Below are 57,671 nucleotides of genomic sequence, written 5' to 3' on the forward strand. Positions count from 1 at the left end.
CGGCGGTACCCGAAGCGAGCACGATCATGAAGAACGGCACCAGGATCGCGGCAAACGACCACAATGCAATGTTCCGTATCGCGGTGAAGCGCGACTTCTCCGGGAGCATCCGCACGAACACCAGCAGAATCAAGTAGAGCACGAGGACGATCATGGTCGTCTTGCTGGTCGTCAGACGGATGATGTAGACCGCAAGGGAGCCGTACAGAAGGCACCAAATCGTGCTCTTACGGATCGACGTAATTGCGAAGGACACGAGTATGAAGAAGGCCGCCATGGTACTTTCGGCAGCAAAGCCCGTGAGACGCTGATCGTCACCGCCATAGGCCCACCATAAGCGACCCGCCTCACGAACGGCGCCGAAGGACTCATATTTGTATCCGACCCAGGGCATGAAGTAGAATTTCGTCAGCAGCACGCCGATCAGCGAGAGGTAGAACGTCGCGGCGATGACCGACAGCAACTTCTTGTAGGAGCCCAGACTGGCGTCGCAGAAACAAAATCCGACGAACACCGGGAGCATCATCTTAAACGACGACATCGCCGCGTTGACCGTCCCCAGCATGAAGTAGCCGAGCACCAGCGACAGCATGATCTGCACGAGGACAACTGCAGCCATGATACTGCGATTGCGCAAGATGCAATGCACGATGAACTGGACCAGGCACAGAAGCGCAATGCCATCCGGCACGAACCAAAGCGCGTCCAAATGCATGATGCTGGTGTAGTACCGCATCATACCGCCGAAGGCATCCCGGACCAGATAGGCTGCGAGCGCGATCGCCTCGATATTGAGGCTGATCAGCATCATCCTGCGGGGTTGCAGCGCGAAGGTGCTCATGCGCGGCTCAGTTGCTCAGCCGCGCCGATCGGGCGGGGGATGGCGCAAAATCCGGGGGGCTTCCGAATGCATTTCGCAGGAGCCTGCCGCCGGGAATTTCGACATAGAGATAGGTGAGGTGCGAAACCGCGAGCACGGCGGCCAGTGAAACGACGAGATTCAGCGTCGCCGGCAGGCCTGCCCAGATCGAATCCAGGGGGGCGATTCGCCCCGCCCCCACGCCCCGCACGAAGTATTCAGCCAGCAGCACCACGAGCGCGTGCACCATATAGATCGAATACGAACGACGCCCCAACCAGATCAGCGGCTTGGCCACCAGGATCCGCGGCACCAGCAGCGCATCCGGAAAGGCCACCAGGCTGCCGAGGAAGATCGCGAACATCACTGGCGCGAGGAAGGTCGCGGCAGGATTGGCCTCCGCCAGGGACACCAGGACGATGCTCGCGATCATGGCGACGAATTGCAATGCGCCCTGCACGGCAGGCCCCGGCTTGGCCGGCAGGCGATCGACGATCCTCACCATCAAGACGCCCAGGAAAAAGCCGACGAAGCAGCGTAGCAAGCCGAAATCCGTCTGAAGCTCGATGCTCTTCTTTTCGAGCACGAAGATGATGAAGACGAGACTTCCGACCGCGAGCAGCCCGGAGAGGACATAAAACCACGCCAGCGAGCGCATGCGCAGGGCAATGAGAACGATCAGACCAAACACCAGGTAGGTGTAGAACTCAACGCTGATGCTCCAGCTCGGCGCATTCCAGCTGAGATAGTCGATGAACCCCATCGAGTGGAGAAGCAGGACGTTGAGGCCGAAGGAATAGGCATTGTTCACTTCGAACGCCGCAGGCGCGGCGACGACCACCCCCGCCATGACCAGGCCGATGCGCAGCAGGCGAAAGACGAGGTTTGCCAGCAGCATGACGATATGCAGCGGGTAGACTCGCGCCAGGCGCCGTACCATAAATTCGCGCAGCGAGAAGCGCGTGAAGTCGTTCTCGACATAGCTGAGCGCCATGACCATTCCGCTGAGAACGAAGAACAGATCGACCAGCAGCCATGCACTCCTGAAGAAGGAGCAGTTGATCCAGGCGTTGTGCGGGAATGCCGCGAGAAAGGTTGGCATCAGCAGCAGATGGTGGATCACCACGGAAGTCGCGGCGATCCCCCGGATGCTGTCGAGCGGCAGGACGTGCGCCTTCTCACGATGAACCAACTCCGTCACATCAACATTCCGTAGCTGTTGCACCGCAGCAGTGTGTATCAGGTCTCAACGCGTGATCAATCTCTGCAATCGCGGAGCCGCATTCGATGCATGACGACCGACAATAATTTCAAAGCTTGCAGATCATTCGGACATGCGAGCGCCAAGTTCATGCCACTTTTCATCCGACGTGCGCCTGCTTCGGCGCGCAAGCCAATCGACATGGGATGATTGCGAGTATTTGCGCGCAAAGTGTGCGCGAAATTCGGCACTGTTGCGATCGAGGCCCTTGCAGCACATTGATTGCTGCGTGCCAATGTCGCGCGAAAAAATCTTTCGCCAATGGGGAACAATAAACGCGCGTCGTGACTTGTGTGTCGGTTTTGCGACGAGCGGCTGCGCGAGTGCCCGATATGTTTTCAGGTTGCAACATTCATGGGCGTGATTTGCCGATCTCGCAGGCATTGTAGAACTTGTTTTTGCAACCGGCGAACAAGCGGGCTCGCGTTTGTTTTGTCGCCAGCTTTGCACCAGCTTTTGCGTCGCACAAAAAGATGACACAGTTACCTGTCAAGTTTCGCCTGTTCTCTTATTGCAACAGAAGCAAGGAACACGGATGGGCCGCGGACTAACACGTCGTCATGCGCAGCCGCGATGGCTAGCGATTGTCTTGATTGGTTCTGCGCTGATCGTGTCGAGCGCCGGTGCTTGCCGCGCGCAGTGCGTCGAATTCTCGGACCGCGCCTCGCAACTCGAACTCGACACCTTCGTTAAGTCGCCGTCCTCGCTCCTCGAGCGGTTGCGCAATGACAAGGAGAAGTTGCGGTATTGGCTCGCGCGCTATGTCGCGACGAATCCGTCGGTCCTGCCGTCCGTCCAGACGCTCATCTCGGCGTCGGCTTCAGCCGATCGCTCGTCCATCGGCGCTGCGCTGCGCCTTGCCGAAGCACGTTGCACGTCCACCAAGCCGGACGCCGCGCGCAAGATCAGGGATTTCGTGCAGCGGATCGGCGATCTCAACGTGCAGGCCGGTTATTCCGGGGCCGGAGAGGACAGCTCCGGCGTCCAGGCCCAATCGCAAATCAAGACCTCGCCGCAGCCGGGCCGTGGCGGAGCACTGCTCGAAGGCGAGTGGAGAACCAAGCTGGCCAATCCATTCAAGCCCGTCCCCCTTCCGAATTGATCCATGATCGTCAAAGGCAGCGAATTAGCACATGTACCAGCCTAGGGAACATTTCCAGTCGGGGCACCGATTCGGCATCGAATTCGGCGGGGCGGTCCTCAGCTTCGAGCGCGTGGCCGACGTCCTTCGCCGCCAATGGCCGATCATCGCGGTCTGTACGGGAGCTTCGCTGGCCCTGGTGATCGTCTACCTGGCCATGGCGCAGCCCATGTATACGGCAAATGCCCGCATCATGATGGATACGCGGCAGACGCAAGTTCTGGACAAGGACAGCAACGCCAGCAGCGCCCTGATCGACACGGGTTACGTCGACAGCCAGGTGGAGATCATCAACTCGGACGACCTCATTCTGTCCGTCGTCCGCCGCCTGAAGCTGACAGAAGACCCGGAGTTCAACGGCTCCAAACCCGGCCTGCTCTCTATCATCATCGGCAAGCTGACATCGCTATTCGGCTCCGGCGAACCAGCAAGCCAGGAGCGAATCGAACATGCAGTCGTCCAGCAGGTTCAGAAGAATCTGCGTACGGAGCGCGTGCTGACGACATATGTGCTGTCGCTGAGCTATAAAGCGCGGAGCCCCGACAAAGCCGCCAAGATCGCCAACGCGATCGCCAATGCCTATCTCGTCGGCGCCCTGGAGGCCAAATATCAGTCCACCAAGCGGGCCACCGAATGGCTGCAGCAGCGCAGCCTCGAGCTGAGCGAGCAGGCATCGGCCAGCGATCGCGCCGTCCAGACCTTCAAGGCCGAGAACAACATCGTCGGAACCAGCCGCGGCCTAATGTCCGAGCAGCAATTGTCGGACCTCAACACGCAGCTAGTTCAGGCGCGGGCTGCGACCGCCGAAGCCAAGGCCCGGCTTGACCGGATCGACACGATCTCCGATCAGGATGTTGCGCAATCAACCGTGACGGATGCCCTCAACAACTCGGTGATCACCCGTCTGCGCGCTCAATATCTCGACCTACAGGCCCAATATTCCGACTGGTCCAGGCGCTACGGCAAGACCCACCTTGCGGCAGTCAATCTGGCCAACAAGATGGACGAGCTGCGCAAGAACATCGCCGACGAGGTGCGTCGGATCGCCGACGCCTATCGCAGCGACTACGAGATCGCGAAGAGCCGGGAGGCCTCGCTCGAGAAGAACGTAAAGGACCTCGTCGCCCAGGCCGGCAACAAGGGCCAGGCCGAGGTCAAGCTGCGCGATCTCGAAAGTGCCGCCGACACCTACCGCAATCTCTACAACAACTTCCTGGAAAAGCTGCAGAGCGCGACGCAGAACCAGAGCTTTCCCCTCAGCGAGGCCCGCCTCATCAGCACCGCCACCAAGCCGGACCGCAAGAGCTCGCCGCGAACGGTCCTCGCCCTCGTGGGCGGCCTGGTCGGCGGCCTCTGCCTCGGCTTCGGCGCGGCATTTGCGCGTGAACTGCTGAGCGACGTGCTGCGGACCCCCGGCGAGGTCGAGGATGAGCTCGGCGTGAAATGCCTCGGCGTGCTGCCGGACATACGTCCGCCGACGACGGCCGGCACGTTGCTCCCGACGTCAGCGAAGACCGGCCCTCCCGATCTGTCCCGCTACGTCGTCGATCATCCGTTCTCACGCTTTGCCGAGACCTTGCGCAACATCAAAGTTTCGATCGACGTCGCGCGTCTGACCCGCGAGATCAAGGTGATCGGCATCGTCTCCTCGCTACCAAAGGAGGGCAAGACGACGGTGGCCGCCAATTTCGCGCAGCTGATCGCCCTCACCGGGCATCGCACGGTTCTGATCGACGGCGATCTGCACACGCGCTCGCTGACGCGGGAGCTCGCGCCCAACGCCAAGACCGGCCTCGTGGAGGCTCTCAACGATCCCGCGAACCTCGGCTACCACGTGCAGCGAAGCAAGGAGACGGGACTGGATTTCCTGCCCTCCGTGGTGGCCTCGCGCATGGTCAATTCGGCCGACGTCATCGGATCCAAGGCAATGGCCGAGCTGCTCAAGGTGCTGAGGGAGCACTACGAGTACATCGTGATCGATCTCGCCCCGGTGATGCCGGTGGCCGATTCCAAGGCCGTTAGCTTCCTGATCGACGCCATGGTCTACGTGATCGAATGGGGCCAGACCACGCGAACCGCTCTGCAGGAGTCGGTTTCGGGTTCGGAAGTCCTCCAGAAGAAGCTGATCGGCGCCGTGCTCAACCGCGCGAACCCGAAGATGCTCAAGCGCATCGAGGCCTACAAGGGCAAGCACCACAACAGCTATTACGTCGAGCACGCCTAGGCGGAGGCGAGGCGCCGCTCCCACTGAACAACTGGAATGAGCTCGGGCCCGTTGCCGATTGGCAGCGGGCCTTATTCGTGCTTGGCGGTCGCTTGAAGGGCATCCCGTGCGCCCTCGCGCACGGACCGAGATGCGGCGAGCGCTCCGGACCTGCTCGCGGGCTCCGTATTCGTCCGGAATCCACAACTTGCAGTTATTGCTCTAGCCAAAAGCAAGGATTGACGGATACGGTGGTCGCCAAGAGAGTGCGCTTTTGGGCCATCGTCCATCGATAAGACGAGACAATCCGAGCCTTGAGGCCTGAAAATGCCGAAACTTTAGGCATCTTTCTTTCTCCGTTCCCCGGGGCTAATCTCGGCTCATTACTCGCAGTTATTTTTCCGGTAGGCTCGGATGCTGATCGTCCTGACGATTTTGACTATTTGGGTCCTGCTCAACATCCTGTTCGTGTTGATCGTGGTCCCTCCACGCAAGCCGCTCCGCCACCCCATGGCGACGACGCTCTCACCCGCGCCCATCGACCCGAGCCGGCGCCAGATCGAGCAGGACGAGCCTTTCTCGATCCGCCATGTCATCGTCTCCGTCGCAATGGGAGCCTTCTTCGTGCTCGTGCCGCCGCTGCTCGCGCTGCGCGATGCGATCATGCGGCTCTTCCGCAGGCCGCCGCGAAATGGAACCTGAGCCCCGGGACGGAGGTTTCCGGCGATTGAGAGATCGAGCGGCTAATAGGCCTCCTGGAACATCACGGCGGACGCGGTGCGGGCCATGATCTTCAGGTCGAGCCAGATGCTCCAATTGCTGACGTACCAGACGTCGTACTCGACCCGCTTTTCCATCAGATCGATCGTTGGCGTTTCGCCCCTGAATCCGTTCACCTGAGCCCAGCCCGTCAGGCCCGGCTTCATGTGATGGCGGTAGACATACTTGCTGATCAGCTCGTCGTAGTAATTGTCATGGGCAAGCGCGTGCGGACGCGGTCCCACCAGCGACATGTCCCCCCGTAGCACGTTCCAGAGCTGCGGCAGCTCGTCGATGCTGGTCATGCGCAGGAAGCGCCCGATCTTGGTGACCCGGGCATCCCCCTTGGTCGCCTGGGTCACCGTGTCGCCGTTCTCGGCAACCGTCATGGTGCGGAACTTCCAGATCTCGAACGGCTTGCCGTTGAAGCCGCGGCGCGACTGCCGGAATATGACGCTTCCCGGCGAATCCAGCTTGATCAGCACGGCTACCGTCAGCAGCAGCGGCGTCAGCAGCACGAGCGCGAACAGAGCGACGCCGACGTCGAGACAGCGCTTCTGCAGCCGCTCGAGAATGGTGAGCGGCGGCCGCTGGATCTCGACCGCGACGGTTCCGCTGACCGGCAGGAACGGACGGGTCACGAGGTCGGCAACGGAATCGTCCGGCAGCAGGCGAATGGGCTGCGGAACGGCGCGCAAATATGGCCCGAGCTTGCGCAGCATCGGCAATTCGTTCCAGTCGATCGCGAGCAGATATTCGTCGACATCGGCCGCGCGCGACTGACGGATGACGTCGCGAATCTGCCGCTCCCATTGGCCGTCATCTCGGTCCTCTCCGAGCACGAAATGGCGCATGACGTCGAAGCCGTTCCTGCGCAAATCCTTGAAGCGGCTCGAGGTGAAGTCGAGCGGCTTCAGGCTGAGCAGGATCACCTTGCGGTCGACCAGGCGGCTTCTCGCAAAGCTCGTGCCGAACACGGCCTGCCAGACGAAGCGCAGGCTGATCAGACCGAGCCCGCCGATCACGGCAAAGACGATGACGGTGCCGCGCGACAGATTGTCCGTCGATTTCAGCAGGAAGGCCGCAACGGCGAGGATCGTGAGCGACGTCAGCCAGATAAAGGCCGCCATTCGAAGCTGCCAAACCAGATTGAGCAGGCGATGCGTGGAATAGACGTCCCGGAAATAGGCGATCCCGACGAACACCACACCGACAAACAATCCGGCTCCCACCGATGCACCGTCGGGTGGCGATGCGACCACCACGCCATACAGCGAAGCTCCCGCCGCGTAGCTCAGCAGGATCAACAGAAAGTCAGCAGCGATGACGACGACCTGAAAGGGCCTCTGAAGCGCACTGCCGCGCGCAGATGACAGCGCATGAGCGCTTTCAGAACCGTAAGTTGCAACAGCCATTCGAACCTCTGCGTATCGAGAGAGTGCCTGACGCTCATCGTGATGCTGAAGACTCGTCAATTCCCCGCACGGAAAGTGTTGGTCGATCGCAGCGACATTGTGGCGCTGCACGCGAAACTTTTGCGGCGCACGGACGATGTGTCGCGTTGAGATGCGCGGCGAAATTCGGTGCGCTGAAAATGTCGTCACAGTGCTGACATACGAGCGAGCGAACTGCCCTATTTTGAATCAAGTTCCGCATCCAATGCGACGCCATCGTTGCACGGGCCGCTGTTCGCTGAAGTTTGAGGCGCTGCTTGCTGCCGACGAACGCAAACATCGGATCACTTGCGAGAGTTTCCAGGGATTTCTATCTGCGGATGTATGCGAGAATCTGCAACGAGTCATGCAGACTTGCTGCATGCTTCGAGCCAGCGATGCAATTCCTGCGGACCCCTCTCGTTCCTGAAGTCCATGAAACAAGTCGGCAAAAAATGCCGTGCCCTTCTTTTGGCGTGATCGGCACCGACAACGAGCTGCGGCCCCACGGAACTCGCGTTGTTCGCGTTGGATGGACGCTCTCCGGTGCCGGTGACTTGGGGATATTTTTCCGACCACCCGATCGATGAGCGCCATGAAATCTTTCTCGCGATCCCAGCCGTCGCTTCCCAAACCGCAATTGCCGGACGGCGTCCGCATCTATGCGATCTCGGATATTCACGGCTGCGCGCATCTGCTCGAGCCCATGCTGCGGGTGATCGACGCCGACGTTGCGCGGAGCCGGCCGCGCTATGCCATCGAAGTCTTTATGGGCGATTACATCGATCGCGGCCCGGATACGCGGTCAACCCTCGACATCCTGGTCGAGCGGAGCCGGCGGGGGAATGCGGTCTTCCTCAAGGGCAACCACGAGGCCTTTTTGGTGAGGGTGTTCGAAGATCCTTCCCTATTCGAGGACTGGATTGCCTTCGGCGGGACCCAGACATTGATGTCCTACGGGCTTGCTCCCCCCGATCTCAAGCGCGACGAGCCAGCATCGATCCTGCGCGACTTGATTCGCGCCATGCCGACCGAGCATCTGGAATTCCTGGACAATCTGCGGTTGAGCTTCAGCTGCGGAGACTTCTTCTTCGTCCACGCCGGCGTTCGCCCGGGCGTGCCGCTCGCCGAGCAGACCGAGCGCGATCTGCTCTGGATTCGCGAGGAATTCCTGCAGAGCGAGGAGCAGTTCGGCAAATATATCGTCCACGGCCATACGCCGGTCCGCAGCGCCGAACTACTGGCCAACCGCGCCAATATCGACACCGGCGCCTATGCGACCGGTAACCTCACCCTGATGAGCATCCAGGGAAGCCGAATGCTCGCGGTGTGATGAGCTTCAGCCTCCTGCCACCGATGCGCGAGACCGTCTCAGGGAGGGAATGGACGTTCGCGATTTCTAGTTGAGCAACGTCGGCTGCGCCGGCCGCGCACGCGTCTGGGCCATCCAGTCGCTCCAGGCTCGCTCGTGCTTGACGTAGAGCTCCACCCAACGTTCGCCATGCCTGGCCTCTCGGACGCGCGCCGCCTCCCCGAGCAGCTCGGCGCCGGGACGGGTGTCCGGCTTGTCCAGCGCTTCGAACTCGATCGTTTCCGAGATCGTCAGACCGACAAGCACGCGCTGTCCGGCGCCATCCACGATGTAGCGTCGCGGCGCATCCTTCTTGGGCTCACTCATGTCGTCATGTCCCACCGGGTTCAGTGTGAAGCTGGATACCGTCATCGAATGGGACGATGCCTAGAAGGCTCGCCGGGCGTGGCCGAACGTCGAGGTCGGAGCGGGCCGCGAGGACCGGCGCGAGGCGCTGCTGGATGAGCTCACGGCTCTTCGTTGGACGCGCCAGGCGCGTAGCGCGTATCCGAGAATGAGACCAGCGCCGAAAATGGAAGCAGAGACAAACGCAGAAGTCATGAGAGTCGTCCTGGGAGTCGTCCTGGATCGTGCGCGTCCTATCAAGAGTGAGCAGTGTGTCGACATCATGGTTCTCGAGGATTCACGAGCGCCGAAAAAATGTTCAAGGTTCGGTCTCCTTTGCATGCATGCCGCGCGCGCGGCAACGCTGCCGGCCTCGGGCTGATCTCGTCTCGGCCGGAGATGATCATCGAATACTCTCTCTATATATATGTCGACGACATATCTAAGAGACGTTCTCGCAGCCCAATGCATCAAGGCCCGTCGCGGTCGATCCGACGCGCGTTGGCGACACCATGCGCCCCTGCAACCGGAAGTTCGGCGTCAGCCGGCCAGCCCGTGCCCTTGCAACCATCCGGAACCCGTCGCATTATCACCCATCGCATTTCATGAGGGATTCAATCCAATGAACTTCCGTGCCCTTATTCCATCCATTGCCCTGGCCGCTCTTGGCCTTACCGTAACGGTCTCCGTCGCGCCGGCCGCCGAGCTCGCACTTGCTCCGTCACACCGGGCGGCCGCCGTCCAGGGCGGACTTGTGTTCTGGGACGACGTCTACCCGCCCGCGATCTATGGCCCGCAGCTTCGCCCGGTCGGGGAAGTCGCAGCAATGAAGGCGCAGGCACGGCCGGTGTCCCAGCGCTGGTGGGGATATTGGTACGTGCGGTAAGGCACCGGAGCGATCGGCCGGGGGTTCGAGCTTCGCTCAACCGTGAACCGCCGCCATGTGGGCAACCGCTGGCGGCGGTTTTCGCTTGTCCAGAAACTCCGCAAACCGCAATCTTTCGTAGCCAAGTACGAAGGTGGCGATCGGCGCCTTGACGTCATCGAGCATTGCCGAGGCACTCGGAGCTGATCCGCTGAAGCTGCTTCGGCGCTTCATGCGTGAAAGAAAACAATTGGAGCTTCCATTTGCGCCTGTGATGCCATCAACCTCGACTGCACCGACTAATCCGCGATTTCTGGATGTCCGAGAATGCTCGGCTGAAATTGGTCAGCCGACCGTGTCGAAGCGGAGTCTTTGAGGTAGAAAATCAATCTCCAGGCCCCCAACGCCGATACGGAGGGCCCGGCATCACCGGCGCCCTAGTGCTGATTAGTTTTGGTCGGCACTCAGAACACTGCCGAACTGCTCCCAGGAACTTCCGGTCCAGCGTTGCAGCTGAAGCTGCGTGTACGCCATACTGTTGCTCGGGCCGGTGTTGATCGCAATACCAGGCATCAGCGTCGGAAGCACGAGTCCTTTGATGCTGCGCGCCTGCTTCAGAATGTTCTCGCGCGACAGATCGTTGCCGCATTGCTTGAGCACCTGCTCCAGGATTTGACCTTGCTGGGTCCCGAACAGGTAATTGTTGTCGCCAATGTCGGAGCCGGAAAGATATTTCTCGAAGTGTTCACGATACCACTTCATACCCGGGTCGTCGGCCCACCGCTTGTCGTTCGGATCCTTTGTGACAGTCGCTGCAATAACCCCGACCGCCTTGTCCGCTCCGGCAGGCACAATGGTAGCGGAGACCGAGCTCGAGACATAGTTGATGATGGTCAGCGGCGACCAGCCGATCTCGTTCGCCTTCTTGATTGCCTGAGCGGTGAATTTCGGCGTGCCCGCGATCACGAAGGCCTGGGCCCCCGAGGCCTTGAGCGACACCACATGAGATTCGATGGTGGGTTCGGTAACTTCGTAGGGCGAGGCGACCACCTTCCGGTCGAAATCGGCTTTCAGCGCCTCCTTGAACGCCGCGACGAAATCCCGGCCGAGGTCATCGTTCTGGTACAGGATCGCAATCTTTGCGTCGGGCTTGGTCTCGCTAATGTACTTCGCGTAGATCTTGCCTTCGGTGTTGTAGCTCGGCAGTCCCGTGGTCGTCATCGGAAAGTCGGTGAAATTGGCAAACTTGGTCGCCCCGCTGACGACGAAAAGGTGTGGCACCTTCTTCCCGTTCACATATTTCACGGTCGCACTGAGACCGGGTGTCCCGAGCGGGCTGAACAGCAATGCCACCTCGTCACCCTCGATCAGCTTCCTGGTCTGCTCGACGGCCTTCGGCGGGCTGTAGGCGTCATCATAGGTCATGAGGTTGATCTTGCGGCCATTGACGCCGCCACGGTCGTTGATCGAGCGAACGTAGGCGATGAGGCCCTTGCCGGTGTTGCTGAGCGGAGACGCGGGACCGCTGAATGGGAAAGTCGCCCCGACCTTGATTTCCGATTCCGTCACACCGGGCGTGTCGGCATGAACCGGCATCGCGACAAATGCCGCAAGCGCGGCCATGGAAAGCGCGAGTTTCCTCATCAACATCTAAATTCCCTCCTGAGCTTGTTATGATTTGAGCAGCGGTCTGCTGACTTACCAACTACCAGGCTTCACCGAACGGCCTGATCTCCACATTGAACGACCAGGCACTGCGGTCCTGGTGAACGACATGCCAGATCTCATCCGCGATTGCCCGCGGCTTGATGAAGAAGTCGTCCGGCCGGTCCGGCCAACGCTTCCTCGTCCATTCAAGGTCGATCACGGCGTCGATGACGACATAGGCGACGTGGACGCCTTGTGGTCCGAGATCACGCGCGATTGCCTCGGCAAGGATGCGTTGTGCCGCCTTGGTCGGCGCGAAGCCGGCAAAGCCCGGCTTGCCCCGCAACGCCGATGTGTTTCCGGTCGCGACGATGGCCCCATGGCCGGCCTGCGTCATGGTCGGGGCAAACCGCCGCGCCAGATAGAGCAGCCCCATCGTGTTGACCTGGAAGTTCCGATTGAGGATTTGCGGATCGATCTCACTGAACCTGCCGAACGCGCCACCTACCGCGTTGTGAATGACGACACCGGGACTGCCCAGATCTCGCTCGACGGCGGTTGCCGCGTCCTCGACTTGCGCGGCATCGGACACGTCGCATCGATACGCTTTTGCGCCCGGTAGCTCCTGCGCCAGCGCGGCGATGCGCTCCTCATTCCTGGCGAGAAGCGCGAGGCGGTATCCTCCCTCGGCGAATCGCCTTGCCAGCGCCGATCCCGTGCCTGGCCCAACGCCGGATATCAGACAGACAGGTGCACCCATGCGATCAGATCTCCATGTTCGGCCGGCACGTCATACCGGCTCGCGACCATGCCGTGCCCGGAGGCACCGCATCAGGCGACTGCGCGCGCCTTCTCCGTCTCGACCTCGCCGTCGAGGAAGCCGGTCAGCCGCTGACGGATGATCGTCTCCGCTTCCCTCATGATGCGATCGATCAGCTCCTTGACCGTCGGGATGTCGTCGATGAGGCCGACCACCATCCCGCAGCTCCAGGCGCCGGCGTCCATGTCGCCGTCGACCATCACCTTGGCGTAAACGCCGGCGACCTGATCGTGGATGTCCTCGATTTTCAGGCTGGCGCCTTTGCTGCGCTCGATTTCCACGAGCTGGGCGACCCCTTTGTTCTTGAGGACGCGTTCGGTATTGCGCAGCGCGCGCATGACGAGCACGGTGTCGAGCTCGCTGGCCTTGACGATGGCCTGCTTCACATTGTCGTGGACCGGCGCTTCCTTGGTGGCGACGAAGCGGGTGCCCATGTTCATGCCCGAGGCGCCCATCGAGAGCGCAGCGACGAGGCTGCGCGCATCGACCATGCCACCCGAGGCAACGAACGGGATTTTGAGCTCATCGGCGGCCCGCGGCAAAAGAATCATGTTCGGGATGTCATCCTCGCCGGGGTGGCCGCCACACTCGAAACCATCGACGCTGACGGCATCGCAGCCGATCTTCTCGGCCTTGAGCGAGTGCCGAACCGACGTGCATTTGTGGATCACCTTGATGCCCGCCGCTTTCAGCGCGGGCATGTATTGTTCCGGACTGCGGCCAGCGGTCTCGACCGCCTTGACGCCGCCCTCTCTGATCGCCGCGATATATTCGGGGTACGGCGGCGCCGAGAAGGTCGGCAGGAAGGTGAGGTTCACGCCGAACGGCTTGTCGGTCATGTCGCGACACCGCGCGATTTCCTTCGCCAGCAATTCCGGCGTCCGCTGGGTCAGGCCGGTGATGATGCCAAGGCCGCCCGCATTCGATACCGCAGCGGCGAGCTCGGCAAAGCCGACATAGTGCATGCCGCCCTGGATGATCGGATGCTGGATGCCAAACAGTTCAGTGATTGCTGTCTTCACGAATGATCTCCCGCCTTTGCCGCTCAGTGGATGATTTCGAACAGACCGGCCGCGCCCATGCCGCCGCCGATGCACATGGTCACGACGCCGTATTTCGCCTTGCGCCGGCGGCCCTCGATCAGAAGGTGGCCGGTGAGGCGCGAGCCGGTCATGCCGTAGGGATGACCGATCGCGATCGAGCCGCCATTGACATTGAGCCTGTCCGGATCGATGCCGAGCTTGTCGCGGCAATAGATCACCTGCACCGCATAGGCTTCGTTCAGCTCCCAGAGATCGATGTCGTCGATCTTCAGATTATGGCGCTTGAGCAGCCGCGGGATCGCGGCAACCGGGCCGACACCCATCTCGTCCGGCTCGGCGCCGGCGGCGACGAAGCCGCGGAAGATGCCGAGCGGCTTCAGCCCCTTCCTGGCTGCGATCTTGTCGCTCATGATCACGCAGGCCGAGGCGCCGTCCGAGAGCTGACTAGCGTTGCCGGCGCTGATGGTCTTGCCCTCGAACACCGGCTTGATCCTGGCGAGAGCTTCGGCGGTGGTTTCCGGCCGCGGGCCTTCGTCCTTGGCGAGCGTCACCTGCTCGTAGGTCACCTCCTTGGTGTCCTTGTTGAGGAGCGCCATTTTGGTCGTGAACGGCACGATCTCGTCGTCGAAACGGCCGGCCTGCGACGCAGCGCCGACCCGGCGCTGGCACTCGAGGCTGTATTCGTCCTGCTTGTCGCGATCGATCTTGTAGCGCTCGGCGACGACCTCCGCCGTATCCAGCATCGACATGTACATTTCGGGCTTCATCGCCATCAGCTCGTCATCGATGGCGTGGAACTTGTTCATGTTCTCGTTCTGCACGAGGCTGATCGACTCGATTCCGCCACCCATCGCGACCTCGACCCCGTCAAGCATGACCGACCGTGCGGCCACCGCGATGGCCTGCAGGCCAGACGCGCATTGCCGGTCGATCGTAGTGCCGGCAACGGTAACCGGCAGGCCCGCGCGGATCGTGCCCTTGCGGGCCACGTTCATCACCATGGTCCCTTGCTGCATGGCGCAGCCCATGACCACGTCTTCCACCTCGTCCGGCGCGATGCCCGCGCGCCTCACCGCTTCGGCCATCACGTGTCCGGCCATGGTCGGGCCGTCCGTGTTGTTGAGGGCGCCGCGATAGGCTTTGCCGACGGCGGTCCTTGCGGTGGAAACGATGACAGCCTCAATCGTCATGCTGACCTCTTCTGTTTACGCGGCCGCGTCCAGCTGCGCATAGCGCAGCACGTGGAACGCGGGATCGCCGAACTGGATGTTGATGGAGGAGATGCGCTTGAAATAATGCCCGACGTTGAGCTCGTCGGTCATGCCCATGCCGCCATGAAGCTGCACCGCCTGATCAGCGACGAACTTGCCGGCATAGCCGATCTTCGATTTGGCGCCTGAGGCGAGCCGCGACAGGCCGGGATCACGGGCGGAGAGGTTCAGGCTGAGATGCTGCATCAGGGAGAGCGCCTCCTGATGGGCAATAAACATGTCAACCATGCGATGCTGCAGAACCTGGAATGAGCCGATGGTGGTGCCGAACTGCTTGCGGGTCTTCGAATAATCCAGTGTCGCGGCGTTCAGCTCGCCGATGGCGCCGACGGCTTCCGCGCAGAGCGCGCCGATGGCGCGGTCGCGACCGGCTTCCAGCAAGGCGACGCCGTCGCCCTCGCGCCCGATCAATTGCCCGCGGACCTCGCGCAGGCTGATCTCGGCGGCCCTGCGGCCGTCGATCGTCTTGAAGCTCTGGAGATCTAGTCCAGCGGCGCGCCGGTCGACCACGAACAGGCTAACTCCGCCGCGGTCACGGTCGTCGCCGGAGGTCCGTGCCGAGACGATGAGATCGTCGGCCCAGGGCGCCGCGATCACCATGGTCTTCGCGCCGGTCAGAACGTAATCGCTCCCTTCGCGCCGCGCCCTTGTGGTCACCTTGGCAAGGTCGAAACGGGATTCCTTCTCCGTCCATGCCAGTGTCCAGATCTTGCTTCCGTCGATGATGCCGGGGATGAAGGCCTGCTGCTGCTCGGGCGTGCCGGCGTGCTCGATCAGGCCGCCGGCCAGCACCACCGTCTCGACGAAAGGCTCGACGACGAGGTGACGGCCGAACTCATGCATGATGATCATGGTCGCTAATGGGCCGCCGCCCAGACCACCGGCGCTGTCGGAGAACGGCGCGGCGAGCAGTCCGAGTTCGGCGAAAGCGTCCCACTGCGTGCGGCTGAAGCCTTCCTCGCTCGCCACGATCTTGCGCCGCGCCTCGAAATCGTACTGGTCGCGCAGCAGGCGCTGCACGCTGGACCGCAGCAATTCCTGCTCTTCCGTGAACTGAATATCCATCCGCTCCTCCCGATCCGTGTGGCTAGAGCCCGAGCACGGCTTTGGCGATGATGTTGCGCTGGATCTCGTTGGATCCGCCGTAGATGCTGAGCTTGCGCGCGTTGAGATATTTCTCCGAGGCGGTATGGCCGTAGTCGGGGCCCGGCATGAAGCGATTGGCGCTGACCGGATGTTCGCGGATGGCAAGGCCGTAATTGCCGATGGCGCGGTGCGTGAGCTCCGTAATGTCCTGGAAAATCTCGGTGCCGCGGATCTTGAACAGCGAGGCCGCAGGGCCGGGATCAATGCCGCGCGCCAGCTGTGCCACGACGCGCAGCTCGGTCGCCTCCAGCGCCAAAACGTCGAGCTCGACGCGGGCGATGTCGCGCAGAAATTCGAGATGCGCTGGATCGTCGGCCGGGATCTCGGCCTCTACGATCTGCTTCAGCTTCTGGATATAACGGGTCGACCGGCCGATGCCGGCCATGCTGGTTCGTTCATTCCCGAGCAGGAATTTGGCGTAAGTCCACCCCTTGTTCTCCTCGCCGACCAGATTTTCCACCGGCACGCGGACGTTCTCGAGGAAGACGTCATTGACCTCGTGACTGCCGTCGATCGTGATGATCGGCCGCACCGTGACGCCGGGCGACTTCATGTCGATCAGCAGGAAGGAGATGCCGGATTGCGGCTTCGCGTTCGGATCGGTGCGCACAAGGCAGAAGATCCAGTCCGCATGCTGCGCCAGCGTCGTCCAGGTCTTGTGACCGTTGACGATATAATGGTCGCCGTCACGCACCGCCTTGGTTCTGACGGTCGCAAGGTCCGAGCCGGCGCCCGGCTCGGAATAGCCCTGGCACCACCAATCCTCGCCGGACAGGATCCGTGGCAGGAATTTTGTCTTCTGCGCCTCGTTGCCGAAGGTGTAGATGACGGGTCCGACCATGGTGACGCTGAAGGCCAGCGGCGGAAGCGTGCCGGCCCGAGAGGTCTCCTGCTCGAAAATGAAGCGCTGTGTGATCGACCAGCCGGGGCCGCCATATTCCTTCGGCCATAGCGGCGCGATCCAACCCTTCTTGTAGAGAATGCGATGCCAGAGCAGCGACTGTTCCTTGGTCAGATCGGTCTCGGGATTCGGAACGCGCATTTCTTCGGGGTAATGATCCCTGATGAATGCGCGAACCTCGTCGCGAAACGCCGCATCTTGCGGCGACAATGCGAGCTCCATCGAACCGGCTCCCTACCACTTCTCGCCGAACGGGCGGATCTCCAGCTCAAATGTCCAGGCGGTCTTTGGCTGCTGGTAGAGCTGCCAGTAGGCGCCGGCGACGGCCGCCGGCGGCATCAGGAGGTCCGGATTGTCAAGCGCGTTGGCGCCAAGCGCCTCGATGCGGCGCTGGCGCACCCACTCCGTATCGACACCGGAATCGATGATGAGATGCGCAACATGAATGTTCTTCGGACCCAGCTCGCGCGCCATCGCCTGTGCGACCGCTCGAAGGCCAAACTTCGCGCTGGCGAAGGCGGCATAACCGCTGCCTCCGCGCAAGGACGCGGTCGCCCCGGTGAAGAAGATCTTGCCGCCGCCGCGAGCCGTCATCAGCCGCGCCGCCTCACGTCCCGCCAGGAAACCGGAATAGCAGGCCATCTCCCACACCTTGCGGAACACCCGCTCGGTGGTGTCGAGGATCGGGAAGTTAACGTTGGCTCCGATGTTGAAGATGCAGACCTCGAGCGGCGCATGCTTGTCGGCGTCATTCAGGAAGGAGGTGATCTCCTCCTCTTTGCGGGCATCGAGCGAACGGGCGTGGATTTCGCCGCCCGCGGCTTCGATGTCCTTGACCAACGGCGCCAGCTTGTCCCCGTTGCGGCGGCCGGCATGGATCGAAAATCCCTCGGCCGCGAATTTCTTGGCAATCTCCGCACCGATATAGTCTCCTGCACCGATCACGGCTGCCGTCGCGTTTCTCTTCTGCATGGCCTTTTCCTTCGTTGCGAGAGACCTCTTTGTGAGGCAGAGCGTCAGCCTCGACTGCGCAGGGACTCAGCCAGTTTGTGCTTCAGTATCTTGCCGGTGGACGTCGCTGGCAGCGCGTCGATCAGGATAATTTCCGACGGTCGCTTGTATGAGGTAAGTTGCGGAGCAATGTGGGCCAGCAGATCCTGCGCAGTCGCCTTGGAGCCCTGGATGAGCTGGACGAAGGCGACAACTTCCTCATTGCCCTCGACCGGCCGGCCGACGACGGCACATTGCACCACCGACTCGTGCGTGCTCAGCACGGCCTCGATCTCAGCCGGGTAGACGTTGAATCCTGACCGGATGATCATCTCCTTGGTGCGTCCCACGATGTAGAGAACATCGCCTTCGAAGCGAGCCAGATCGCCGGTGTTGAACCAGCCATCGGGATCGATCGCCTTCGCGGTCAGATCCGGTGCCCGATAATAGCCGCGCATCACGTTCGGCCCACGGACATGGAGTTCACCGACCGCATCCGCCGCCACTGGTTTGCCGTCGCGGCCCACGAGCTTGGCCTCCAAGCCCGGCAGGACTGTCCCCACCGCATGATCCGCCCTCGGCGACTCGCTCCGCACGCCCGAGATGCCTGGTGAGCATTCCGTGATCCCGTAGCCATTCAGTAGCGGTAGGCCCAGCTCCTGTTCGACGCGCGACTTGAGTTCGAGGTCAAGCGGCGCGCCGGCGACCGCGATCAAGCGCAGGGCGCCGCGATCTAGCTTTGGCAGGCCGGCATTGCGGCGGTACTCCAGCAGGCGCTGATAGGTCGCAGGCACACCGTTGAGGATGGTGATGCCCTCCTCCGCCATCGCCTTCACCAGGGCTGCCGGATCGTATTTTGCGACTAGGCGCACCCTGGCGCCGACCATTAAGGTCATGGTGAGTAGCGAGATGCCCACGATGTGCGAGATCGGCAGCACGCAATATTGCACGTCAGCCGCGGTCATCCTGCGCCAGGCGGCGGTGCCGCGCGCACTGAATAGGAGGTTGCGGTGGGTCAGCATTACGCCCTTGGGCGTGCCCGTAGTGCCAGAGGTATAGATGAGAACTGCGACTTGTTTGGCGCCATCGGCGTCAACCGGCTCCGCCGCCGTGTCCGTGTTCAGCGCGGTCACGCCGATATCGCGCAGCGGCCCAAGCTCCTGCACCGGCGCATCGCACCGTGCAGCATGGGTGGCGGCTTCCTGCGACACCCCGGCAGTGAAGAACACCCGCCTTGCGCCGCTGTGATCCCGGATCTGGTCGACCTCGCGCGGGGACAGCCGCGGATTGACGACGATCGCCCAGGCATCGAGCAAGCTCGCGGCGAGCAGCAGACAGGCGAGTGGAATCGAATTCTCGCTGACGATCATCATGCGGTCGCCGGCGCGGATGCCAAGCGCACGCAGCTTGTCAGCCGTGGCCTGAACCGCCGCATCAAGTTCACGATAGGTCAGCGTCGCCGTGTCGTCGACTAGTGCCACGCGATCCGGCGTTGCTGCGACATGCGGCGCCATCACGTGATGGATCCGGCTCGGCAGACCGTCCACGCTCCCGACTGTCTCCTGGGTCAATGAGACCACGGCACCCTCCCTGAGAAACGGCTTTTTGCCTGTTAGTTTTGCCTAGATGTTATGATCACGCCGTCTTGCGCCGGGCGCTGGCGAGCTGCGCGAGGATTTCCTCTTCGACGTCGCGCAGACTGTCCTTGCCGAAATAGATTTCGTCGCCGACGAAGAAGGTCGGAGAGCCGAAGCTGCCGCGCTGCACGGCGCGCGTGGTGTTCTCGATCAGCTTCTTCTTGACGTCATCCTGCTGGGCGCGCGCGATGATGCGGTCAATATCGAGACCAGAGGACAGGAACGCCGCGCGAAATACCTGCGGGTCGTCCATCTTCTTCGGCTCCACCCACATATGATGATAGGCGGCGCGGAAATAGGGCTCGAACAGGCCGTCAAATTCCGCCGCGACGACACCGCGCATCAGGCTCAACGTGTTCACCGGAAAGAACGGGTTCGGCGCGAACTTCGTGATGCCGTGGCGGCGCAGGAAGCGCGCGGTCTCGAGCGCATTGTATTCCGGCTTGTTCTTGATCCCGCGAAGTGAGTCCGCCGGAGACATGTTGCCCGTCGCCTTGTAGACGCCGCCAAGAAGGACCGGGACATAGTCAAACCTGATCCCGGTGCGCGTCTCGATATCCGGCAATGCGAGCTCGGCCAGATAGGCGTTTGGGCTCCCGAAATCGAAGTGAAACTCAGCCTTCAACGCAGCAACCATGGAGCGCTCTCCCCTTCGATACTGGCGGTTCGTTCGACTGCCGCCTCGTTCTGACCCGGCCCCGAACGATAAGTTCTGTTATAGAACTGTCAATATGATATTCGTCATCCAATACCGCTCGAGAAGGTATCCTATTGAAATCATATAAGTTCTGTTTTAGAATTTATTTTACGGCAGTCGGAAAAGTGGAGGAATTTGATGAAATGGGATGCGCTTGAAGAGGAGCCGTGCTCCCTGGCCCGCACCGTCGCTGTGATCGGCGATCGTTGGAGTCTGCTTGTCCTTCGCGAGTGCTTTCTTCGCATCCGACGGTTTGACGACTTCCAGGCGTCGCTAGGGATTACCCGCCATCTGCTCGCCGACAGGCTGAAGAAGCTGGTGCGCTTCGGCGTGCTGCGGAAAATTCCTTATCAGGACGCACCAAAGCGTTACGAATACATCCTGACGCAGAAGGGCCTGGATCTGTACCCAATCATCATGTCGATCGTGCACTGGGGCAACGTGCACATGGTCGATTCGCGCGGACGGCCGATGCTGCACGAGCACAAGAGCTGCAAGAGGATGTTCGATCCCGTGATGGTCTGCTCTGAATGCGGTGAACCGCTGGCGGCCAAGGCTGTGCATGTGCATCCGGGACCTGGTGCCCGCCAAGCTTCACCGGTTCATGCAGAAGCACAGCAACGAACCAAGAGCGGTCGAGAGCGGGCTTGAGGCATGGCATGACTCCACGTCGGCTTAGACGAGCGCGGTAGCCCCAGCGATATCCGTGCGTGGGCTCATCCGCTTCTGTCCAGGCTGCCTTAGTTCATTTGCCTTGCTCGGGCCGCTTCCGGTACGTGAGCCGACTCCGCCATGCGAGCCCCGAGAAGAGCAGCTATCGATCGACCAGTAGGAGAATTTTTGGCTTGGCCTACTGCCTGGCTTCTCTCGGATGACAATGTGCTCCGACGGCCACCTGAAAAGCCGCAAGATTCCTCCGACAGAGCTGGACTTTGACGAGCTCTCAAAACGCCAACGTTTGCTGTTGCCCTTCCCCCTCATTGTCATTCCTGCTTCAGCCAGCGCTTCAGGACCCGCCGTTGTGCGGCCCGAATCGGTCTCTCATAGCGCTTCAATCCAGCAAGACGCTTCGCCAGCCTCGTATTCGGACATTCCATCAATGCAATAAGCATGTCCTGGCGGGCTTGGCGGATGCGACCGAGCCACAGGTTGTTTCTCAATCAAAGCTTTCTCTTGTTCCTTTTTGGAGCAACATCCGACTGCGGCTTTACTGGTCTAGCTGGCCGCGCAATGCGTCTCGTATTTCGAAGAGTTCGCGAAGTCTTTGGGCAATATCAGATTGTGTCTCCTGCCATTCGATCCGATCCTCCGCGGTCCATAAGGGAGACTCATGATTGAAGCGAGTTCTTTCTGCCTTTTCGAATTCAATGTACTGTTCAATCTCGCGCTCAACGTGATCTAGTTGCTCTTGGAGAGTTTCTGGCATCAGCCGCTCCCTCGGCTTTGGCCCCAGTCGGCGTCAAGGTTCGGCGCAATCGGCGCTGCGATCAATAGCTGTTCTGGCCGTACGGATATTTGCGTACATCTATCTGAAAGTTGTTTTAATACGTAAGACGATGCTTGTGCCGATCCGATTTACCGCATCAGCCTCGGAGTCGAGCGGAGTTCCGAGCGGGCGAGCGAGCGCAAGTTGGCTCCTCAAGAGGGGGTACCGAACTCCATTGGCTTCGCCAGAATTCCAGGACGTCGCAGAAATCTATACCATCAACAACGCCCTGGATTGGCAACTGGACGGCGCTGCTGCGCTTGACATCGAAGCCCGCCTTCGATCGTACGGTTTCGATCAACACGCCATCAGTATGGAGGTGTACGTCCAAGCGCGGGAGATCCTCGTCCTGTTCGACCCGCTCCTGAACGGAGCACAACTTCGGCGCTTGATGTTGCTGAAGGAAAGCAGCAACATTCGACGGTCGAGAATGTCAAAGCTTTCCGATATTGGTGGGCGCACAAATCGGCCAGGCGACAACTACCTTTCTACGGAGAGGTCTTACTGACGAGGCCCCGCTAGGTTATTTCAATAAACGGCAGGACGGGATGATGAGCAGGAGCAGCAGGCTCTGCCGACCGACTGTGCTGCGATCTGCTTATCTTTTGATCGTCGAACAAGCTTGATAATCCTCACGACACAAGGCCAAATGTTCGCACCTCGGCTCATTCACCGATCTCGAACTCTAGAAAACAGACATGGCCAAACTGTATCTCGCGGCGGGATGGTTGGCTCTCGCCCTCGTGATTTTTGTGACGCTCGCTCCCATTCACGATCGTCCCATGATCGCGCCCCCTCAGTTCGAGCGCTTTGCCGGATTCTTCATCCTCGGCCTCGTGCTCGTGCTGGCCTACTCAAATCGCACTATCCTCATAACTCTAATCGTCGTCGGCAGCGCAGTTATCCTGGAGGCCTTGCAGCTGCTGACTGCTGATAGGCATGGTGACCTCATGGATGGGCTGGTCAAAGTGGCTGGAGGTGTCTGCGGGATCTCGGTCGTCACTCTGGCGCGCGTCGGTATCACTCAGGCAATGACTAAGATCGTATCACGCGGATGACCGGCTCGGCTCTACCGTCTGCTCCTAGCGACCGCTACAAGCTCAGGCGGCACGAATAACAAGGCTAGCCCGTCATGACGATCTCTGGCTAATCGCAGCTATGTTGTCGCTCGGCTTGAGAGCGGGTGTATTATGCGGGTCCAACAACCGCCGCGATGGGCACCGCAAATTGGGCCGGCGGCTGCTCGAAACCACGCTGGCGCCCTCAATGCACTAAGCAGGTTTCTGGACAGCGAAGCCAATTTTTCAGGGGGAAGTCTGCCCCGTTTCTCTGGAGCGGTGATTGCGTCCTTGCGCCCCACGTTCGCGCGCCAGCGCCGCGTTGTTGGTTAGGCAAACAGCTGCGGCAGCGACGCTTCAAGGCTAGGCATCAGTTGCCCCATAATTGATATGGCGTTCCCATTTTTGCGCCTGCAATATGGAGCGATGGTGTAGTCGTTTCTGTCAGGCACCCAAGTGATGATCCGATATGCTGCAAGCACACTTGCAATAATGTATTGGATGTGCGGCCAACCGGCCTATTGCGGTTTTGAACAGCAAGTCGCCGCTCCCCTTTCGTTCGCGCTGTTCTGCGTCCGATATCCCGAAGATTGCCAGCAACATGGCGATCTGCGCATCACAGATTTCCGTTCTCGTAGTCAGCGATGGCGACAGCTCAACCAGATCAATTCCATGGTCAATTTAAGCATCATGCCGAAGGCGTTAGCGGCAAGCCGGAATGACCATGACTGGCAGATCTTTCCCAGCGAGGGAAACTGCGCGGACTATGCTGTGACAAAGCGCCATCTTCTGCTGCGAGCAGGTTGGCCAAGTTCGTCTCTTCTCCTTGCGGAGGTTGGCATTCGGACAACCGGAGAACACCACCTGGTTCTGCTTGTACGAGAAGGCAGGGCTATTTTGGTTCTCGACAATCTGAGTACGGCCATTCTCAACGTCAACGAAGCTTTCGACCAATACGCCTTTCTGCGCATACAATCGAACCACGACCCGCAACTCTGGATACGCAGGCTTACCGTATCGTAGCTCCGTGGAATTGCCTGACTTGGAGCGTGGCGGAGTTCTGCCGCAGCTCACTGACTCGGCCCAAGCCACTGCTCAGCGTCTATGACGATTCAAGACGATTGACATGGTACCGCGTGGTCAGCGTCCGCGCCGGGGCAATCGCCTAAAATTGGTGCAGGGATGCGCTTCCGTCACCATGCACTTCCAGGCTTAACGGGCGTATAGTCGAGAGAGATCGCGGTGATCCGGTCCTTTAAATTTGCTTTCGAAGGGCGTGCGGTATGTCAGGCCCTCACATGCCGATACTGACGATCCGATTCGTGTGAACTGTGTACTGACGCAAGTTTGATACTCCGAGCCGTCGAACGAACAACGCATCGCGATCAAGTCTCTCGCACCTTTCACCGCAGCAACTTCGAAGCATTCGTTTCTCGCGCAGATATTTCGTTCGTACCGCTCAGGGCTTTACTCGCGGAGATTTTCCATGATCGATCTTAGCGGCTATAAGCTGACTTTCGACGATGAATTCAATTCCAGGAGCATTTCACTTACTGGCGCCGGCACGAAGTGGGCGGACACCAGAGCCGAATGGCGGGGCGATGCGGCGTCCGACGTTGGCTTCGGCACCAGCTCGTTCGTCGACCCCAGCTCGGGATACGATCCTTTCTCTGTTTCCCAAGGAGCGCTTGCGATTACCGCTGTTCCGGATCGTACTCCATTCGGAGTTCCGGGAAGCTGGGAGTCCGGACTGATAACAACCCAGGGAACTTTCTCGCAACAGTACGGCTACTTCGAGATACGGGCAGAGTTCTCGTCCTCACCGGGTGCTTGGGACGCATTTTGGCTGCTGCCCGTGAAAAATCTTCCTGACCCGAACGGGCTCGGGCGGTGGCAAGAACTCGATGTGGTTGAGCACTATGGCATCTGGAGCAAAGGGGTATACAGCACCATTCACACCACCGACCCAGTGCTGAATGAAAACTGGCAGACGCAGCTCCAGGTCTACAGCGAATTGCCAGATCCTGGTGGCTATCATACCTATGGCGTGAATTGGCAGAATGAGCAGATCAGTTTCTATGTCGATGGCCAGCTGGTTGGGAGTCGCGCAACGCCGAGCGACATGCATCAACCAATGTACCTTCTGGCGAATCTGGCTACGCAAGAGCCCGCCAGCCTCGCGCAGGTACCTATCACCATTAAGATCGATTACATCCGCGTTTATTCTGCCGACCCGTCGGCCACAGCCGTTTCTCTAGAGCCAGTCTCATCTCCCGCGGGTGATGATCCCGGGACCTACGGTGCTGTAACTGCGTCGAGCACACCCCAAGCAACGCCGACATCAACATCGATCGGCGCCGGTCCCGATCGACTCGTCTTCAAGATCAGCGAAGATGCCTATCTTGGAGACGCGCTCTACACCATCTCAGTCGATGGCAACCAGGTCGGCGGGACACTGACGGCCCATGCATCGCATGTGGCCGGTCAGTCCGACATCGTTGCCGTGCACGGGGATTGGGGACCCGGCGATCACACCGTCCTGGTTCACTTCCTTAACGACCGCTGGGATGGCACCCCGAATACCGACCGTAATCTTTACGTGGACTCCGTCAGCTTCAACGGAGCGAACCTTCCGCAAGGCGCCATCGGAAACGTACTCGGACAGACCTTCAGCTTCCATGATGCTGCATCGGCCGACCCGACCACGCCGGTGATAACGCCCCCACCGCCGACAAATTCGACCGGTACGCCTTCACAACCACAAAACGGCTCATCACTATCGATCGGTGCCGGTCCGGATCAACTCATCTTCAAGATCAGCGAAGATGCCTATCTTGGAGACGCGCTCTACACCATCTCGGTCGATGGCAACCAGATCGGCGGGACATTGACCGCCCATGCATCGCATGCGGCCGGTCAATCCGACACCATTGCCGTGGACGGGGATTGGGGACCCGGCGATCACACCGTCCTGGTTCACTTCCTTAACGACCGCTGGGATGGCACCCGGGAAACCGACCGCAATCTTTACATGGACTCCGTCAGCTTTAACGGTACGAACCTTCCGCAAGGCGCCATCGGAAACGTGCTCGGACAAACCTTCAGCTTCCATGATGCTGCATCGGCCGACACGACCACGCCGGTGATAACGCCCCCACCGCCGACAAATTCAACCGGCACGCCTTCACAAGCACAAAACGACTCATCAACATCGATCGGCGCCGGTCCGGATCAACTCGTGTTCAAGATCAGCGAAGATGCCTATCTTGGAGACGCGCTCTACACCATCTCGGTCAATGGCAACCAGATCGGCGGGACATTGACCGCCCATGCATCGCATGCGGCCGGTCAATCCGACACCATTGCCGTGCACGGGGATTGGGGACCCGGCGATCACACTGTCCTGGTTCACCTTCTCAATGACCGCTGGGACGGCACCCCCGAAACTGATCGCAATCTTTACGTGGACTCCGTCAGCTTCAACGGAACGAACCTGCCGCAGGGCGCGATCGGAAACGTGCTCGGCCAACTCTTCAGCTTCCATGATCTAGTTTGATAGATGGGTGGAACCGATAGCTCGGCACGTGGCGGCAGCCGGTCCGACGGCCTAAACAGCGGCATCGAGAAGGGCCGCTACCGGGCCAGTAGCGGCGTCCTATCTAGCGCCGCGAAGCAAAGCGGAGAAGTCCCGATCGTCTCCGGTTTCGAGACCTGTAGGCCATCAATGCTCTGGCTGGTTCGCGAGGCAGCATGGCCGCAAGCACAAAGAAAGCAACCAGCGCAATTTTTTGAACGATTGGGAAAGGCTCAGAGCCAACACTCGCTATCAATTTCGGCAACATCGATGCGCGTGAGCTGCTTGCCGATACGATTTGAAGGCAGAAGCTGCGCTCGCGATAGTAAAAGGCGCCTTGCGGCTCAACCAATCTTCGTCCCGGAGCCACTCGAGCAAGAATCGCGCGCAAATGCTCGGTACGTGCCACAAACCTCTTGATATCGCGCTGCAGCAACGAAGCGCTTGGAAGCTGACCGAGCTGCGAATCGTTTAGGCCGTGCACGCGGTAGTTTCCCAGCTCTTCGGAAAGGCTGACGACGTCCCCAAAGAATGGAGCAACAAACAAAACCACCCCGTCAACGGCCTTGTCATAGTCCACCTCGCGCAGCAGCTCGCAGACATCCCGACGAAATACGTTTCCAGACGTCGGTGGCGTCTTGTAGACGCCGCGTTTGAGCACCTCATTGACCAATCGGTCGCGCTCCCGAAACGACTCGAGCGACGAGAATGATCCGACGGGCCTGCTTTCGGCATCGATGAGCGTCAGCCCAAATTGAAGTTTTGCAACGCGCTCGTCTAATTCGGCCAAGATTCTGACCAGAGAACCTGGCTTGAGCTCATCATCGGCGTCGAGAAACAAGATGAATCTTGCTTGGGTCTTTTCTAGCCCAAACAGGCAGGCCCCTAGCTGCCCGCGGTTTTGGATCTTGAATGCAGTCACCGCATAGCGGGTGATCGTCTCCCAGGAGCCGTCAGTTGAGCCATCGTCCACCACCAGGAGTTCGCAGGCATCGCAGTTCTGGTCTAAGACGCTCCTGATCGCTCGCTCAACGTAAGCCTCGTAATTAAAGCAGGTGATGATGACGGCGAGCTGGGGAGCATCGCTAGCCTCTGTTCTCGAGTACGTTGTCGCTATAGCTGGGTCACTGACATTGCTTGCTTCAGGCGTGAGCATGAGTGGGACCTGACGCCTCTTCGTAAATCGCCAGCGTTTGACGAGCGACCCGCTCAATTGTAAGAAACTCTAGATTGAACTGACTTTTCTTTTTCCACTCCAGCACAGCTTGTCGGTCTTGGAGCAAACAGCGCAATACTTCGGCAAGTCTTTGCGGGTTGCCCACGGGAACGAGAACGCCTGCTTGTCCCTGTTCAAGCAACTCAGGAATTCCGTCGACATCGGTCGCGACGATGGCGCAGCCAGCTTCCCGCGCTTCCGACAGCACCAGCGGAGCGGGATCAGCGTGCGACGGCAACACGAATATGTCGGCCCCTGACAGGAACGGAAAAGGATTATCTTGAGGACCCAAGAAGGTCACCGCCGACGCGCATGCCATCGAGCTGACCTGGACGGCATATTGCTCGCGGTGCGGACCGTCGCCGACAATATATAAGCGTCCTGCTCCGAGCGCCGCGTAAACCATATCGAACGCAGAAAAGAGGTCCGATAGCCCTTTTCGCGGATGCAATCCGCCAACGAACACGATCGCCGGTGATTGAAGCGAGGCTGGCGTGCGATCCTTTTGCTCGAAACGCGCTGCACCGATTGTTCCATTCAGAACCACGCGGATCCTCGACTGTGGGATTCCCCGTCTTCGCATTGACTTGCCAACGGCTGCACTAACCGCGATCACTCTCGCTCCGAGGCCCATGAGGACTGCGCTAGACTGGAATTCATTGTGAACGGTTGTGATGAGCGGGATTCCGAGCAACTTGCAAATTGGCCAGGCAAGGACAGCGCTGGTCATCATATGGGCATGAACCACCTCTGCCCGCCAATCGCGCATCAGCCGATAGAGCGACAGCGTGGCCTGCAGCAGCTCCTTAGGTCGACGCTCCAAACCAATGCGGATGTTTTCGACATTGTTGTCCGCGAGCAAGGCATCAAAATCGCCGCCGCCGCTCACCATCGCGACCTGATGGCCGAGTTTCACCTGCGCACAGGCGAGGTCCACGGCGGCATGCACATGACCATTCAGCCGGCGTGTATGATTGAGTAATTGTACAATACGCATGCACACCTGCGGCAAATAGCCAGGGAAGATGCAAGACACCCCAGTGCTTGGTCCGGCGCGTTCACCGGGACGATTGACCTCAAGCTAAAAAATGACCAACGATGCTTGCGTTGCAAATACCCTGCCAAGGTGACATCGGCCGAAACACCAACGCGCTGTGCCGAAAAAAATCCGTTGACGGGGGGAACCTCTAACTTGATCTGGTTCCTCTGCTTGCTATTGTGGCGCGTCGGCGGCTTTCACAGAGCTTGGCCTGGCAAGCCGACCTAAGCTGTTGTTCGGATGCACCAAACTGGCTTTGGCGCTCCGAGAGTGCTGCACCGCCACAAGATCTTGCCACACTGCGAGTTTACGTTCTCGCAACAGGTGATCTGTCACTTGACGGGTTCGTCGGTTGGCAAGCGAGGCGAGGTGTCGAACTCCGGCCGGCGTGAGGGGGCGCGAAACCGATCGCAAGGACGTTTTCAGCTCAGCTCTTCGAGGGGACTTCGCGTATCGCGGGGCACTGTAATGGAATACGCGGCTATCGGACTGGCAATTTTCGGAGCGGTGTTGGGGCTGCGCTTCCGATTTCGGGCATTGCTCCCCTTTGCCTTGCTTGTCCTGTTTGTCACGATCTTCCTGACACTTAATCAGCGCCTCGGCGGGCTTGAAACCGTTCTTGCCGTCTTAGCCACCCAAGCCATCTTGCAAGGCGGCTACTTTGTCGGCGTCATCATCCGCGCGCTGTTTCGTGCCTATCAGCGTAAGCTGATTGCGCCAGACGAGCTGGCTGCAGCGGATAAGCGCAGCTCCAATTCAGGATCGATCGCCTCCAACTGAGGCCGATCACCCGGCTCAGCCTATGACCGCAACCCAGCCGACTTGCGCCGGTCCTCATTTTGCGAGGACCAACAGCGAGTAGCCGCCTAGCAAACGCACCGCGAGATCCGCATTGAAGGCAAACATCAGGCGGCGGGGCACTCGCATGAGACGGCTTGTGAAGGCCTGATTGGGCAATTCCAACCGACTAGCGGTGTAACAATGATCGACAATCGTGTACCCGCAATCCTCGAGCGTGGCCAACGCTGACTGTTTGAAGAAGTAGTGAATGTGTCCGACATTGCGTCTGAGGTCGGCAATCGGCCAAGCCCGCAAAATGGATTGCGCGGAGAGATCCAACGGGATGTGAAAGATCTTAAATGTTCCAAACCTACGCAACTGCTTTATGAATGAGATATAGTCCTCAACGTGCTCGATCACGTCAATTGCGAGGATAACATCAAATTCCAAATCGTGTTCGCCGAGAAGGTTGCTTAAGTGAAACTTTGTGCGTTGAGTGCTTTTTGCTGCTGCGCGCCTGAACGCATCGGGCGAGATTTCGTACCCCGATAAGCGCGCATCCGGAAACGTCCTTTCCAGGTTCAACAAGATCTCGCCTGTCCCGCAGCCGATCTCGCATATGCGCTGGGTCGGGATGTTGTTTCGTCGGATCATCTGCGCGACGTGACCCGCCTTCCACGGCGCATCCTCCTCATGCCATGTCGGATTGTTCTTTCCGTAAGCATCACCCTCGTATAATTCCTTCATTACGCAAACCTTCTCAAAAGATGGGGGAGCGTCGCCTATGATTTCCTGCCTCATGCCGCTAAGACAAAGCCTCCAAGTTCAAGCTTGATTCCGCCGCGGTGGCTACAGCGTGATGAGCGGATCTTCGCAGACTATCTGCCAGCTCCGCGTACAGCTTCTCCGCATTGTAGCTTTGGTGGACAGTTTCGATTGCTGCTCGGCCAAGTGCTTGGTGATTGCGCCAGGCATCGAGGATGGCAGCGGATAGACCTGTTACGTCACCGACGGGAAACAGCACGCCATTAACTCCGTGCGTGACCAATTGCTCAAACGACCGTATGCGGCTCAGAACCACCGCCGCACCGCAGGCCATTGCCTCCAGGACAGCAAGCGCCACCGCCTCGTTCGCCGAGGGCATCACGTATACGCCGCACCGGCACAGCAAGGAGCGCACCTTGGATCGGTCGACAAATCCATGAAATCGCACCCGGTGCGACACGCCGAGCTTGGCGGCGAGCCCCTGCATCAGGTCCTTGTCCGGCCCCGTGCCGACAATATCCAGCGTCCATTCCTCTGGCAGGTTGGCGAGTGCGCGAATGAGGTCGGTCGTGCGCTTTTGCCTGTTGGTCAAACGCGTGATTGTCAGGATCGTTTTGGAACGGCTCGCGGCCGCATCCGGAAAGAACTCCGATACGTCGCAGCCGTTCGGCTGGAGACGGGATCGACCCCCATATCGACTGACGATGCGACACTCCTGCTCGGTTTGACCGTAGAGCAACGCCGCCCTGCAAAAGCTATCGCGTTTGAACAGCTTCACGACACGATCCGGCAGGCCGCCATGATCTGCACCGACTATTGGCAAATCAATTCGACCTGCGAGGTGATCGAACCTGCCGCTCCAATATTCCTGCACGTACAGCAGATCAATTCTATCCGCTGCCAGCGCTTTCCGAAGCGGCCGCATAAATGCAATCGTGTTCAACCGTTCCTCAGCATATAGGGACCAGCGCGAACGGCGCGACAGGCGCTTGACCCACACCCGTTCGATCAGCTGGTACCAATTCTCGAGCGGCAGAAATCGAACGTCGATCCCATCATCGGTGGCGAACTTTCCCGACTCCCGCAGTGAGGGGATATAGAGCATCGGCCTAATCCCGTTTCGGCTCAAACCGCGAGCATAGTACCACGCCCAATCGTTTCGATACCGCTCGAGATAGCTAGCGCGCGTCTGACCCTGCACCCACCCAAAAAACCCTTCGAAGGAACTGCAGCTGAGCAGCATCGCGACATTGATGCGCTTTGCTTCAGCCGCGGGCTCTAACGATGACATGTGCGGCATTCTTGCTCGTGCTGAAAACTCTTTCATTCAAGCTCAGTCCGGGTCTGGTCAGCCATTCGTTTTCTCGACCAACGCTACCTGCACGGGGCTTGCGCCAATTGCCCGTCAAGATTCGTGCCACGCCGAGAGGTCATGCGCTCCGAATGCACATACCAGCCGTCCCACTGCGAGAACTCCTCGAAGACTCGCTTGTATCCGTGCGTCGCAAGAAGCGCCTGAATCGCAGCTTCCGTTTGTCGATTCTGCTCCACGCTGAGTAGATCGATGCTGTAGCGGGAGAAATCGAAGCTCTTTAGGATATCGTACTCGCTCCCCTCGGTATCGATCGACATGTAGTCAATCCTGCGAGGAGCATTGCAGTCCGCTAGCAGCTGGTTAAGCGAGACCGTCTCGACTTCGATCTCTTGTCCGGCTGAACGCACAGCTGCAAAATGATCACCCAAGGCGAATTCGGCTACCCCGCTGAGCTCCGGATCAACTTCGTTCGTTACCAAGAAGCGTACCTTCTTGCCTGAACTAGAGCTGATGCACCGATGATCCTTGCGCGAAGTCCGGTTCTGTGTGAGCGCGTCGTGCCAGATTGGATTTGGCTCAGCTAGAATTCCTTGCCAGCCGTATTCCTTTTCCAACAGCCAGGTGTTGCTATTCGTAACGCCGTTGGTTGCACCAAACTCAACAAAGAACCCGCCCTGCTTCTCTCCGAGCTCGTAGCTGACCCAGAGGTCTTGAAATATTTGCGATCGCGATCGATCGCGATTCAGAAAGCAATGGGCCAAGAAGCGGATCTCGTCCATTCGACCAAAACGTTCCACTTCAGGCCGCCGCAACCGGATGCCATTGAAGATCATCCTGCGCAACGACGCGCTTTGTGCAGCCCTGGAGGCAACAGAAGCGAGCGCAGACATCCCATGCTTAGTAAGCGATCGCATCATTATTCTCTAAATACCCCTCGCTGGAACGATCAGCTGAGATCGTGAGAATTCGGCTGGTAATTCGCCAGTCCATATAATTCTTAAATATGAACGCCCCTCAGAGTTGGCACGCAAAATGCTACAAGCAATTTATTGATCTGATCAACATCTAATTGCGGAGCCCGCCTAGCACAAATCAATTTGCGACCGTTACGCGTGTTTTGCGTCATTCGGTGCGTTGGAGTTTGGTAATTTATGAAGTCACATAGGCTAGCCGAGCGCGTCAGAGTCGCCGATGGAATCGATCTGATATCCGTCGACGTCTTTGATACGCTTCTGCTGCGAACCGTGCGCTCCGCTCGCTCACGTATTGTGCAAGGTGAGCATTTATTCAGCAACCTTCTTCGGGCGCGCGGCTGGCAAATTGAACCTGTTCTGCTGGCGAGAGCCAGACAAGAAGCCGAGCGAATTGCCTTCCGAGTGCTCGCCGTGCGCGGTTCCGGTGAAGTCCGACTGCCCGACGTGATCGATCGGCAACTTCGCTTGCTAGGTCTTCCGGATTCCTTGAGCGCTGCGCGATTGGCGATTGAACTCGACATCGAGAAGACCTCGCTCGTTGCCAACCGGACCTTGGCCGGGTTTCTGCGCGCGCGTCGAGCGGCGGGCAACCGCGTTGTCGCCGTCAGCGACACCATGCTGTCGTCTGCAGACCTCGATAGACTAATCTCGCATTTTCATGGGCGCGATGTTGTTGATCAGATCTACAGCAGCGCCGATCAGAGATGCACCAAGCGTGACGGTGCCCTGTTTGCCCGGGTCGCCGAAGCAGAAGGGGTATCCTTAGGACGAATTCTGCACATCGGCGATGATCCGCATGCCGACGTCCGTCGCGCCTCGGCACATGGATTAACTGTCATTCATACACCCCGGCCGGTCTGGTTCAGCTATTTGCGCAAGGCGAATGGCGGTTTGGTTGCTGCTCGGGCCGCATTGTCGCGACCAAAGCGCGGCAACCGCTCGGCAGCGGAGCCACCCGAAAATGCGTACGCGTTTGGACGTGTTGTCCTTGGGCCCATCGTCACTCAGTTTTGTTTGCTGATTTGGCTATACGCCGCCGAAGTGAACGCATGCGACAAGGCGACCTTGCTGTTCTGCGCCCGGGGCGGTGTTGGAATAAGGGAAGTCTTCGAACGAGTCGTCGCTCGGCTTTCGCTGCCGCTCGGCATGCCACGGCAGAACTTCATGGTCTCACGCCTCGTTGCGGCGCGCGCTGCGGTGTTGGTTCGCAGCGCTTCCGCGCTCGAGGAGATTGCCCGTGAGTTTCGCGGCCGCCCGTTTCTTGATGTAGCCTGTGCCCTTGGTGGAGGACGCTACGAGCTGCCAGAGGAATGGAAGCAGCCATTTCATGCAGACGTATTCTTGACCATGTTGTTCGACGATCGCGCGAAGGCGGTTTTGTCTGACATCCGCGTGCAGAACGCGTTGTTCGAGCGGCACTTTGCCAAACTCCGGGGCGATGCTCGCCGAATTCTGCTGTGCGATACCGGTCTCTACGGAAGCACACAGCGGCTATTGGCCAGTGCCTTTCCGGCGCTACAAATTGAAACTATTCAGTTTGCCCGATCAAACTATAAGGGACACAGCGAAGAACATTTCAAGCAGGTTTTCGGTCTCTTGGTTGAGCGCAATCGCTATAGTCCGCTCGACGTCCGTTCCTCGGTCCTGCGGTATTGGCATCTGATTGAGAGCCTGTTCGAGCCAAGGATCCCCTCGGTCACTTCTTTTGTCGACGACGGAGAGGATGTCGCGGCCAATTGCGGCGACATCCGGTTTGGGATCAGCGATGCCAGCCTCGGAAACGAATTGCTGTCCGGCGCGCTCAGTTACGTAGACAGCCTTCCGATCGACGGCGGGGCGGCGGCATTACGCGATGCCGATGCCGCCTGGGTTCGGCTCAAGCGGGCCATTACGCGGCCTACCGCCGGCGAATTGCGATGCCTCGAAGTGCCGGGCCGATCCGTCGACTTTGGCAGACCCGATGTGCTGCAGGCATTGCGCGCCGAGCAACCCCAGCCGGTGTTGAGCAGGCTGGCATCGCTGCGATTTGAACTCTGGCGTGAGGGCGCAATAGCTCGGCAATTCCCTGTCCTTAAGCACGCTCTGCTGCCGATGCTTGATTCCATACATTCTATCAGGGGCATGATGGCTCGCCAGCATTGAAAACTCCGATGCCGAATCCAGCAGCACTTCACGTGCCGTCTCCGGTCAGCCGCGCTGGCTCCGCGACTCTGGTCAGGACGTGTCGCAGCGTACTCGAGTCAAACCCCGGCGGTGCGCCATGTCGCTAGAACCGATCGGGATTTTGACCATCCTACTCGGGTTGCTCTGCCTGCCGCTCGGTTATCGCGCCACTTTCGGCGTGCTGATGGGCACTGCCCTGTTTGGCGCGGCCGCCGCCATCCTCGTCGGCGGCGCAAACATTCAACCGGCACACCTGTTCTTAAGTTTTGCCATGGCGGCTGTGCTCGCTCGGCGTCACGAGGCTGCCGCTGCGATGCGAGCCATGAATTTCGGCCAACCCGGATTTTGGCTGTTGTGCTTGGTAATCTTTGGCGTCGGCTCTGCTGTCCTGATGCCGCGCTTACTGGCTGGCGCAACGCAGATCGTTCCTCTTGGCGCGTCTGAATACGCCGACACCGGCTCAACCGTCCCGCTTGGGCCAGTGTCCAGCAATTTTACTCAGTCCGTCTACATGGCAGCGGATCTCGCCTGCTTCGGGATCACGGCCGCGATCGCAACGACTCATGCCGGCTTTCGCGCCGTTGTCGCCGCAGTACTCGGCTATTGCGCCGGAAACGTCCTGCTCGCCATGCTGGACATCGGAACGTATGCGACAGGCACCCAAAGTCTCCTCGATTTCATGCGGAACGCCCGGTACACAATGCACGCCGATGATCAGGTCAACGGTGTAAAACGGATCGTCGGTTCATTTCCCGAAGCTTCCGCATTCGCGCGCGCCACTCTCGGAGCGTTCGCGTTCACCGGCACCCTCTTTCTGAGCGGCAGGCTGCCAATGCTCACCGGCCCGATGGCGCTTGCATCGCTGGCGCTGGTCGTTCTGTCAACCTCCTCGACAGGATTTGCTGGGGCTCCACTGGTCGGCTTGATCCTTTACGCCGGACTTCTGCGGCGATCGGGCTTTCAACCGAACCGTCCGCTCAGTTCCGCGGCTGTGCTATGCACGCCGATCCTCTTGGTCATCGTGATCTTGGGCGTGCTCCTCGACGAGCGAGCCAGCGAAACGGCGCGTAGCTATGTCGATACGTTGATTCTCAACAAATCCTCTTCGACCTCGGCCGTCGAGCGCAGTTCGTGGAACGCGGCTGCCCTACAGAACTTCTTTGACTCCTTTGGTTTCGGCGTTGGGCTCGGAACTATCCGCACATCGAGTTTTCCGATCGCACTGCTTGCCAACGTTGGTATTCCGGGAACTGCCTTCTACCTCCTTTTCGCCGCAACAGCCCTGTTCGCACCATTGAATGGTCCGCGTGCTTATGAGATCGACGCTCGCCTAGCCGCGCGCAATGCATGTTTTGCTCTCATCATTGGCGACACGTTGGCGGCTCCGTCCGTGGACCAAGGTCTGCTGTTCTACGCTCTCGCCGCGCTGGCTTGCGCTTCACCGCGGGATCACCTCGAAGGAGTGTTGCTCACGCCGTCCGAACCATCGGGAGCCAAAGCATGAATGCATCCAGCAGTTTTGCGGTCAATGGCCGCTATCTGACGCAGCCCACGAGCGGCGTGCAGCGCTACGCCGGGTGCGTCACGGCGGCAATGAATCAGGCACTCGTCGGGTCCGGCGCAAGCGTTCCGATCATTGCCCCCAAAGCCGCCCCCGATCCTCGGCTTCCGGCCATGCCGCTCATCCCGGCGGGGCCGCTCGGCGGACACCTCTGGGAGCAATTGGTTCTTCCCGGGCGGTGGCCCGGACGGTTGCTCAATCTCGGCAACACAGCGCCGGCCGTCAAACCGGATCAGGTCGTGTGTATTCACGACGCCAACGTGTTCGATGCACCCGAGAGCTATTGGCCAGCGTTTCGCGCGATCTATCGCGCCCTGCAACCGCTGTTGGCCAAGCGCGCGGCAAGGATCAGCACCGTTTCAGCCTATTCGGCCCGACAACTTGCCCAGCACCTGCCGCTACGCGCCGCGGACATTCCAGTGCTTCCGAATGGACATGAGCACGCCTTGGCCTGGGACCCCAGCCTCGCGCGCGTGAATTGCCAGCTTGCGGCCGAGGGTCGGTTCGTGCTGGCGCTCGGATCGCGCGCTCCGCATAAGAACCTGCAGCTGGTTAGCACCATCGCGCCGGAGCTCGCCGCAATGAACATCGGCGTGATCGTCGCCGGCGGCGGCGCCGACATATTTTCTCCTGAACGTCTAACCGACGCACGCGGCCTGACCCTGCTCGGCCGCGTCACCGATGACGATCTCGCCTATCTCATGGATCGCGCCTTGTGCTTGATCTTTCCATCGTGGACAGAAGGCTTCGGGCTTCCGATCGTCGAAGCAATGGCGCGTGGTTGTCCTGTCATTGCCTCGGATCGCGCGAGCATGAGCGAAGTGTGCGGCGATGCCGCCTTGCTCGCTCCCCCCGACAATCCGCAACGATGGGTGCAGTGCATTCGGCAACTCTCGACATCCGGCGATCAGCGCGATGAACTGGTCGGGCGTGGCCGCGAGCGCATTAAGATGTTCTCCTGGGCGCGCACTGCGGCTGGATATGTCGAGCTGATGCGAGAGCCTACATCGGGTCTGAGAGCGCGTGAGACCACCGTTGGACGCATGCCCAGAGTGGCAGTGGCAATCGCGACACGAGGACGGCCCGAAACGGTGACGGCTACCCTGACTCACTTGCTGCAGACCCAGACTCTCAAGCCGGACGCCGTCATCGTGTCTTGCGTCAACCGTGAGGATGCGGGCGATGCCGCCGAGCTGCCCGGCGTTCGGCTTGTCACAGGGCCCGGCGGGTTGCCGGCTCAGCGAAATACCGCGTTGGCCGCGCTCAGTAATGAGGCCGACGTGATCGTGTTCTTTGACGATGATTTTCTGGCGGATCCCGACTGGTTGGCCGCGGCTGCGCAAACGTTTCGAGACGAACCAGAGGTCGTCGGCTTCACTGGTTATCTTTATGCTGACGGCATCCTCGGACCGGGTCTCAGCTTTGATGAAGCGCTGCGCATCTTGACGGAAGGCACGCTGTCGCCCGAAGCACCGCGCATCGAACCATTCAGCCCGTACGGCTGCAACATGGCTTTCCGCATGTCTGCGATCGGCAACATAACCTTTGATGAGCGGCTCGTGCTCTATGGGTGGCAGGAAGACCGGGATTTTGGCGCAGCGCTCGCAAAGCGAGGCGGCCGGCTGATCAAATCCCCCCGCGCCCGAGGCGTGCATATGGGACTGAAGGCGGGCCGTGTTGCCGGAGATCGCCTGGGCTATTCCCAAGTCGTCAATCCAATCTACCTGCTGCGCAAAGGCACGATGACGCCTCGGCAGGCAACCATGCAGATCTTTCGGAACGTCGCCATCAACCTGGCGCGCGCCGCCAGACCTGAACCTTTCATCGACCGGCGGGGCCGGCTTCGCGGTAACGTGCTCGGTTTCGCCGACGTTCTGAGGGGCCGTCTTGAACCCGAACGCGCAGCGACCCTCATACCGAGCGACAAGAGCTCGGGCCCGCGACCAGTATCTCCAAGCACAGGCACCCGCGATGACGCCACTGCCTCATGAAGCCGCGCAAGCCGGCACTCTTTCCGCATCGGCGACCAGGCAATGCCTCGTCGCAACGTGCAGGCATTGAGTCGTGCTTGCCCGCAAAACCCTCTTGGGCGCCGCTTGGACTGTGTCGTCCAGGCTAACAGCCCGGGCTATCGATTTCGTCACGCTTCTGGTCCTCGCACGCATCCTGACGCCCGCTGATTTCGGCCTCACCGCCCTCGCCGCTACCGTAACGATCATCGCGGACATGGTGCTCGAGGTACCAACGCTGCAGGCTCTGACGCGCTTGCCAAGCGTAACGAAGTCACACTTGGACACTGCCTTCACCTTGAGCGCTCTCAGAGGCATCGCCTTGACATTGGTGCTTTTGCTGGTGGCGTGGCCGTTTGCTCAGATTTACCAGGATTCCCGCTTGGCCAGCTTGATCATCGTGAGCGCCATCGGACCCTTGGCTCGCAGCCTGTATAGCCCTGGAATGGTCGAGCACACCCGCAGCCTGGCTTTCAGGCCAGTCTTTGTTGCCGAAATCTTTGGCAAACTTGCCGCAGCAATCATTGCAGCGACAGCAGTCAAACTTGGCGCTGGGTACTGGGCCATCGTCGCCAGCGGCATCGCAGCGTCCTTGGCCGCCACATCGATGTCGTACCTGTTGGCCCCTTACAGACCAAACCTCTCGCTGTCGAAGTTTCGGGAGTTCTCGGCTTTTCTGGGTTGGCTGAGCGGCGCTCAGATCATCATCGCGCTGAGCTGGCAGTTTGATCGAATCCTACTCGGCTATTCCTCGAGCAAGGCCACATTGGGTCAATACACCATCGCGAGCGATCTATCGGTGATGCCAACCCAGAGCCTGATCGGCCCGGCGATGCAGCCTCTCATGGCCGCACTGTCGCAGATCAACCAGAACCAGGACCGGCTCCGTCATGCCTATTCGAAGGCGTCCCGGCTCACGATGTCACTTGCCGCGCCGGCTTGCATCGGAATGTCGTTGACCGCGGACTTGATCGCCGAGGTCTTGCTGGGGCCCCAGTGGGGCGAGGCTGGACTCTACTTGCGGTGGCTCGCATTGTCGACCGTCCTCAGCGCGTTCTATCAGCCCCTGCATTCGTTGGCGCTGGCCACCGATCGAACCCATCTGGTGTTTCGCCTCACCCTGGTCGAGCTGTGCGCCAAAATCGTTCTGATGTGTTTTGGCTTCTACTTCTATTCGATTGCAGGCGTGGTCGCGGCACGAGCCGCGGTTTCGTTCATCATGTTCGTTCTCTCCTTGATGGGAGCCCGGCAACTGGTCGGAACCAGCGTCGCGTCGGAGGCGGCCAATCTATGGCCGATCGCCGCCGCATCTGCGGTGATGACCCTTCTGGTGATGGGCCTGCGATACAGGCTGCCTGAGCTCCATCTGGCTGCCTTTTTTGAACTGGGAGTGATCTCTCTGTTCGGCGCTAGTGTGTATGTCGGCGCGCTGTATGGCTTTGGTGTTCGGGTCAGCAGCCGCGCAGGGGCGGTGTGATGGTCGAAGTGCACGATGCAGGATCAAGGAGAGCGAGATGACCGAGAAGGGGCATGCAACAAAACGCTCGACCTGGGCAGCCACGTCGGTCGTGCTCACGGTCGGGATTTCACTCAGTTCTGCGATCGCAGCTGAGCAGCCTGCATCCTGTGAACTTCATCCCGTCTTGCTTGAAGACTTCAACGACCTCAGTGTCTCAGCGACCCGCCTGGGCGCTGCCCGTTGGACCGCACACACCCCTTGGTCGGGCGATTTCGGCGACGCGGCATTTGCCAATCCGGGACCGCGGGGGCCATTCAAGGTGGAAGACGGAGTTCTCACCATCACCGCTTCGAAGGATCGGAACGGCAAGTGGACGTCGGGTCTTCTGGCTGCGGCCGATGCTTCCGGCGCCGGGACCGGAACCCGGTACGGCTATTTCGAAGCACGTATGAAGATGCCGCCCGGTCCGGGAACGTGGCCCGCATTCTGGCTTGCCGCTCTGAAGCCCGCCACGGTGACGGAAGGAAACGTCGAACTTGATGTCATCGAATACTATGGGCAGTTCACATCCGCTTATCAGGCCGCCACGCACATCTGGTACAAGCAACAACCGCAGAAGACCCGGGGCGAGGGGCAGAAGGTCACGGTACCGAACGATGCGCTCGTGCAAGACTTCCACACTTTCGGCGTAGATATCTCGCCCCAGGCCGTTGTGTTCTTCTTCGACAGAACCCCGGTCTGGAGCCAACCAACCCCACCTGAACTCGACGGTCCACTCTACCCTCTTGTGAACCTTGCCCTCGGCGGTGGTTGGCCGATCGATCAGACACCCAATCCTTCCACGCTGTTGGTCGACTATGTCCACGTGTACGGGCGCGGGCCTGGTCCGGCCGAAGGCTGTCCGCCTGCCCCTGAAGTCCTACCACGCTGAAGCATAGATGTCCGCGCGATCCCAATGCGCAATCACAGCACATCTTTGATCAATTCGCGAAGGATTGACTGCATGAAAGTCGCGATCATTCACTATTGGCTTGTGGGGATGCGCGGGGGCGAGAAAGTCCTCGAAGCTCTTTGCGAGATGTATCCCGAGGCGGACATCTATACGCACGTCTATGTTCCAGAAGTGGTTTCCGAAACTATTCGCAAACACCGCGTTGTTTCGACCTTTATCAATCGGCTACCGCGCGCTCCACGCATGTACAAGACCTATCTCCCGCTCATGCCGCTCGCTCTGGAGCAGCTAGATTTGCGCGACTATGATCTGATTCTCAGCAGCGAATCCGGACCGGCAAAAGGCGTCATTGCTCCTCCTCACGCCCTCCACGTCTGCTATTGCCACACACCCATGCGCTACATCTGGAATATGTTTCACGATTACCGAGCCAGCGCCGGTTCGCTCGCGCGGCTGGCCATGCCCTCGCTTGCGCACTATCTAAGACTGTGGGATGTCGCTTCCGCCGCGCGGGTCGATAGCTTCGTTGCCAATTCCGCAACCGTCGCCGGCCGTATCCGCCGCTACTACGGTCTCGACGCCAACGTGATTCATCCACCAGTGGATACTGCAGCATTCTCGCCGTGCCCCTCCTCCGAACTCGGCGACTACTATCTGATGGCCGGCGAACTCGTGTCCTACAAGCGGCCCGACCTTGCGGTACGCGCGTTTAACGAATTGAAACAGAAGCTGGTAGTCATCGGCGGCGGCGAGATGTTATCCGAGATTCGCCGCCTCGCCGGCCCGACCGTTTCCGTGCTCGGACCGCAGCCGTTCGAGGCACTCAAGCACCATTACGCGCGCTGTCGCGCGCTCATCTTCCCGGGAGAAGAAGACTTCGGCATGGTCCCGGTAGAGGCCATGGCGAGCGGACGTCCGGTGATCGCTTTCGGGCGGGGGGGCGCTACCGAAACAGTCGCAAACGAGCTGACTGGTCTATTCTTCGACGAGCAGACCATTGATGCCATCAGCAATAGCATTGCCCGATTCGAGCGAATGACCTTTGAGCCCGAGGCTATCGTTGCTCACGCCCAGCAGTTTGGCCGCGAGCCATTCATCCGCAAAATGCGTTCGCATATCGATTCCCTTTCGCCCAACGCGCCAGATCGAGACAGCAAAGCAAGGAAGCGCTCGGCATGAGATCAACCCTCAATTGACTGTTCCTTGAGCACAGCCTGCACGGCATTTAGGCTCTGTAACATCAATTTAATGGGCGATACTGCTTTTTGTTTAAATGCCAATTCTTGTTTGCGCGAGCCGATGCGAGCCGCTCCTTTTGGACTGTATGCGTTCTTGAAACGAGTTGAGTTGAGGGCGTGGAATGAACATCGCCGGCGAATTTCGGCCCTATGCAACGGCGACAGAAGCCGCCCCTGATCAGGCAAGATCTCTGCTTCTGTTACGCGATTTCTTACGTCGCGAATGGCGTCTTATTGCCTTCATGACGGCCGCCTCGTTGGCGCTTGGCTCGCTCTACGTCGGGATGGCGCCTCGCAAGTTCACGGCGCAGGCTGACATGTTCGTTGATACCAAGGGAACCACTTCGCCACGAAGTGAGAATTCCCAGGAACATCAAGGCGTAGACGACGCTGTTGTGGAGAGTGAGATCGAGACCACTAGGTCAGAAAAGGTCGGAAAAGCGGTCATAAACAAGTTGCGTCTCACGGATGATCCAGAGTTCGTCGCCTCGGGCAATGCAATCACAAGCCGCTTGGCCCGATGGTTGCGGCTAACGAAAGCGTCCGAAGAAAGGCCTTCGTCTGCCGAGCTGGAGCGACGCGCGCTTGGCGTTCTCAAGGACAATCTGCGCGTCACCCGTTTGGGCCGCAGCTACGTCGAGCAGATCGCCTATACTTCGCTTGACCCGGACAAGGCTGCACGGATCGCCAATGCTTTCGCCGATGCCTATATCGAATACCGGCTGCAGGCAAAGTACGAGGCTACCCGACGCGCCAGCGTTTGGCTGGAACAGCGGATCAGCGAACTCCGTCAGCAGGCCAGCAATGCCTACAAAGCCGTGCAGGACTTCAAGGCCGAAAACGGCATTATCATTGGCGTCGAAGGCAAGTTGGCGAGCGAGGTTGAGCTCGATCAGCTCGGCGTCGCACTGGCCAAAGCTCGCGCCGACACCAGCCAAGCTCGCGCCAAGCTCGAGCGTATACAACGCATTCTCGAACAACGACCCGAGAAGGAAAACTTCACGATCCCAGATCCGGTTGTCACGGATGCGCTTAACAGTCCGGTGATTACCAAGCTACGTCAGAAATACCTGGAGAACCAAAACAAGCAAGCCGAATGGAGCGCGCGCTATGGCGCCGAGCATGAGGCCGCCAGGAATCTGCGATCGGAAATGGCAGCGCTGCAACGATCGATGTGGGATGAAATCTCCCGTATCGCGGAGAGCTATAAGAGCGAACTCCAGATTGCGAAGTCGCAGGAGGAGGCGATCGATAGGCGAATGATCGAGATCTTCCAGCAATCCGGGGCGACGCGACAAGCTCAGGTTCACCTGCGGGAGCTGGAAACGGGTGCAAACACCTATCGTGGCATCTACGAGGCCTTCCTGTCTCGATTCACCCAGTCGGTGCAACAGCAGTCGTTTCCGTCGACCGAGGCCCGCGTGGTGACGGAAGCGTCGGCACCTACAAAGCCAAGCTCGCCCAAGCTCGCCATAGCCTTGGCTTTCGCAGCGATGTGCGGGCTCGGCCTGGGCACGCTCGCAGCAATAGCCCGAGAGCAATTCATGTACCGGAGGGTCCACACACGTGACCAGCTCGAGAAGCTGTTGAGCACGCCCTGTCTGGCCGCTTTCCCAGCTGTTTCAAAGCTGCGGACGCGATGGCGCGGCGGTCACGCCAGCGCCTTCCAGCAGATCAACAAAGCCGCTCCTTTTTCAGCTACGGCCGAGGCGTTGCGTTACATCAAGGTCGCCATCGACCTGCATCCGGCCAAGCCAAAAGTGATCGGCATTACGTCGGCCCTTCCCGGTGAAGGGAAGACAACCGCCACCGCGGCGCTCGCCGCATTCCTCGCGAAAAGCGGAGCCCGCACGCTTCTGATTGATTCCGATCTGCGTAAACCGGCCTTATCCAAAATGCTTGGCTACGAGCGCCGGTTGGGGCTGCAACGGATGGTGGTCGATCGGTTGCGTCTCAAAGACGTGATCATCAACGACCTCAATTTCAACTTCGATGTCGTCCCCTCGCCATCTGGGGCACCGCCCTCGAACAGCTCGGATGTGCTTTGTGCGTCATCGGTCAGGCTGGGACTGGAGCGAGCTCGAGAGGAATACGACTACATCATTTGCGATTTGCCGCCGATCTTGCCCATCGCTGATGTCAGAGCAGTTGCAAGCCTGTTTGACGCTTTTGTGATGGTGGTTGAATGGGGCACGTCCACCAACGAGGTCCTCAAGGCAATCCAGTCATCACCGCTTGTTTCAGAGCGATTGCTTGGCACCGTGCTCAACAAAACCGACGAAGCGTTTATGCGTCGCTTTGAGGGTTATTCCGATCGGCGTTATTCCTATTATCAAAACTGAAAGAAGGTAACGGCGCTGCTGCCGCCCTTTTCAAGTCGCAAAGTCATCACGAGCTCAGTTGATACAACGCTGAAAAAATTCGCTGGCTCTGCCGAAACTTTAAACTTGTATTAATTTTGCACCGCCGTCAGAATTTAATCTGCTCGCATTGGGGGGCGATGAGACCGTAAGAAAAGAGGGGACGAGCTCGAAGGCATTTTAGGTTTTGTTTTATGGAGTTCCCGCAATGGCCAATGTGGTCGATACACGCGGCGAGTTGCCTTTCATTTCCGCAAAGAGACGTTCTCCCGCCCTCGTGGCACCGCGTCCCGTGGGTACAGTCGTAAAGAGATCGGTTGATCTTATATTGGCAGCTTTTGGCATTCTGCTGCTTTCTCCTTTGCTGTTGCTCTGTTGCTCCGCCTTGATTTTGTTCTCGCCAGGACCGGTGCTGTTTCGTCATAGACGGGTTGGCTTTAATGGTCAGACGTTCGACTGTCTGAAGTTTCGTACCATGGCACCTGACGCAGCGGAGCGGCTGCAACGGCTGTTGGAGTCGGATCCTGCGGCCGCCGCCGAGTGGAAGGCCACTCGCAAGTTACGCGCAGACCCTCGCGTCACGCTGATGGGCGCAGCGCTGCGTCGCTCCAGCCTCGACGAATTGCCTCAGTTGTTCAATGTCATTCGCGGTGACATGAGCATCGTCGGACCTCGGCCGGTCACCGAAGAAGAACTGGCGCGGTACGCGTACAAGGTCGACGCCTACCTCGCCTGCCGTCCTGGAATTACCGGCCTTTGGCAAGTGAGCGGTCGCAGTACAACCACTTACCGCCGGCGCGTTGCCTGCGATGCATTCTACGCGCGCAATTGGTCCATGGTACTCGACACCAAGATCATGCTGGCTACCATCCCGGCTCTATTCGAGGATGCAGCATATTAAAAGTCGACTCGCCGTCCCGACCGGACATCTCTGAAGACAGGAGCTCTGGTACCTCTGCGAGCACAGAAAACCATTTGAACCGAAGATTTGATCACCGCTCGATTGGGATCCGACTTTAGGCCGTTGCGACACTCTCGAGTTGCGAGATCGATCGAACCATTGAGGGATGATGATGAGAGCGAGCTCGACCCAGGCCACAGCTTTCGAATCCGTTTGCTCGAACTGCGCGACCCTGGCGGTTACGTTTCAGTGTGCTGACGGAGCCCTCGATGACACGCCAGTTTTTTGCACGAATTGCGGTCGCTTGCGCGGCCTCATTGGCGCGGTCAGGAAGATGGCGCATGAGCCCGCCACCCGCACCCCCACCCCCACCCTGCTCGACCGCCACTGAGTGACGCCCAATTTCCGCTTCGAAGGCTCCTTTGTTGCCCGAGCACCCGTTGACCGCGTCTTCGACAGGCCCTGTACAAAGTGTTGCAACCTACCTGATGAAGTCTAGGGCGCGCTCGCATCTGATCTAGACCAGGTCTGACCGGGCTGATCCGAACGAAGCGCCGCTTCGGCTTTTAAGGTGGAGTCGCGAGCGGTCGGTTGATAGTCAAATCTGCCTTGCCGTCCAATCGATTCGATGCCTAACTTGCGCAGTGCGGCCACCGTGCTTGCCGCGCGTTCGTCGGCCTGGTCGGTGTAGATCGGGTAGGCATTGTCAAGCATATGCGCGCCCTCAAGCCGAAGGTCGCCCAAAAACAGTCTGTTGTCGCAGGTGTGAGTTCTAAAGTCGCTATCTGCCGTACTAATGTCGTGCGCCACGTGCTCAGCATTGACTTCGACGGAGAAGAATTCTCGGCCGTGGCACCTGCCGTAAAAATCGGAATGAATCGTGAGGCGCTTCCACGCGCCTTCGCTTGAAAAATTGTACAGGATCGGTTGCTTGAAGCCTCTCTCACCGGAAAAGCTATAGAACAACGTCAGCAACGTCACGGTTTTCAGCTCTCGATGCGTTTGCAGACCACACAGATCTTGGATGCGTGCTAGGGGAATGGTCGAGACCAGGCGACGGCCGACGATCGCACGGTCGTTCGCCAGGACAATCGAAAACTCACCGTTCTGCCTTTGAACGCGAGCTATCTTGGTCCCCAGCACAAAGCCCGCGCCTTGGCCTTCGAGCCGCTCCATTGCCTTGCGATACAGGAATCCGAAGCCCTCCCGCGGTCGAACGAGTTGTTGATTGGGAGCCACATTGGGGGCACGACGAAAGGCCCGCCCAACAAGGTTTCGCAGCGTCGCGTGCTCCTTAATCCAAAGCATCCTTTTCTCTGCAAACTTGACGTCGACCTGATCGGCGGGAAATCCGTAGAACCGGCTCAGATAATAGCCGAGCCCTGTGCGCTCCAGTAACCGCCTTCCAATCCAAAAAGTTGCAAAGTCCTTGGCACTTCGGATCCTGCGGCGGAAGGTTCGGGCAAAGATGATCGAGCTCACCATCCAAAGCCATTCCAACGGACCGGCTGAAAGCAGATCGTCCTTGATGGATAGCGGATAGTGACTTACTGCGCCTTGCGGAGTGAGACGCCCCCACGACGGGTAGATTTGAATATAGAGCGGTAATAACTCGGGAAAGTGCGCCAATAACGGCGAATCGTCCTGAAAGATGTAGCTGCCGACATCGAAGGTGTAGTCGCCGACCTTGCAATCGATGTGGTTTCCACCGCTCCAGGCGTACTCGTCGACGACAAGGACGTTCCTCGCGCCGTCGCGCAGCAAGATCGATGTCGCCACAAGGCCACTGATTCCAGCGCCCAACACCACTGCATCGTACCGCGCCTCGTCAAGGCTGTTCGTCATCAGCGACCATCCAGTGACCCGGTATGTATTGGATTATTGAAGCGCATTTCTGAAAGCGCGACTAGCAAATTAGATGCGTCGCGAGCAGAAGCACCTGGTGCCGCCTGCTCGGCGCCAGCGCAGCTCGCTCGGTTTTCGAGACAAAGGTTCTCAGAGAAGCTGGTTTATGTTTGTGCAGCGAGTGCCTAAAATATGACGCGCACTTTCGGGTTGCCCGGTGGCGCTGGCAGGCTCTGAAGCCACAGAGACCTGCCTCTGTGCTTTGCAAGAACCGAAGTGATTGGGGAATCGTAATACTTGTCCAGACCGATCGCCAGCAGAATGCAAATTGGTACTAGTGCAAAGAGGTAACAAGAGGCTGCCTGCTCAAGATGGGTTGCCTTTAGCAGACCGACCGTCGTCATAAGGATTGGAACGTGAACGTTGTAGAGTGGATACGAAAGGCGGCCTAGCACATTAAGAAGACGCTGCTTTTGTTGGAGATGGCAAGTGACGGACAGATACAATAGGAGTGGAAAGATAAGGACGGTCGAAACAGCATCGAACACAGGGCTCGGATCGGAAGGCAAAAGACGGTCGCGAGCAGAAGGATCATTGGCCAAAGTAGAAGTGTGGGCAGGAATGGTTTGGGGCGGTAATGCCAAACCAGGACACCGGTAAAGAAGCCGAACAGGGAGCGAACAACACCTCCGAAGAAAGTAGCCCAGGTAGCCCCGAGATCGGCGGTACCGTGTTTGAGAATAGTTAGGGCGAGGAGTCCACCAGTGACAGCGGTGATCACCCAGGCGCACTTCGTATCTACCCGCAATATCAGCGCCGTTCAAAGCAAATTGACGGCAATTTCAAATGACAACGACCACATCGGGGTGTTGGTGGGAAATGTCGTGTCTGTGGGAGCCTGACTTACCCAAGGCTTAGGCAGCAAAGCCGCGTTGAAGGCCGTCCCGCCGAGGATGTCAGAAAGGCGTATTGCGAATGTTTCTGAAGCGCCAATCGGAGGAAGAAAAGCCCTGTTCCCAACAAGAGCTCCCAACAAACCAAGCGGCAATAACCTCTTCATGCGAATTTGCAGGAATTTGGCAACTGTTAGCCTGCGAGACTGAAGACGCATCGCATACGAGTGCGAAAGCACGAACCCGCTAAGCATGAAGAAGAAATCCACCGCCAGATAGCCATGAGGTGCCAACTGCGGCGCACCGACGATGAAAGGTGAAAAAACAGGACGCCAATGGCGGCGAAGCCACGAAGCGCGTCTAGCACTTCAAACCTCTCTTCTGTCAATCGACACCTAAGTATTTTCCGTGACTATGCGCGCCCGCGGTCGATTAACGGAATTAAGCGATTAAATCGAGGCAGCGTGAGACCCGACGTCGGGGTCGAGAAGGCATCTTCAACTCCGATAGTATGCATCCGCTCCCCGAAGAGGCCACGCGATATAGTAGGCGCTCGACGCACAAAATTGAACCATCTCCTCGGCGGTGGTCCAGACACCACGCCACCACCCGTAACAAGCAGCCCTCCTTCTTGCTCGCATAACGACTGCGCACCGAAAGGGATGAGGGAGTGGACAGTCATTTCAGGCTGTGGTTGGCTGCGCGCTTTGGACCAAAAAAGACATTCCCGGTTATGAATAGCGTAAACTCAAGTCGCACGTGGACGCCCGAAGATGATAGCGCGCTGAGATCGGCAATCATCAATGGCCAGTCCATCCTAGAAATCGCCGCAACCCTCTGCCGAACTGAAAACGCCGTGCGGCGGCGGCTCTATCAGCTTGGCCTTTCAACCGCTCGGCTTGGCTCTCGGCGTCGTCCAAGTCAAAGGTTCGGATAAGCCTCTACTTGAAGGGGCGCCGAAGCTCCCTGAGGAGCGGACGGGCTCGACTTTTGGTCGATAAACTGATGACCCCGACGTCAACGCTTGGTCGACGTGGTGTCGTCCTATGATCTTAGTACGAGCCAGCAATTTACGCTCGCGGCTGTACAACTTGGCGACTATCCCAACTTCGGTTTTCTACTTCAGGGACCGAAACATTGGTCGCGACATCGATACCCTTCGGGTTGCCGTCAAGGGACGAAGCGCTTTTCGATTCGGAGATGAAACAATCGCCGCTACAGCATCAACTCAAGCTGCTGCGGATGGCAGCATAAATGATGACCCCGCACTGCGGTTTTTTGACGAAGAACTCGCCCGCGATCATTTGCGGTTACAAATCTCCCATATCGCCCGAGCGCGGATTGCCTCTGTCATGAAAACAATTGGGTTTCAGCGTGTCCAAACAGATGGTTCCGCTACTGGGAATGCATGTTACGGCGCGGTCGCTAAGCAAATTGCCAGGAGAGCGACACGCGGTCATAGACGCTTCTTCAGTCTCGGCGAACTGATAGTTTCGAGCCGAGCATTTGAGCTTTTGAGGGAAATGTCGAAGTAGCTGCGATCTTTCGCGCTTGCGATCTACGGCAATCATCTTACTGTCGTTTCATAGGCCCAACCGGCTGCGCAAATGGTCACGCTCCTCGAGCAGTTCTCGGAGTCTTTGAGCATTGTCAGATTGTATCTCCTGCCACTCGATGCGATCCTCTGCAGTCCACAAGTGAGACTCGCGATTGAAACGATCTTTCTCGTTTGCATCAAACTCCATGTATAACTTTATGTCGCGTTCGACCTGGTCCAATTGTTCTTGGAGAGTAGTTGGCATCAGCCGTTCCTTCGGCTCGCCTCCAGCCCGCTCCGATCTACGACGCAATCGGCATGGCGATCAATGGGCGTTGTCCCTCGCGGCTGATATATCCATCCCATTTCAACTCATTCGCCTCAAAGTGCCACGTCGGAGCAATTTTACTAAAGTACGTAGCTCAGATCGACTGATCTCCCTCCATGAGATTATGCAGACAAGCTAAACTCCCGGAGGAAGCGGCAAAGCATCCTCCAGTGCGTCAACTCCACTCTCGGAGAAGTTGTTGGCCGCAATCAACCGTTGACTTTTTCCTATCAATCACGCACGAACTTTGGGAGCGCCTGGTCCGGTGCCGACCGGCACCGTCGGTCTCGTTACCATCACGGTCGCCGGTGTGAGGCTGCGCTATCGGGAGAGCGTGCCGACCGCGATGAAAACGGCATCGGTCGCGGCGGTCGGCTTAGTCAGGTCAATGGTTAAGCCGCTTAGCTTTGACAGTGTTCGCCACCAGCTCGTCGAGCCCCATGTTAGCAGATCGGGATCGCCGCGATCTCCTCGTCCTTGTGGACGCAGATCACGTACTGACCGAAATCCGCAAACAGTCCCGGGACATCAGACTCACATACTACTCCGGCCCGATCATCGCAATGCGCACTTCGGGTGTTGCTTAGGTTCTTTGGTAATCGTCTTCAATCCGGATGATGTCGTCTTCCCCGAGATAGGAGCCGGTCTGGACCTCGATCAGCTCCAGCTGGATCTTGCCCGGATTCTCCATCCGGTGGACGGCCCCCATCGGGATGTAGATCGACTCGTTCTCGTGCACCGTCTTCACCGTCTCGTTGACGGTGACCTGCGCCGTGCCGCGGACCACGATCCAGTGCTCGGCACGATGGTGATGCTTCTGCAGCGACAGCCGCCCGCCCGGCTTCACCACGATGCGCTTGACCTGGTGGCGCTCGCCATTATCGACGGATTGATAGCTGCCCCAGGGCCGGTGCACCTTGAGATGCTCCTCGGTGACTTTCGGCGCCACCGTTTTCAGCTTGGTCACCAGGCGCTTCAGCCCGTTGGCATCCTTCTGCCGCGAGACCAGCACCGCATCCGCGGTCGCGACCACGACGAGATCGTCGACGCCTTCGAGTGCGACCAGCGCGGAATCGGTGGTGACGTTGCAATTGCGGGAATCCTCGAACACGGCGGTGCCGTGCGCGGCATTGCCCTGTGCGTCCTTCTCCGACAGCTCCCACACCGCATGCCAGGAGCCGACGTCGGACCAGCCGCACGACACCGGCACGACGGCCGCGCACGAGGTCTTCTCCATCACCGCATAGTCGATCGAGATCGCCTTTGCCGCGCCGAAGGCTTCCGGCTTCAGCGTGACGAAGCCGAGATCGCGGCCGGCATTGTTGACGGCATTGGTGACGGCCTCGACGCTTGCCGCATCGACCCTGCGATATTCGTCGAGCAGCACGCTCGCCGGGAACATGAAGTTGCCGCTGTTCCAGAGATAGCCGGAATTGACGTAGTCGGAGGCCTTCACCGCATCCGGCTTCTCGACGAAGCGTGCCACCGCCTGCACCTCGCCCGCGATCACCTCACCCGGATTGATGTAGCCATATTGGGTGGCCGGCCGCTCCGGCTTGACGCCGAACGTGACGATGCGTCCGGCATTCGCGGCGGTGAGGCCTTCGCGGCAGGCCGCGACGAAGGCGGCATTATTCTGCACGACGTGATCTGCAGCGAGCGCGAGCACGATCGCCTCGCTGGCGCGGTTCTGCGCGAACACCGCGCCGGCGGCGATGGCAGGGCCGGAATCGCGCCGCATCGGCTCGAGGATCACGTCCGCCTCGATGCCGATCTCGGCAAGCTGCTCCAGCACCATGAAGCGATAGGACGTGTTGGTGACGACGATCGGCCGGTCGAACAGGGCAGCGTCGGACACGCGCAGCAGCGTGTCCTGGAACGTCGAGCGCGTGCCGAACAGCGGCAGGAACTGCTTGGGGCGTACTTCGCGCGAAGCGGGCCACAGCCGCGTGCCGGCACCGCCGCACATGATCAGTGGGATTATGCGTTTGTCCAAGATCTGAAGCTCCAGGCCAAATTCAATTCACAAATCGTACAACATTCATAAGGCCAGAACTTCACCGTTGGGCACACAAATTCGAAATAGCCTTAGCAGGACTCTGTTGCCTATTGCGCAGACCTCAACGCTGTTAATCTAAGCTTGCTTTTTTGACCCAGCCCATCTCCCTATTCTCTTCGTTTTCGAGTACGAACGGCCTACCGAACCTAGAGATTATTATGACAAAGAAACGAGCACTTATTACCGGCGTCACCGGGCAGGACGGCGCTTATTTGGCCGAACTTCTTCTGCAGAAGGGATACGAGGTCCATGGCATCAAGCGCCGGACCTCCCTCTTCAATACGGACCGCATCGATCATCTCTATCTCGACCCGCACGAGCCCGATCCGCCCTTCCGGCTTCACTACGGCGATCTAACGGATTCTTCGAGCCTGATCCGCATCGTTGGCCAGGTGCAGCCAGACGAAATCTACAATCTCGCGGCGCAGAGCCACGTTGCCGTTTCGTTCGAAGAGCCGGAGTACACGGCGAATTCCGACGCTCTGGGCACCCTGCGCATCCTCGAGGCCATGCGTATTACCGGCTTGGAGAGGAAGGCGCGCTTCTATCAAGCGTCAACATCCGAGCTTTACGGATTGGTCCAGGAGATCCCGCAAAAGGAGACGACGCCGTTCTATCCGCGCTCACCTTACGCCGTCGCCAAGCTGTATGCCTACTGGATCACGGTCAATTACCGCGAAGCCTATGGCATGTATGCCTGCAACGGCATCCTCTTCAACCACGAATCTCCGGTCCGCGGCGAGACCTTCGTGACTCGAAAGATCACCCGCGCTTTGGCGCGGATCCATCTCGGACTGCAGGAAAGGCTCTATCTGGGTAATCTGGATGCCTTGCGCGATTGGGGACACGCGCGCGACTACGTCGAAATGCAATGGCTGATGCTGCAGCAGGACAAGCCCGAGGATTTCGTAATTGCTACTGGCGTGCAACATTCGGTCCGAGATTTTGTCAATGTCGCTGCCAACGAAGTGGGCATGACGGTCCGCTGGGAAGGAAACGGCGTCGAAGAAAAGGGATATGACGCCAAGACCGGCAAATGCGTCGTTTCGGTCGATCCCCGCTATTTCCGCCCCACTGAGGTCGCGACGCTTCTTGGTGACCCGTCAAAGGCCAAGCAGAAACTCGGCTGGGCGCCCAAGACGTCGTTCGAAAGCCTGGTCCGAGAAATGATGAAGGAAGATCTTGAGTCCGCAAAGCGCGACGAGCTCATCAAGCAGCATGGGTTTAGATATTATCCGCGCCACGAGTAGTTCTCATAGATCGGCTATCAAGCAACAAGCAAAAAAATGAGCGCCCATTGCGGCGCTCATCCTTTTCGGACCGTATCCAATTGCTGTCGAATGCCTCAGGGCGACCGAACGGCATCCTCCACAGGAAGCCCAATGTCGTTGGCGCTGCCCGTCGGGCTGGCACGCGTCTGCCCTGTCGCATTGCCCTGCCCTATCATGGCCTCCGACCACCGGCCGACGATCGTGCGTCGATCCCAGCGATCAAGAGCTCGCCTTCTTCCTTCTTCGCCGTAGTGCTCACGCAGGCTGGGCGCGTCGCTGAGCTGGCAAATTGCGATTTCGAGAGCCGACGAATCTCCTGGCGGAATCACGAGGCCCGCATTCGTGACTTCCGCCGCGAGGCCGGTGCCTTCTTCGGCCATCGCAATGACCGGCCGAGCGGATGCGAAGATCGCACCGAGCTTCGAGGGCAACACGAGATCGGCGGCCTCGGCCTTCTGCGGAATCAGATGGAAATCGGCCGTGGCCATCAATTGATTGAAGCTGTCATTGGGCTGGAGCCCCAGGAAGTGCATATTGCGATGCCCGGCTGCAAGCTGCTCGAGCCTCATCTTGTGAGGCCCTTCGCCTGCAAGGATGAAGTGGATATGCGGATGACTTCGCTCCAGGCCAATCGCGGCTTCGATCACGAGTTCAAGGCCCTGCTTGTTGGACATCGTGCCGGAATACAGTCCAACGATATCGCCTTCAGCCAGGTTCAGTTGCTGACGGTATTTGGTCGCTCGAGACCCCGGACAGATCGCAGTGGTGTCGATCCAGTTTCTCACTTCCGCGGTTTTGTCGGGCCGCACTCCCTTGATCCTCAACCGCTCTACCATCGCTTGAGAAATGGTTGAAACGTTGTCGAACGATTTGAGGATCGCTGCTTCGATTCGAAGCATCCATTTTCGGAGAGAAGGATTGCGCAGCAAACCAAGATCGAACGCCGCATCCACCTCGAAATCCTGCACGTGAAGCCATGATCTGGCGCCGACGCGACGAGCGACGAAAGAGACGAAGGCTGCCGACATCAGCGACGGCGCGACAGCGATCATGACGTCGGGCCGCCAGGATAGCGCCTGAAGGAGAACCGGGGCCGAGCTCGTGAGCGCGAATGAAGCGTGATGAACCAGCCGTCTGACGCCAGAAGGATGTCCGGGCACATAAATCGGCGTACGCGTTACTCGAACTCCATTGATATCTCTCGATCTGAAGTACGAGGATTTGAATGCAGGGGGGATTTTCCAGGCGGGGTAATAAGGAGGCGCCGTAATCACTCTGACTTCATGGCCTTCGGCTACCAGACTCTCGCAGAGCTCGGCGTTGTATTTCGCCACACCGATCAGATCGGGGGCATAATTGATGCCAACCAAAAGAACACGCATAAAGCCCGCCCCAATTCAAATTTCAGAATAAAAAACTCTCTATAGCAATCTAACTAGTCTACTCAGCGCGTTGCGCCGACTTCCAGATGACGTCCATAGCCGTGAAGATAATCTGCGTAGGCCGCTGCAAGGCCGGCCCGCAAGGCAACTTTCGGCTGCCAACCAAGCGCTCGGATTCTCGAGCTATCCAGCAGCTTGCGTGGTGTCCCGTCAGGCTTGGATGTATCGAACGCGAGCTTGCCCCCGTAGCCCACGACCTCCGCGACTGTGGTCGCGAATTCGGCGATCGACAATTCGTCGCCTGTGCCGACATTGATCGGCTGGTCACTCGAATAGTTCTTCAGAAGGAAAACGCAGGCATCCGCAAAATCATCGACATTGAGGAATTCGCGCAGCGGCGTGCCGGTGCCCCACACCGAAACGCTGGGTGCATTGGCGAGCCTGGCTTCGTGGAAGCGCCGGATCAACGCTGCGGGGACGTGACTGTGGTCCGGATGATAATTGTCGCCGCGACCGTAGAGATTGGTCGGCATTACCGAGATGAAATCGTCGCCATATTGCCGGCGATACGCCTGGCACATCTTGAGGCCAGCGATCTTGGCGATTGCGTACCACTCGTTGGTCGGCTCGAGCGGTCCTGTTAGCAATTCGCTTTCGGCCATCGGCTGCTTGGCGTGCTTGGGATAGATGCAGGACGAGCCGAGGAACAGCAGGCGCCGAACACCAACCGCGTGACTTGCGCGGATGACGCTCAATTCCAGCGCAAGGTTGTCGCAGAGAAAGTCGACCGGGAAATTGTTGTTGGCTGCGATACCGCCAACCTTTGCAGCGGCATGAACCACGACGTCCGGGCGATTGGTCTCGAGCCATTTGAGCGTGGGTTCTTCCTTCGTCAGATCCAGCTCGCGCCGATCAGCCGTGAGCACGGTGCAATTTTCCGACGCAAGCCGGCGGACGACAGCTGATCCCACCATGCCCCGGTGACCCGCGACGAAGACACGTTTGCCCGTGAGATCGTAGGTTGAAGCCCCTGTCATCGTATCCTCTATCAGCATCCGTTTGGCTGGATCGCACCACCTGGCGAGATCCGGCGACCGGTCGCTTTATGCAATCACGCTGCAGATGCAGCACCGACGAACTGCTAACACAATCTTCACCATGCGACAGCCTGCCCCGGTCCGACAAAGATATTCATGGTGAACCTGCGCTGCGCGCACAAATGATCAGCACACAATGAAACAAAAACGAGCAAGGCAGCCGCATCAATTTGTGCGACTGCCTTGAAAACGAGCGGTAACGGGCGGCAGCCGCCGCTCAATTTACTTGGATCTTAGTACGCCCGACGCAGGACCGGACCGACAGGCGCGCAAACGCGATCCATGTACCAGCCATAAGGCGTCTCGACCCGCACCAATGGGCAGCGGCGCCACGGCGTATAACGATACGGGTACGGCTGCGCCCAGAACGTAACGGGTGTCACCTGGCTCTCGCCTGTGAGCAGGGCGGCCGGCGCGGGCATCTGCATGGCGGCGCTCGCTCCGCTCGCTGCGCAGAAGGTAACAGTTGCAGCCAAAAGACCTGCTCGCATCAACGTCTTGAACATCCAAAAAGCTCCTCGCCCCTGCGGATTGATCCCCCGACCCGCGCTTGTCAGACCCCAGCCGACCAACGTCACGGTCTGGAAAGCCACTCCGCGACTAGCCCAAATAGTGAACCGAACTTTACCAAGGCCACCGGCGGAAATGCAACCGATGCCGGCGCGGCCGAGGGCCTTTTGGAACGATATGGCGCGCAAGTGTGGCTTCTTGGTCCTATTTTTGGTCCTATTTCTCCTGGCTCCAGGCACGTGGAGCCGCGAGGTCGGGTGAACGGCGGTAAACATCCCGCAGGAACTGGTAGCTGACCGTCTGAGCCAAAGGCACGTCTTCCTCGCCGAGCTTGGCGAAAAGAAGGATATCCCGGAGCGTCCGCCAGCGGCTTTCGTCGTAGTCGCCGATGCGGCCGCCGGTCGGCAGCACCAGCGGGCGCTGCTGCTGCAGCTCGAATTTCAGCCGCTCGGAATTCAACCTGGCCGGATCGGCGCCCGCGAGAACGGGCACGCTCCGTGCATAGTCCGCGTAGGTGAATTGCCATCCTCGAATGAGGCCCTGAAGGACATCGGCAATGATGGATGGCTGTTCATGGACGAGAATATTGCTCGCGAAGTAGACTAGGCCAGGAACATGGATGCCGTAGTCTTGCGGTTTGATGACGTTCAGCTTCACGAAGGTCGAGCTGGTGGGATCCGGCTGGTCGTCGATGGCGGCGATGATCGCGTCCACCTCCCCGGCCCGCAGGGCTTCGAAGCTGTCGCGGTCCGGGACCTTGGTGATCTGGCTTCGGGGCAGCCCGAGTTGCGCCATCATGGCATCGAAGACGACGTCTCCCTCACTCGCCCTGCGGTAGCCAACCCGCTTTCCGACCAGATCGGCCGGCCGTCGCAAGGCGGAGCTTTCGAGCGTGAAGATCGCGACAGAGGTGTCGAGGAAGCTTGCGGCAAACGCAGTCACGGGGACGCCGCGCCAGCTCGCCAGCAGGAAGTTTTGGCCGCTCGTCACGCCGATGGCATGTTGGCGTGCAATGGTTTGGACGAAGTCGGGATCGGGCTGAGCCGACACCTCGATGCGGGAAGAGAAATATCCCTGCCTGGATGCGGCGAGCTCGCCGGCAAACCGCGCGCCATAGGGCCCATCAACGAGGAGCTTGATTGCGACGGGCCTGGACGCCGTTGGCGCTGGGAGGGGCGCCGCATCGGGACGAAGAAGGAGAAGCACGAGTCCCACCAAAGCGACGGCCGCAAGGCCAATGGCGAGGTAGCGCTTCCCTCTCGGCCGGGTCCGCCGCCGGGACAGGGTGCGAGGCAACGAGGACTTCCTAACGGTTTGTGAAATTAAACATATCAGTCGAGGCGGGATGAGCTACAATGCACGCTTGTGGGGTAAGGTTAATTTTTCCTTCGCCTTGTTCTAACAGCGATTTTGCCCGATAGCACGGCTTGTTCGGGCTAATGAATTTTGCGTCAATGGATTTGGCAGGATGACAATTCTTTCCACTCGGCCGGTGCCCGTCGCTGATTCTGCGACGGAAATCCGGGTTGT

General features: G+C 59.2%; 47 protein-coding genes and 1 pseudogene (2 of these 48 running past the window's edge). 21 read left to right on the plus strand and 27 right to left on the minus strand.

From position 1 onward, the window contains the following. Positions 1–841 carry the 5' portion of a hypothetical protein gene (locus I6F20_RS24490; protein ID WP_109145053.1) on the minus strand. The gene continues 497 nt to the left of window position 1, outside the view, so 841 of the gene's 1,338 nt are visible here — the first part of the coding sequence; it begins with the start codon at positions 839–841; its stop codon lies off the left edge, out of view. 7 nt (positions 842–848) lie between these two features. After that, complete coding sequence (locus I6F20_RS24495) at positions 849–2,084, minus strand: acyltransferase family protein (RefSeq protein WP_225128144.1); 1,236 nt, start codon at positions 2,082–2,084, stop codon at positions 849–851. 571 nt (positions 2,085–2,655) lie between these two features. On the opposite strand from I6F20_RS24495, the gene I6F20_RS24500 reads away from it, so the two are divergent. From I6F20_RS24500 to I6F20_RS24510, 3 genes are all read left to right on the plus strand, one after another. Continuing rightward, positions 2,656–3,222, plus strand: a complete 567-nt coding sequence (locus I6F20_RS24500) for a hypothetical protein (protein WP_225128145.1) — start codon at positions 2,656–2,658, stop codon at positions 3,220–3,222. Positions 3,223–3,253: 31 nt separating this feature from the next. Continuing rightward, a complete protein-coding gene (locus I6F20_RS24505; RefSeq protein WP_225128147.1) occupies positions 3,254–5,485 on the plus strand; it encodes a Wzz/FepE/Etk N-terminal domain-containing protein in 2,232 nt (743 codons plus the stop codon). Positions 5,486–5,878: 393 nt separating this feature from the next. Beyond that, positions 5,879–6,166, plus strand: a complete 288-nt coding sequence (locus I6F20_RS24510) for a hypothetical protein (protein WP_036013954.1) — start codon at positions 5,879–5,881, stop codon at positions 6,164–6,166. Positions 6,167–6,207: 41 nt separating this feature from the next. On the opposite strand, the gene I6F20_RS24515 is transcribed toward I6F20_RS24510, so the two are convergent. After that, entirely contained in the window at positions 6,208–7,638 is a 1,431-nt protein-coding gene (locus tag I6F20_RS24515; protein ID WP_036024717.1) for an undecaprenyl-phosphate glucose phosphotransferase, read from the minus strand. Between the two features lie 613 nt (positions 7,639–8,251). Between I6F20_RS24515 and I6F20_RS24520 the strand changes: the two genes are divergently transcribed. Continuing rightward, positions 8,252–8,989: a metallophosphoesterase gene (locus tag I6F20_RS24520; protein WP_225128149.1), complete on the plus strand. Its 738-nt coding sequence runs from the start codon at positions 8,252–8,254 to the stop codon at positions 8,987–8,989. 66 nt (positions 8,990–9,055) lie between these two features. On the opposite strand, the gene I6F20_RS24525 is transcribed toward I6F20_RS24520, so the two are convergent. Beyond that, a complete protein-coding gene (locus tag I6F20_RS24525; protein ID WP_036013999.1) occupies positions 9,056–9,334 on the minus strand; it encodes a hypothetical protein in 279 nt (92 codons plus the stop codon). A gap of 640 nt (positions 9,335–9,974) precedes the next feature. On the opposite strand from I6F20_RS24525, the gene I6F20_RS24530 reads away from it, so the two are divergent. Further along, positions 9,975–10,238, plus strand: a complete 264-nt coding sequence (locus tag I6F20_RS24530; protein ID WP_225128151.1) for a hypothetical protein — start codon at positions 9,975–9,977, stop codon at positions 10,236–10,238. 36 nt (positions 10,239–10,274) lie between these two features. On the opposite strand, the gene I6F20_RS38000 is transcribed toward I6F20_RS24530, so the two are convergent. The 10 genes from I6F20_RS38000 to I6F20_RS24575 form a co-directional block, all read right to left on the minus strand. Next, positions 10,275–10,403 carry a hypothetical protein gene (locus I6F20_RS38000; protein ID WP_275945402.1) on the minus strand — a complete coding sequence of 43 codons (129 nt, stop codon included), beginning with the start codon at positions 10,401–10,403 and terminating at the stop codon, positions 10,275–10,277. A gap of 261 nt (positions 10,404–10,664) precedes the next feature. Further along, entirely contained in the window at positions 10,665–11,864 is a 1,200-nt protein-coding gene (locus I6F20_RS24535; protein WP_518513070.1) for an ABC transporter substrate-binding protein, read from the minus strand. A 58-nt stretch (positions 11,865–11,922) separates the two neighbouring features. After that, a complete protein-coding gene (locus I6F20_RS24540) occupies positions 11,923–12,624 on the minus strand; it encodes an SDR family NAD(P)-dependent oxidoreductase (RefSeq protein WP_225128156.1) in 702 nt (233 codons plus the stop codon). Between the two features lie 71 nt (positions 12,625–12,695). Further along, positions 12,696–13,706: an NAD(P)H-dependent flavin oxidoreductase gene (locus I6F20_RS24545; RefSeq protein ID WP_225128158.1), complete on the minus strand. Its 1,011-nt coding sequence runs from the start codon at positions 13,704–13,706 to the stop codon at positions 12,696–12,698. Positions 13,707–13,729: 23 nt separating this feature from the next. Further along, a complete protein-coding gene (locus I6F20_RS24550) occupies positions 13,730–14,917 on the minus strand; it encodes an acetyl-CoA C-acyltransferase (protein WP_225128159.1) in 1,188 nt (395 codons plus the stop codon). Positions 14,918–14,932: 15 nt separating this feature from the next. Further along, complete coding sequence (locus I6F20_RS24555; protein WP_225128160.1) at positions 14,933–16,063, minus strand: acyl-CoA dehydrogenase family protein; 1,131 nt, start codon at positions 16,061–16,063, stop codon at positions 14,933–14,935. Between the two features lie 22 nt (positions 16,064–16,085). Beyond that, a complete protein-coding gene (locus tag I6F20_RS24560) occupies positions 16,086–17,267 on the minus strand; it encodes an acyl-CoA dehydrogenase family protein (RefSeq protein WP_225128161.1) in 1,182 nt (393 codons plus the stop codon). A 12-nt stretch (positions 17,268–17,279) separates the two neighbouring features. After that, positions 17,280–18,017, minus strand: coding sequence for an SDR family oxidoreductase (locus I6F20_RS24565; RefSeq protein ID WP_225128162.1), 738 nt, complete (start codon positions 18,015–18,017; stop codon positions 17,280–17,282). Between the two features lie 44 nt (positions 18,018–18,061). Continuing rightward, complete coding sequence (locus I6F20_RS24570) at positions 18,062–19,582, minus strand: class I adenylate-forming enzyme family protein (RefSeq protein ID WP_346276600.1); 1,521 nt, start codon at positions 19,580–19,582, stop codon at positions 18,062–18,064. Positions 19,583–19,670: 88 nt separating this feature from the next. After that, complete coding sequence (locus I6F20_RS24575; RefSeq protein ID WP_225128163.1) at positions 19,671–20,309, minus strand: 2-hydroxychromene-2-carboxylate isomerase; 639 nt, start codon at positions 20,307–20,309, stop codon at positions 19,671–19,673. A 198-nt stretch (positions 20,310–20,507) separates the two neighbouring features. On the opposite strand from I6F20_RS24575, the gene I6F20_RS24580 reads away from it, so the two are divergent. Continuing rightward, positions 20,508–21,020 (plus strand): winged helix-turn-helix transcriptional regulator, encoded by a 513-nt coding sequence (locus I6F20_RS24580; RefSeq protein ID WP_225128164.1) that lies wholly within the window; start codon positions 20,508–20,510, stop codon positions 21,018–21,020. 556 nt (positions 21,021–21,576) lie between these two features. Here I6F20_RS24580 and I6F20_RS24585 read toward each other — a convergent pair. Further along, on the minus strand, positions 21,577–21,795 hold the full coding sequence (locus I6F20_RS24585; protein ID WP_225128165.1) for a hypothetical protein: 219 nt from the start codon (positions 21,793–21,795) through the stop codon (positions 21,577–21,579). A gap of 235 nt (positions 21,796–22,030) precedes the next feature. Between I6F20_RS24585 and I6F20_RS24590 the strand changes: the two genes are divergently transcribed. From I6F20_RS24590 to I6F20_RS24605, 4 genes are all read left to right on the plus strand, one after another. Continuing rightward, positions 22,031–22,363, plus strand: a complete 333-nt coding sequence (locus I6F20_RS24590) for a hypothetical protein (protein ID WP_225128166.1) — start codon at positions 22,031–22,033, stop codon at positions 22,361–22,363. A gap of 190 nt (positions 22,364–22,553) precedes the next feature. Further along, a complete protein-coding gene (locus I6F20_RS24595; RefSeq protein ID WP_225128168.1) occupies positions 22,554–22,913 on the plus strand; it encodes a VanZ family protein in 360 nt (119 codons plus the stop codon). A gap of 459 nt (positions 22,914–23,372) precedes the next feature. Next, positions 23,373–23,936, plus strand: coding sequence for a transglutaminase-like cysteine peptidase (locus I6F20_RS24600; RefSeq protein WP_225128170.1), 564 nt, complete (start codon positions 23,373–23,375; stop codon positions 23,934–23,936). A 463-nt stretch (positions 23,937–24,399) separates the two neighbouring features. Continuing rightward, complete coding sequence (locus I6F20_RS24605) at positions 24,400–26,469, plus strand: carbohydrate-binding domain-containing protein (RefSeq protein ID WP_225128172.1); 2,070 nt, start codon at positions 24,400–24,402, stop codon at positions 26,467–26,469. A 103-nt stretch (positions 26,470–26,572) separates the two neighbouring features. Here the strand turns inward: I6F20_RS24605 and I6F20_RS24610 are convergent, their stop codons facing one another. Together I6F20_RS24610 and I6F20_RS24615 are read right to left on the minus strand one after the other, a co-directional pair. After that, positions 26,573–27,643 carry a glycosyltransferase family 2 protein gene (locus tag I6F20_RS24610; protein ID WP_225128173.1) on the minus strand — a complete coding sequence of 357 codons (1,071 nt, stop codon included), beginning with the start codon at positions 27,641–27,643 and terminating at the stop codon, positions 26,573–26,575. Next, positions 27,630–28,700 carry a glycosyltransferase family 4 protein gene (locus I6F20_RS24615; protein ID WP_225128174.1) on the minus strand — a complete coding sequence of 357 codons (1,071 nt, stop codon included), beginning with the start codon at positions 28,698–28,700 and terminating at the stop codon, positions 27,630–27,632. The genes I6F20_RS24610 and I6F20_RS24615 overlap by 14 nt, the downstream gene beginning before the upstream one ends. 510 nt (positions 28,701–29,210) lie before the next feature. Here I6F20_RS24615 and I6F20_RS24620 point away from each other — a divergent pair. Beyond that, entirely contained in the window at positions 29,211–29,522 is a 312-nt protein-coding gene (locus tag I6F20_RS24620; RefSeq protein ID WP_157286778.1) for a hypothetical protein, read from the plus strand. 54 nt (positions 29,523–29,576) lie between these two features. Here the strand turns inward: I6F20_RS24620 and I6F20_RS24625 are convergent, their stop codons facing one another. The 3 genes from I6F20_RS24625 to I6F20_RS24635 are packed head-to-tail and all read right to left on the minus strand — an operon-like array spanning position 29,577 to position 32,492. Continuing rightward, on the minus strand, positions 29,577–30,269 hold the full coding sequence (locus I6F20_RS24625) for a class I SAM-dependent methyltransferase (protein WP_036035408.1): 693 nt from the start codon (positions 30,267–30,269) through the stop codon (positions 29,577–29,579). Positions 30,270–30,327: 58 nt separating this feature from the next. Next, the gene (locus I6F20_RS24630) at positions 30,328–31,614 is read right to left on the minus strand and encodes a glycosyltransferase family 4 protein (protein WP_225128175.1); all 1,287 of its coding nucleotides are present in this window, start codon (positions 31,612–31,614) and stop codon (positions 30,328–30,330) included. Between the two features lie 47 nt (positions 31,615–31,661). Next, the gene (locus tag I6F20_RS24635; protein ID WP_225128176.1) at positions 31,662–32,492 is read right to left on the minus strand and encodes an FkbM family methyltransferase; all 831 of its coding nucleotides are present in this window, start codon (positions 32,490–32,492) and stop codon (positions 31,662–31,664) included. 261 nt (positions 32,493–32,753) lie between these two features. On the opposite strand from I6F20_RS24635, the gene I6F20_RS24640 reads away from it, so the two are divergent. From I6F20_RS24640 to I6F20_RS24675, 8 genes are all read left to right on the plus strand, one after another. Then, positions 32,754–34,718 (plus strand): hydrolase, encoded by a 1,965-nt coding sequence (locus tag I6F20_RS24640; protein ID WP_225128177.1) that lies wholly within the window; start codon positions 32,754–32,756, stop codon positions 34,716–34,718. A 118-nt stretch (positions 34,719–34,836) separates the two neighbouring features. Next, positions 34,837–36,243 (plus strand): O-antigen ligase family protein, encoded by a 1,407-nt coding sequence (locus I6F20_RS24645; protein ID WP_225128178.1) that lies wholly within the window; start codon positions 34,837–34,839, stop codon positions 36,241–36,243. Further along, positions 36,240–38,291, plus strand: a complete 2,052-nt coding sequence (locus I6F20_RS24650; protein ID WP_225128179.1) for a glycosyltransferase — start codon at positions 36,240–36,242, stop codon at positions 38,289–38,291. Before I6F20_RS24645 ends, I6F20_RS24650 begins: the two co-directional genes overlap by 4 nt. A gap of 73 nt (positions 38,292–38,364) precedes the next feature. Next, positions 38,365–39,786 carry a lipopolysaccharide biosynthesis protein gene (locus tag I6F20_RS24655; RefSeq protein ID WP_225128180.1) on the plus strand — a complete coding sequence of 474 codons (1,422 nt, stop codon included), beginning with the start codon at positions 38,365–38,367 and terminating at the stop codon, positions 39,784–39,786. Positions 39,787–39,823: 37 nt separating this feature from the next. Continuing rightward, positions 39,824–40,699: a glycoside hydrolase family 16 protein gene (locus I6F20_RS24660; protein ID WP_225128182.1), complete on the plus strand. Its 876-nt coding sequence runs from the start codon at positions 39,824–39,826 to the stop codon at positions 40,697–40,699. A 72-nt stretch (positions 40,700–40,771) separates the two neighbouring features. Further along, the gene (locus I6F20_RS24665; protein WP_225128184.1) at positions 40,772–41,899 is read left to right on the plus strand and encodes a glycosyltransferase; all 1,128 of its coding nucleotides are present in this window, start codon (positions 40,772–40,774) and stop codon (positions 41,897–41,899) included. Between the two features lie 181 nt (positions 41,900–42,080). After that, positions 42,081–44,300, plus strand: coding sequence for a polysaccharide biosynthesis tyrosine autokinase (locus I6F20_RS24670; RefSeq protein ID WP_225128185.1), 2,220 nt, complete (start codon positions 42,081–42,083; stop codon positions 44,298–44,300). A 226-nt stretch (positions 44,301–44,526) separates the two neighbouring features. Further along, complete coding sequence (locus I6F20_RS24675) at positions 44,527–45,219, plus strand: sugar transferase (RefSeq protein ID WP_225128187.1); 693 nt, start codon at positions 44,527–44,529, stop codon at positions 45,217–45,219. A gap of 495 nt (positions 45,220–45,714) precedes the next feature. Here the strand turns inward: I6F20_RS24675 and I6F20_RS24680 are convergent, their stop codons facing one another. From I6F20_RS24680 to I6F20_RS24690, 3 genes and pseudogenes are all read right to left on the minus strand, one after another. Next, positions 45,715–47,064, minus strand: coding sequence for an NAD(P)-binding protein (locus I6F20_RS24680; RefSeq protein WP_225128189.1), 1,350 nt, complete (start codon positions 47,062–47,064; stop codon positions 45,715–45,717). 820 nt (positions 47,065–47,884) lie between these two features. Continuing rightward, positions 47,885–48,283: pseudogene (locus tag I6F20_RS24685) on the minus strand (acyltransferase family protein); the annotation flags it as partial. A 2,122-nt stretch (positions 48,284–50,405) separates the two neighbouring features. Beyond that, positions 50,406–51,818 (minus strand): mannose-1-phosphate guanylyltransferase/mannose-6-phosphate isomerase, encoded by a 1,413-nt coding sequence (locus I6F20_RS24690; RefSeq protein ID WP_225128191.1) that lies wholly within the window; start codon positions 51,816–51,818, stop codon positions 50,406–50,408. Between the two features lie 221 nt (positions 51,819–52,039). On the opposite strand from I6F20_RS24690, the gene gmd reads away from it, so the two are divergent. After that, positions 52,040–53,131, plus strand: coding sequence for a GDP-mannose 4,6-dehydratase (gmd, locus tag I6F20_RS24695; protein WP_225128194.1), 1,092 nt, complete (start codon positions 52,040–52,042; stop codon positions 53,129–53,131). Positions 53,132–53,226: 95 nt separating this feature from the next. On the opposite strand, the gene I6F20_RS24700 is transcribed toward gmd, so the two are convergent. The 4 genes from I6F20_RS24700 to I6F20_RS24715 all read right to left on the minus strand — a co-directional run bounded on the left by I6F20_RS24700 (position 53,227) and on the right by I6F20_RS24715 (position 57,437). After that, positions 53,227–54,534, minus strand: a complete 1,308-nt coding sequence (locus I6F20_RS24700; protein ID WP_225128196.1) for a WcaI family glycosyltransferase — start codon at positions 54,532–54,534, stop codon at positions 53,227–53,229. Positions 54,535–54,596: 62 nt separating this feature from the next. Next, positions 54,597–55,571: a GDP-L-fucose synthase family protein gene (locus I6F20_RS24705; RefSeq protein ID WP_225128198.1), complete on the minus strand. Its 975-nt coding sequence runs from the start codon at positions 55,569–55,571 to the stop codon at positions 54,597–54,599. A gap of 293 nt (positions 55,572–55,864) precedes the next feature. Then, on the minus strand, positions 55,865–56,137 hold the full coding sequence (locus tag I6F20_RS24710; RefSeq protein WP_225128200.1) for a hypothetical protein: 273 nt from the start codon (positions 56,135–56,137) through the stop codon (positions 55,865–55,867). A 220-nt stretch (positions 56,138–56,357) separates the two neighbouring features. Further along, positions 56,358–57,437, minus strand: coding sequence for an ABC transporter substrate-binding protein (locus tag I6F20_RS24715; RefSeq protein WP_225128202.1), 1,080 nt, complete (start codon positions 57,435–57,437; stop codon positions 56,358–56,360). Positions 57,438–57,609: 172 nt separating this feature from the next. On the opposite strand from I6F20_RS24715, the gene I6F20_RS24720 reads away from it, so the two are divergent. Next, positions 57,610–57,671, plus strand: the start of a protein-coding gene (locus tag I6F20_RS24720; RefSeq protein WP_225128204.1) for an undecaprenyl-phosphate glucose phosphotransferase. The gene runs 1,438 nt beyond the window's last position; only the first 62 of its 1,500 coding nucleotides appear in the window; its start codon is at positions 57,610–57,612; the stop codon falls past the right edge of the window.

It is taken from the genome of Bradyrhizobium sp. IC3123 (genome assembly GCF_020193625.1).
Taxonomy (GTDB): Bacteria; Pseudomonadota; Alphaproteobacteria; order Rhizobiales; family Xanthobacteraceae; genus Bradyrhizobium; species Bradyrhizobium yuanmingense.

Coding starts and splice junctions, on each gene's coding strand:
- I6F20_RS24630 (WP_225128175.1), bottom strand. CDS start 31,614: ATGAAAGAGTTTTCAGCACGAGCAAGAATGCCGCACATGTCATCGTTA.
- I6F20_RS24500 (WP_225128145.1), top strand. CDS start 2,656: ATGGGCCGCGGACTAACACGTCGTCATGCGCAGCCGCGATGGCTAGCG.
- I6F20_RS24610 (WP_225128173.1), bottom strand. CDS start 27,643: ATGCTCACGCCTGAAGCAAGCAATGTCAGTGACCCAGCTATAGCGACA.
- I6F20_RS24515 (WP_036024717.1), bottom strand. CDS start 7,638: ATGGCTGTTGCAACTTACGGTTCTGAAAGCGCTCATGCGCTGTCATCT.
- I6F20_RS38000 (WP_275945402.1), bottom strand. CDS start 10,403: ATGCTCGATGACGTCAAGGCGCCGATCGCCACCTTCGTACTTGGCTAC.
- I6F20_RS24635 (WP_225128176.1), bottom strand. CDS start 32,492: ATGTCTGCGCTCGCTTCTGTTGCCTCCAGGGCTGCACAAAGCGCGTCG.
- I6F20_RS24505 (WP_225128147.1), top strand. CDS start 3,254: ATGTACCAGCCTAGGGAACATTTCCAGTCGGGGCACCGATTCGGCATC.
- I6F20_RS24620 (WP_157286778.1), top strand. CDS start 29,211: ATGGAATACGCGGCTATCGGACTGGCAATTTTCGGAGCGGTGTTGGGG.
- I6F20_RS24650 (WP_225128179.1), top strand. CDS start 36,240: ATGAATGCATCCAGCAGTTTTGCGGTCAATGGCCGCTATCTGACGCAG.
- I6F20_RS24525 (WP_036013999.1), bottom strand. CDS start 9,334: ATGAGTGAGCCCAAGAAGGATGCGCCGCGACGCTACATCGTGGATGGC.
- I6F20_RS24660 (WP_225128182.1), top strand. CDS start 39,824: ATGACCGAGAAGGGGCATGCAACAAAACGCTCGACCTGGGCAGCCACG.
- I6F20_RS24625 (WP_036035408.1), bottom strand. CDS start 30,269: ATGAAGGAATTATACGAGGGTGATGCTTACGGAAAGAACAATCCGACA.
- I6F20_RS24560 (WP_225128161.1), bottom strand. CDS start 17,267: ATGGAGCTCGCATTGTCGCCGCAAGATGCGGCGTTTCGCGACGAGGTT.
- I6F20_RS24680 (WP_225128189.1), bottom strand. CDS start 47,064: ATGACGAACAGCCTTGACGAGGCGCGGTACGATGCAGTGGTGTTGGGC.
- I6F20_RS24585 (WP_225128165.1), bottom strand. CDS start 21,795: ATGCCAGAAACTCTCCAAGAGCAACTAGATCACGTTGAGCGCGAGATT.
- I6F20_RS24665 (WP_225128184.1), top strand. CDS start 40,772: ATGAAAGTCGCGATCATTCACTATTGGCTTGTGGGGATGCGCGGGGGC.
- I6F20_RS24700 (WP_225128196.1), bottom strand. CDS start 54,534: ATGCGTGTTCTTTTGGTTGGCATCAATTATGCCCCCGATCTGATCGGT.
- I6F20_RS24530 (WP_225128151.1), top strand. CDS start 9,975: ATGAACTTCCGTGCCCTTATTCCATCCATTGCCCTGGCCGCTCTTGGC.
- I6F20_RS24710 (WP_225128200.1), bottom strand. CDS start 56,137: ATGTTCAAGACGTTGATGCGAGCAGGTCTTTTGGCTGCAACTGTTACC.
- I6F20_RS24615 (WP_225128174.1), bottom strand. CDS start 28,700: ATGCGTATTGTACAATTACTCAATCATACACGCCGGCTGAATGGTCAT.
- I6F20_RS24595 (WP_225128168.1), top strand. CDS start 22,554: ATGGCCAAACTGTATCTCGCGGCGGGATGGTTGGCTCTCGCCCTCGTG.
- I6F20_RS24555 (WP_225128160.1), bottom strand. CDS start 16,063: ATGGATATTCAGTTCACGGAAGAGCAGGAATTGCTGCGGTCCAGCGTG.
- I6F20_RS24575 (WP_225128163.1), bottom strand. CDS start 20,309: ATGGTTGCTGCGTTGAAGGCTGAGTTTCACTTCGATTTCGGGAGCCCA.
- gmd (WP_225128194.1), top strand. CDS start 52,040: ATGACAAAGAAACGAGCACTTATTACCGGCGTCACCGGGCAGGACGGC.
- I6F20_RS24675 (WP_225128187.1), top strand. CDS start 44,527: ATGGCCAATGTGGTCGATACACGCGGCGAGTTGCCTTTCATTTCCGCA.
- I6F20_RS24540 (WP_225128156.1), bottom strand. CDS start 12,624: ATGGGTGCACCTGTCTGTCTGATATCCGGCGTTGGGCCAGGCACGGGA.
- I6F20_RS24705 (WP_225128198.1), bottom strand. CDS start 55,571: ATGACAGGGGCTTCAACCTACGATCTCACGGGCAAACGTGTCTTCGTC.
- I6F20_RS24510 (WP_036013954.1), top strand. CDS start 5,879: ATGCTGATCGTCCTGACGATTTTGACTATTTGGGTCCTGCTCAACATC.
- I6F20_RS24565 (WP_225128162.1), bottom strand. CDS start 18,017: ATGCAGAAGAGAAACGCGACGGCAGCCGTGATCGGTGCAGGAGACTAT.
- I6F20_RS24520 (WP_225128149.1), top strand. CDS start 8,252: ATGAAATCTTTCTCGCGATCCCAGCCGTCGCTTCCCAAACCGCAATTG.
- I6F20_RS24550 (WP_225128159.1), bottom strand. CDS start 14,917: ATGACGATTGAGGCTGTCATCGTTTCCACCGCAAGGACCGCCGTCGGC.
- I6F20_RS24645 (WP_225128178.1), top strand. CDS start 34,837: ATGTCGCTAGAACCGATCGGGATTTTGACCATCCTACTCGGGTTGCTC.
- I6F20_RS24580 (WP_225128164.1), top strand. CDS start 20,508: ATGAAATGGGATGCGCTTGAAGAGGAGCCGTGCTCCCTGGCCCGCACC.
- I6F20_RS24600 (WP_225128170.1), top strand. CDS start 23,373: ATGATCCGATATGCTGCAAGCACACTTGCAATAATGTATTGGATGTGC.
- I6F20_RS24670 (WP_225128185.1), top strand. CDS start 42,081: ATGAACATCGCCGGCGAATTTCGGCCCTATGCAACGGCGACAGAAGCC.
- I6F20_RS24640 (WP_225128177.1), top strand. CDS start 32,754: ATGAAGTCACATAGGCTAGCCGAGCGCGTCAGAGTCGCCGATGGAATC.
- I6F20_RS24605 (WP_225128172.1), top strand. CDS start 24,400: ATGATCGATCTTAGCGGCTATAAGCTGACTTTCGACGATGAATTCAAT.